The sequence below is a fragment of the Bacillus cereus group sp. MYBK108-1 genome, from assembly GCF_051917185.1.
Lineage (GTDB): Bacteria > Bacillota > Bacilli > Bacillales > Bacillaceae_G > Bacillus_A > Bacillus_A cereus.
The window spans coordinates 1-46,790 of sequence record NZ_JBQAHZ010000037.1 but is presented as its reverse complement, the minus strand read 5'-3'; the positions used below and the strand labels follow the sequence as shown (position 1 = coordinate 46,790).

The following is a 46,790-nucleotide window of genomic DNA, read 5'->3' as shown; positions in this document are numbered from 1 at the left end:
TGGGTAATGAACTCTTGTCTTCAAACGAAAAACACCTCCATTGAATTTGCATACTTAGTATGCGAATTCAGGAGGTGTTTTTTTCATGTACCACTATTCGGGTTCACTTCACACTTCTAAGGTTTTTGTTTGCCTCGCTTCTTATTCACGTAATCCTTTAATAAACGTTTCCAATAATACATGTAAACTTATATCCAGATCTAACGGCAAACCAAATCCGCCTTGCTGTTCAATCGAAGCAAATCCATGACAAATACTTCTGAATCCGCGTGTCGCATGAAGTGCATTCTCTCCTTCTAAGCCATACTGTTGTAAAACCTGAAGACAAAGCTTTACAATTCCGTCACCTGCTTTTCTTACTTCTTCATCTCGTAAAAAAGTTGCTTCATATAGTCCAGGATGTTTTCGGACAAATGCTACATACGCTTCTCCTAAAGCATGAATTGCTTCATCCATCCGTTTATCCTCGGCAGCTTCTTCCAGTCTGTTATGCAGCTTTTTGATTCCGTAAATGCCAAGATTTTTCCGTACATGTTGTAACCCTTTTACATGATTATATAGTGAGGGCGAACGTACCCCTAACGTTTGCGCTAATGAAGCTAACGTTACTTCTTGTACTCCATTTGCATCTGCAATTTCTGCTGCTGTTTCTACAATTTTTTGTAATGTAAGTCCGATTCTCGGTGACATCAATTAACCCTCTTTTCTACTTTCTATATTCCGCTTCGCTTCTTTAATAGCAAGCTCTATGAAAGCCACTGGATCGTTTATCATTTTTCCATGTCCTGCCGCAAGCAAGGAAGGCTCATATTCTCTTAACTTCTCTGCACTTTGTAATGATATTTCTTTGCTCCACGTTGCCATCGCCGGAAACGGAAACCAAAATTTCATTTGTCCTGAAACAGCCATACCTCCTCTTGTTTGGAATGCATCCCCAACAATAAGAGCTTTATTTCTTACATCAAGAAACGACATGGAGCCCGGCGTATGTCCCGGTGTCATAATCGCAAGAAGCGATCCAACTCGGTCGCCATCTTCTAATAAAATATCAGGTACCGTTTTTATCTTTTTAGGTACACCGCCTTTTATTGGCGTATTCGGTTCATCCTTTTGTAACGTCGTATCTCCTTCTAACAGCTTTCCGTCCCGCTTAGAAATATAGACTAGAACATGAGGAAGTACTTCCTTTAATGCATCTAATGCACCAATGTGATCATCATGCGCATGTGTTAATACAATTTTAGTAATTGGTTTTCCTATTTTCTCAGCCGCCTGTAAAATACCTTTTGCGCTATATGGCAAAGCCGCATCAATTAAAGTTAAACCAGCTTCTTCCTCCACAAAGTAACAATTTACAGGAAACGCTCTTGGCAAAAATGACAATTGATATACCGTTTTTTCATGTATCATCCTCATAGTCCCATCTCCCTTTTCACGAAAACTAATACCATTAGTTTTATTATACTAATGGTATTAGTTTTATGTCACTAAAAATTTATTTTTTTCAAAAAAAAGAACAGTAGCCGTATAAACGACTACTGTTCTTTAAAGATATTAAACTGTGTAACGCTCATCTTCTAAAATTTTCGCAGCGATTTCACGTTTCTTCGGAATTACGTTAAGTGGTGTATGGCGAGTTAATTTACGTAATGATGATAACATCATGCGCAGCATGTCGCCATTTTCAACTGCGATAAGTGTTTCTTTCGCATCTGCTTCGATTTCGTTAAATGCTTCTTGGCAGAATACTTCAGTGTATAACACTTTTTGTTTATTCTTTTCAAGACCAGTTGTTTTGATCGCTTTTTCTGTACGAAGAACAGCTGATTCCATTGCGTATAGATTGCTTACGATGTCAGCGATATTCACAAGAATTTCTTGCTCTTTATCTAATGCTTTACCGTATTTTTGAGCCGCTAATCCAGCTACCATTAAGCCGATTTTCTTCGCATTAGTTACTAAATACTTTTGAAGTGCTAATGGCTCATCGCCTACTTCTTCTGGCATCATCATCATTAACTCTTCTTGTAATTTTTGTGCTTTTTGAAGAAGTGGTAATTCACCTTTCATCGCTTTACGTAAGAACGTACCTGGTACGATTAGGCGGTTAATTTCGTTCGTTCCTTCGAAAATACGGTTAATACGAGAATCACGGTACATTCTTTCAATCTCGTACTCTGCCATAAATCCGTAACCACCGTGAATTTGAACACCTTCATCTACTGTATAGTCTAATACTTCAGAACCGAATACTTTGTTTAAAGAGCACTCGATTGCATATTCAGCGATAGAAGCTGCTACTGCTTTACCGTCTTTTACTTCTTCTTCAGATAATGTGCTCATGCGGCTTTCGAATAAACCTACTGTACGATATACAGAGCTTTCAGCTGCATATGTTTTTGCTGCCATATTCGCAAGTTTCTCTTGAATTAATGGGAAGCGAGCGATTGGTTGTTTGAACTGTTGACGTTGGTTTGCATATTGTGCTGAAATTTCTACTGCACGTTTCGCAGATCCAACTGTACCAACACCTAATTTATAACGACCGATATTTAAAATGTTGAATGCGATAATATGACCTTTACCGATTTCACCAAGTAAGTTTTCTTTCGGTACTAACGCATCTTCTAAAATTAACGTACGAGTTGAAGAACATTTAATACCCATTTTCTTTTCTTCTGGGCTTGTAGATACGCCAGCGTAGTCTTTCTCTACGATAAATGCTGAGAAGTGCTCTCCATCGATTTTTGCATATACAACGAATACGTCAGCGAATGCAGAGTTTGTAATCCACTGTTTTTCACCATTTAATACGTAATGTGTACCTTCTGCATTTAAACGTGCAGTTGTTTTTGCACCTAATGCGTCAGATCCTGAACCTGGCTCTGTTAATGCGTATGCAGCTAATTTTTCACCAGTTGCAAGTAATGGTAAATACTTTTTCTTTTGCTCTTCGTTACCGAATAATACGATTGGTAAAGATCCGATACCTACGTGAGCACCGTGAGTAATTGCAAAGCCACCAGCGCGAGAGAATTTCTCTGCGATTAACGCTGAGCTTACTTTATCAAGACCAATTCCGCCGTACTCTTCTGGTACGTCAGCGCCTAATAAACCAAGTTCCCCAGCTTCTTTTAAAAGACGAACTGAACGATCAAATTCATGTTGCTCTAAATATTCAAGCTCTGGAAGAACTTCATTTACGATAAAGTCCTCTGTCGTTTTTGCAATCATTTTATGCTCAGATGAAAAATCTTCTGGCGTAAACACTTGATCAATCGTAATCTCATCTACTAAAAAGCTACCGCCTTTAACCGCATTTCCTACTGTTTTTTCCATGAAAATTTCCTCCTTCATATTTTCATGAGCCGCTTCTCTCTTTTTGAAAGAAGCTGGCTCTCCCTTTTTTTATAAACCTTTGTTGCTTCCATTCTTTGCATTGGCAGCGTCTCGTTCTGAGCGAACCGCTTCCACTTTTTTTATAATCCAGTTCCAGTGGCTAAAACAGTCGGTCGTTTCCCCCCTTCCTTTGAGGCAAAAAGCGCCTCTTCGTCAGGGCTTCCAACGCCCTCCTGTTCTAAACGAGCCACCTGCACTTTTTTATAATCCAGTTCCAGCGGCTAGAATGTTCGGTGGCTTCGCTTCTTCCTGCGAGGCAGAGAACGCCTCTACGTCTGAAGCTCCATCCCCCTCACATTCTGAACGAGCCGCTTCCACTTTTTATAGTAATTCAAATACTCCCGCTGCTCCCATTCCGCCGCCGATACACATTGTTACGATACCGAATTGTTCGTTGCGGCGTTTCATTTCGTGAATAAGAGATAGTGTTAGTTTTGCCCCTGTACAGCCAAGTGGATGTCCAAGTGCGATTGCACCACCGTTTACGTTTACTTTTTCTTCATCTAAACCAAGTTCACGAATAACTTGAATTGATTGAGAAGCGAATGCTTCATTTAGTTCAAATAAGCCAATATCAGATAGCTCTAAGCCAGCTAGTTTTAGCGCTTTTGGAATTGCAGCGATTGGGCCGATTCCCATTACTTCTGGTGGTACGCCAGCTACTGCAAATGAACGGAATTTCGCAAGTGGCTTCATGCCATCGCTCACTGCTTTTTCGCGATCCATTAATAGTACAGATGCTGCACCGTCACTCATTTGTGAAGAATTACCAGCTGTTACAGAACCGCGAACGTTAAATGCTGGACGTAATTTCCCTAAAATGTCTAGCGTCGTCTCTGCTCTTACACCTTCGTCTTGTGCGAAAGTGATTGTTTCTTCTTGCAGTTTATTGTTTGATCCAACCGAGCGTAACGTCACATCTACAGGTACTGTTTCATCAGCAAAGTTTCCTGCAGCTAATGCTTTCGCAGCACGTTGATGACTTCTTACTGCAAATGCATCTTGCTCTTCACGAGAAATTCCATATTTCACAGCAACTTGCTCTGCTGTATGTCCCATACCCATATAATATTCTGGAGCCGCTTCTACAAGGCGACTATTCGGACGAACAACGTGTCCCATCATTGGAACTAAACTCATTGATTCTGCTCCGCCTGATAATACAGCTTCAGAGTGACCAAGCATAATACGCTCTGCTCCGTAAGCGATACTTTGTAAACCTGAAGAACAGTAACGGTTAATCGTAATAGCTGGAACATCGTAAGAAAGTCCTGCTAATCCGCCGATATTACGAGCCATATTTAAACCTTGCTCTGCTTCTGGCATCGCACAACCGAAAATTAAATCATCGATTGGTCCTTCATAATTCGCACGCTTTAACGTTTCCTTTACTACTAACGCCCCTAGATCGTCAGGACGAACTGTTTTTAATGAACCCCTCTTTGCCTTTCCAATTGGTGTTCTTGCTCCCGCAACAATGACAGCTTCTCTCATGAACGATATCTCCCCTCGTTATTAGTTACGTAATGGCTTTCCTTTTACAAGCATGTGCTGCATTCTTGCTTGTGATTTCATCTCACTTACTAAGCTAATAAATGCTTCACGTTCTACATCTAATAAATATTGCTCATCAACTTCTGTTCCGTACGGTACTTTTCCGCCCGCAATGACATATGCAAGTTTCTTCGCAATGTGAAGGTCATACTCTGAAATGTAACCAGATAAATGCATTGCTTCTGCACCAAGTGCAAGAGTTGCATATCCTGTTTCCCCAACAACTGGTATCTTTTTGCGGATTGGCGCTTTGTAACCAGCTTCATATAAAGCAAGTGCTTTCTGTTTCGCATCGTATAGTAAGTGATCACCATTCACACTAATACCATCTTTATCACCTAAGAAGTTATGAGAAACTGCTTCTTGTCCTGAAGTTGAAACTTTCGCCATTGCGACTGTTTCGAACACTTTATTTGCAACTTTTTGCAGATCAAACTCTACACCGTTTGCCATTTTGTTTAAGTGTTTAATGTATAGCTCTTTATTACCGCCTCCGCCAGGGATTAAGCCAACACCAACTTCTACTAAGCCCATATACGTTTCACTAGAAGCTTGAATGCTCGCTGCTGGTAAGCAAACTTCTGTACCTCCGCCAAGCGTCATACCATATGGTGCTGCTACAACTGGCTTAGAAGAGTACTTAATTTTCGTCATTGCATCTTGGAAGTTTTTCACAACTAACTCAATTTCAAAGTAGTTGTCGTCTTGTGCTTCCATTAAGATCATTGCTAGGTTCGCACCAACGCAGAAGTTCTTCGATTGGTTACCGATAACAAGACCTTTATAATTCTTTTCTACTTCATCAACAGCGTAGTTAATCATTTGCGTAATATCCATACCGATTGCATTGCTCTTCGAATGGAACTCTAAGCAAAGGATGCCGTCGCCTAAATCAATTAAGCTCGCTCCGCTATTTTTCTTTAATACACCATTTTTCGCTTTTAATTGCTTAAGAGAAATTGCTTTTTTATTACGCTCGATTAGCTTATATTTGCCATTATCGTAATAGTAGCTATCGCCGTTATCATGTTTATAGAAAGTAGTGAAACCTTTCTCTAACATTTCTTTCACCCAAGTAGGAACAACTACGCCGTTTTCTTCCATCTTTTGAACAGATTTTTCAACGCCGATTGCATCCCACACTTCAAATGGCCCTTGCTCCCATCCAAAGCCCCACTTCATCGCTTGGTCAATTGCAACGATATCGTCAGCAATTTCTTTATGAAGTTTTGCAGAGTATAAAAGAGTTGGTGTAATGATGTTCCATAATAACTCTCCTGCACGGTCTTTTGCGTATACAAGCGCTTTCAATTTATTCGCTAAACCTTTTTCTTGTTTACTTAACTCTACGGATGCAGCTTTTAATTTTTTACGCGCTTCGTATTCCATCGTTTCAGGATTTAATTCTAAAATTTCTTTTCCTTGTTTTAAGAAGAAGCCTTGACCCGTTTTACTTCCAAGCCATTTTTTCTCCAGCATGTCATGCATGAAAGCTGGTACTTTAAATACATCACGCTCTTCTTCTTGCACATTTTCATATACGTTATTTGCAACATGTACGAATGTATCTAAACCTACAACATCTAATGTGCGGAACGTTGCGCTCTTCGGACGACCAATAAGTGGGCCTGTTACAGAATCAACTTCCCCAATGCTATAGCCGCGTTTTACCATCTCTTGAAGAGTAACAAGTAAACCGTACGTACCGATGCGGTTTCCAATAAAGTTTGGTGTATCTTTTGCGATAACAACACCTTTTCCAAGAACGTCTTCGCCAAATAGTTTCATGAAGCTTAATACTTGTGGATCTGTTTCTTTCGTCGGTATTACCTCTAGAAGTTTTAAATATCGTGGTGGGTTAAAAAAGTGTGTGCCTAAGAAGTGTTTCTGGAAGTCGTCTGAACGACCTTCTGCCATTTTTTCAACTGAAATACCTGACGTATTCGAGCTTACGATAGAACCCGGTTTACGAACCGCATCTACTTTTTCAAATAGTTTCTTTTTAATATCTAAGTTTTCAACTACTACTTCAATAATCCAATCTACATCAGCTAGACGCTCAAGGTCATCTTCTAAATTACCTGCTTCAATCAGTGCTAAATTTCCTTTCACTGTCAGAGGAGCTGGTTTTTGCTTTAATAGTTTTTGCACAGCCATATTACTAAAACGATTTCTCACACTTTTATGTTCTAATGTAAGTCCCTTCGCTTCTTCTTCTTTCGTAAGCGCAGGTGGTACAATATCAAGCAATAATGTCGGAATACCAATATTAGCTAAGTGTGCCGCAATTCCCGAACCCATTACGCCTGAACCTAGAACAGCAGCCTTTTTAATTTGGAACATCCAATTCTCCCCCTATTCTTGAATGAATGCTCATTCAATTTTTCGACATAAGTCGCAATCAATGAGTGAGCCTCTACTAATAAATATATGATACTGTTTAAATTTTCGCAATATATTTATTGATAAAATTTTCTGAAATAAATATTTTTCTTTTATTTGGCTATGCTATACATGTGTATTTTCTTTGTTTAAATGCACTTTTCCTTTTTATAATCTGACGAAACTGGAGGAATATATATGGCAAAACTTAAGAAGAACCCTTCAAAGGCTGGAATTAGTGCAGCTAGTGTAACTGGAAACGCAGGTCCGCATAACCACGGTGTTGAAAAAGGACGCCAAGGTAATAACCAACAATATAAAAAGCATAATATGGGCGAAAAATAACGCTATATTTTTGGGCAGAGAACGTGGCATAATGATTAATGGCTGCTTTTTCTGCCCAATTTATTTGTAACAAATGAGGGAATTATAATGAAACGAACAATAGTTATGATTGTAATGATTGCCACACTATTTACAGGGATGATTTTCTTCTCTTATGCACAAAGGCAACAAGCTGTAAGAGCTGATCAACCTAATATTACTGGGCAATATGGAGTTACAATCGATGCAGACACAGGTGAAGTTTTGTATGGAAAACGCGAAGACGAACGCTCTTATCCGGCTAGTATAGCCAAAATGATGACAACCCTTCTTTTACTAGAGAATGTAAAAGAGGATGAAGAAATTACAGTTACAGAAAACGCAATTAAAACAGAAAGTCAAAGTAAGAAAATTAAACTTCGTGCTGGGGAAAAGTTAAAACGTGATGAGGCATTAAAACTGATGCTTATCATTAGTGCAGATCCAATAGCTGAATCCATCGCAGAACATATTGCAGGATCAAAAAATGAATTTGTGAAAATGATGAATGCTAGAGCGAAGGAACTCGGTACAAAGCATGCGACTTTCAAGAACGCAAGTGGTGCTGATGCACTTGGAAATAAAGTATCGCCATATGACATTGCTATTATTACGAAAGAAGCATTAAAGTATCCAGTTGTTTTAGAATATATGAATTCAACACGTACAACTCTACATACTTCAGAACGCTCTCCAAACATCGCAAACTACGGACGAGAAGAACTATATGACGATCCATATGCGATTGGAAGTAAAAGCGGTCTATCAGCACTTGGCAAATATACAGTCGTAACAGTGGATGAAAAAGACGGTAAACGCGTCATTAACGTCGTATTATCTTCTACTCGCGCGCAACTATATCCTGATACGAAGAAAATGGCACATTATGCATTTCAGCAATTAAAATAACCAAGGAGTATTTTCTCCTTGGTTATTTTTTAACCATACCTTTTAATACGAACGCAACGTTTGCTGGACGCTCTGCTAGACGGCGCATGAAATATCCATACCAATCGTTTCCATAAGGTACGTAAACACGCATTTTGTAACCTTCTTTTACTAGCTCAAGTTGACGCTCATTACGAATACCATATAACATTTGGAATTCAAATTGATCCCTTGGAATATTATGTTCTTCAGCAAGTTTTTTTGTATATTCAATAATCGCTTCGTCATGTGAAGCAATTGCAGTATAATTTCCATTTAATAAGTGCATTTTAATAATCTTTTTATAATTGTCATCTACATCTTTCTTGTCCGGGAACGCCACTTCTTCAGGTTCTTTATAAGCTCCTTTTACAAGACGTAAATTAGGTTTATAAGCATTTAAATCCTCAATATCTTTTTCTGTACGATATAGGTAAGCTTGAATAACAGTACCAATATTATCGTACTCAGATTTTAACTGTTTAAAGATATCAATTGTTTTACCACAGCGTGTATAATCTTCCATATCAATTGTAACGAACACACCATTTTCTTTTGCAGCTTCTAAAATACGGCGCATATTGTTCATTACGATTTCATCAGAGATATCTAATCCCATAGAAGTCATCTTTAAAGAAAGCTGCGAATCAAGACCTTCTCTTCCAATTGCACGGATCGCTTCAATCGATTGGTTAGCCATTTCATTTGCTTCCGCTTCATTATCAACGAATTCACCTAAATAATCGATTGTTACACAAAGACCTTGCTTGTTCAATTGTTTAATAGCTGCTGTCGCTAATTCAATTGTCTCCCCTGCGACAAAGCGACCAGCACCAAAGCGTAAACCGTACTTTTTAGCCAGTTTTGTTAGCGCTTTATTTTTAGATAAGAAAAGAAACGAATTTCGCATTAATTGTTCCATGTAATTCACCCCTATGACTGTAATTTATCTGTTTTTTACCCCTCTTCAAAATTATATCATTGTTTAAAATTATTGGATACAAATAATTATTTAGATAATTTATAAAATACTATAAAAACATTTAAAAACCTATATTTCTGCTTATAAATATACCTGAAATATTTTTCGACATTTAGAAAAATGGAGTTTAATAGGCATAAAATAGGCATGTCGAAAATATTCGACATGCCTATAAAATCCTTTATATTCCATGTAAATTATATAAGGATATTAATACAGAAAACTTGCGATTATATTTACCTCAAGTTTTTTTATTGCTCATTTCGCTTCTCTTCATTCAGCCTTTTAATATCTGTAATTAACTGTACCATCTCTTCTTTCGCATCTGGATAAGTTTCATTCCAATGCTTTACTAAAGCTGGCATCGTCTTAGCTATGTAAGAATACAGTGCCCACTTCTGTACCTGTTCTTTTCTCTCTTCATTGCTCTCTCCAAGTAACAGCTCAGTATATTTCTCCAGTAAACCATCAAACTGCTCGTTAAACTTTTCACTCATTTTATTTACCTCCTATATGAAAAAAGCAGCGAAGATCGCTGCTTTTTCTTATAATTTTGATCGAACAGAGTTTAATTTTTTCTCCATTGTGCTTACTTTATCACGACGATCATCAATACGAATAGTTGTTGCAACACGCTGTGCACCTTTCGTATATGGAACTTCATGCATTTGTTGTATTACTTCTAGAATGACAGGAAGATCTCCTTCAATAATTGTATTCATCGGTGTTAATTGATACTTCACGCGATCCGCATTTTTCTCTAGCACCTTTTGTACTTCTGCTACATATTCACTAACACTTGGATTACCTGTTCCTACTGGAATAATCGATACATCAACAATTGCCATAGTAGTCTTCCTCCTATAATCGTTTCTTATATATCCATTGTCTATTTTACCGAAATCCTCATCATTTTACTAATATGTTACTCTTCCACTTTAAACTGCTCGACTAATCTTTCTAAATCTCTCATATGTTCTGTCAAACTTTCCATCGTGTGAGCTACCTTTTCTAAATGATTCACCTGTGATTCCGTTGCAGCATGTACCTCTTCAGAAACAGCTGCACTTTCTTGACTCGTACCAGCAATTGTATGCATTACCGCTGTAATTTCCCCTTGCTCATAACCTATGTTATGTACCTCTTCTACAATTTTTTCAACTGAAGTACTAATCGTATTTACAACTGACATAATTGTACGGAACTCCATTTCCGCCTCTGTCGTCACTTTATTTTGCACATCTGCAATGTCTTTCAATTTACTTACAACTTCTACAACCCTTTTTACTTCTAATTGTACATCACCAATCATCATTGTAATTTCTCCGGTTGCCTCTTTTGATTGTTCCGCTAATTTCCGAACCTCTTCAGCAACAACCGCAAATCCCTTACCTTGCTCACCTGCACGGGCAGCTTCAATCGATGCATTTAAAGCAAGTAAATTTGTTTGATCCGAAATACCTTTTATAAGCTCAACAACATTTTGAATCGATCCAACTCTTTGTTCTAACTTATCCGATGCTTCTTCTGTATGAACAACAATCGAAGATGATTGTCCCCTCGTACGGATTAAATTCCTCATTGTATTTAATCCTTGCTTAGATGCCTCTTCCGCTTTGCCAGCCACACCTTTTATTTCACCAACGGAGCTATTCATTTGTTCCACTGACTCCGCCATATTCTCGAGCTGAGCTGAAACTTCATCCACACTATTCGCAAGAGTAGAAGCTCCTCCGCTCACATCATCCATCGCTCCTGAAACTTCTCTACTAGCCGCTACTGTTTCGTTCGTTAAATAATGTAAACTATTCGTTGATTGTTGCACCGTTGATACGCTGTTTTTAATTTTACTTACCATTTCATTCATTTGTTCAACCATATCATTAAAGTGCTTCGTCAACTCTCCAACTTCATCTTCACTTGTCACTTTCATTCGCAGCGTTAAATCGCCTTCTGCTACTTTTTGCACGTGATTCTTTAATAGTTGCAGTGGTCTTGCTAATCTTCTTGAGAACAAGTAGGAAGCTACAATTCCAACTAATAAACTAATACATGCCATTATAATAACTGTATTTCTCGTACTATTTAATAGCCCATCGATCGTTTCTTTCGGATAAAAGATTCCTATCGTCCATTTCATCGTATCAAATGATTGACTGTAAACAACTACATCTTCACCTTTTATTGTAGTGACCGCATATTTTGTTCCCTCTTTATTTAAGCTCTTTATAAGCGGCTCTTTAGAAACATCTTTCCCTATCTTTTCTGGATAAACAAGAGCCATATTTTTATCATTTATAATAAACATTTCTCCGTCATTATTGTATTGAATATTGTGAAGCAACTTCTGAATCGTCCCAAGCGATACATCCATCGCAACAACGCCTAATACAGATCCATCTTGAGCTGTAATTGCTTTAGAAACACCTACACTTAACTTTCCTGTTGCAATTTCATAAGAAGGTTGTCCCCAATGGACCTTTTTTACATCAGCCTCTGAATCTTTATACCATGGTCTTGTCGTTGGATCATATCCTTCTGGCACTTGCCCACCTTCAGCAAGATTGGCACTTAATGTTTTTTTATCTTTCGTACCAATATATAAATCTAAAATACCAGGATGATTCTTTTTATACTCCGCAAACTCTTTCGTTAAAAACGCTTCCTCTTCCGGAGTAACCCCACCTTGAAGCATATTACGAATCATCTCACTGTTCGCGTAATACCCCATATCTTCATCCGTTCTTTGAACAAATGTCGTAAGTTGCTCTGTCACAAGATCCATCGCATTTTGAGAATACTCGTCTAAGGAACGCACTTCCTTTTCTTTCTGTAATTGATACACAGCTGTACCCAATATTACAAACATCATAGAAATAAGTACTGAAAACACTACCGCAATTTTTAAACGTAAACTTCTTAACATCTTCCCCCCAGCATCCCCTTTGCATTAAATTAAAAAACTTATTAATCATTATATTAAGTATAATAGATAAAATTAAAAAATTGAAATTAATTCTCACCTTAATACAATTAGAAAAAGGACTACCACTTGTGCAAAAACAAATAGTTCATTATCCTTAAAATATAATCTCATTCGTTCGGAGGGAACTATGTTACAAAAATTCGGTTTCTCACAATATGAAAGCCAGGCTTATGAAGTTGTCGTATCAAGCAATGAACCATTAGATGCTACAACAATTGTGAAGCATTCAGGTGTTCCAAAAGCAAAAATATATGAAGTACTAGCACGCCTAATCGATAAAGGAATGGTAATGGATTCTGTTTCAGAAAAGAAAAAATTGTATACAGCATTACCACTAAAACTAGCAATTGAAAAATTAACGACAGAATTCCAATCAAATATTAAAGAACTGGAAACAAATATATCAAAAAAATCATTTACAGATGACCGTGTGTGGAGCTTAAAAATGCAATCTTCTATTCGAGTTCAAAGTAAAGAACTCATTGAAAGTGCACAAGAATCAATCCGTATTTCAGCTTGGAATGATACTCTTTTAGAATATCTCCCTTTACTAGAACAAAAAGCAAAACAAGGTGTTCAAATTGAATCCCTTATTGTTGGAGAAGTAGAAACAGACTTAGAAAACATGCATTTTCTAATCCCAGCTGAAGAACCTAATGCATTAGAGCGCTACTTGCTACTTATCGTTGACGATCGTGAAATTTTATTTGCTGGCGTAGAACAAGAGTCATGGCAAGCGATGAAAACAATGTCACAACCTTTCGTAAAGTTCTTTACAGAATTTTTCTATCACGACGTTGCACTTGCAAAGATCACCCAGAAGCACCACGATCTCTTTATGGAAGATGATGAAATTAAGAGTTTGTTGATGAAGTTGAGATACTAATTAAATAATAAAAAGGAGTCTAATTTTTCACTTAGACTCCTTTTCGTTTTGTTCCTTTATCTCCATCAACAGCTCAATGATTTTCTCATTTTGCTCCACTTGTTTCTCTGAATTTTGATAGATGCAACGAATCCAGCCTAATACAAAAACAGCTACAACTATCGGTAATAGTGTAAGTATTATACCGAATATCGAGAAATTAAACACCATTTTCCCATCACCTCGCTACATACCAATTCTCCATATTCTTACTAAAACCTGCGATTTTTTACAAATAAAAAAAGAACCTATCAAACGATAGATTCTTCTTTTACGAACTGAGTAGAGCGTCCTCTCGTAATCGAGAAAATCGCGCAAAGTAGTGCTAATATAATAAAGCCACCGCCTACCCAAGCATTATATATAACAGATGATTTTTCAATAACAACTCCGCCTACTGTTGAACCAAGTGCAATTCCTAAATGAAGCGCAGAGTTATTTAAACCTTGCTGAATACCAGCTGATTCCGGTGCAATTTCAATTAAATAATTTTGCTGTGCTGGTGAAATCGCCCAGCTCAGCATACTCCAAAGTCCCATCATAATGATGAAGAGCGGGAATGAGAATGTCATTAATGGCAGTATGAAGATTGCACATGCAAATACGATAATAATCGAGATAATACTTTTCTTCGATCCCCATTTATCAGCAAGCCATCCACCGAACCCGCCGCCAATTACTGCTGCGATTCCAAAAATAAAGTAAAACACACTTATCCAGTTTGCTTCAACATTCATAACATCTTTTAAAAATGGTGTTAAATATGCATACAATGTTAAATGCCCCGTTAAAAACAAAAATGATGTTAACTGTGCACTTACAATTTTTTTATCTTTTAAAGTAGCAAGTTGTTCTTTTATTGATAATACCGATGTCGGTGGTACCTTCGTTAAGAACAATGAAATACAAGCTATTGCCATAACTGTTAACACAGAAATTAATACAAATGGTGCACGCCATCCGTATGCATTTCCGAGTACAAGACCGAGCGGTACTCCAAGTACAAGTGATCCACTAATTCCCATAAAAATGATTCCAATTGCACGCGCACGAAAATGCGGTTCTACTACACTAGACGCAAGTGTTACAGATAGTGCAATAATTAATGAACCACTCGCCGCACAAATAACCCTTGAGAACATTAGCATTCCGTAATTCACACTAAATGCCGAAATAATATTTCCGATTAAGAAAATCGATAATGCTCCAACATACAATGTTTTTCTTTCAAACTTCCCTGTCATAGCTAATAAAACTGGACCTGACAAAGCAAATACTACCGAAAATATTGTTATAAGCTGACCAGCTGCGCTAATAGATACTCCTAAATCATTGGCAACTAAATCGAGCGTTCCTCCTATAATTAACTCAACCGTTCCGACTACGAAAGCCGCGATAGCTAAAATATAAACACGAAAATTCAAGTCTTTCCCCACGCTTTCTATTTTGGTTACTACGATTATAGTAACCAAAATAGAAAATGGACGCAAGTATAATTTTTTTACAGTAAAAAAGGTAGGCGTATTATACGCCTACCCTTCCATCATTCTGTTTCTTTCTTCTTATTTAAATACCAATACACCGGAAGTCCCGTAAAGACAATTCCAATGGATAAGAAACAACTTACCGGATCATTGATAATTGCACTACCAATTACAAAGAGCGAACCTAAAATCGCTACGATTGGTACGATTGGGAATAACGGCACACTATATGCACGCTCTTTATTCTTATTACGTTTTCTTAAAATGAAGACACCAATAAACGTCATTACATAGAAAATATAAATAATGAATACGGAAATCTCAGATAGCTTATTCGGATCACTAATAATCATTAAAATAATTCCTAAAATGATTTCAACAGTAATCGCATTTGCTGGTGTTTTAAATCTCGGACTTTCCTTTGCAATAAACTTAGAAAATGGAAGTTGTCCACGCTCTGCCATAGACATTGGGATACGTGGGAACGTTAAAATCTTTCCATTTAAACAGCCGAAAATGGAAACGATAATACCGATACTAATAATTTTTCCGCCATATTCTCCAAGTAACATACCCGCAGCTGTCGCTGTTGCATTTTCTCCAAGGTCTACAATTTTCGCTGCTGGTAATACATTTAATAACGCCAAGTTAATTAATACGTAAGCAGCCGTTACGATTAAAATCCCTACTGTCATTGCTTTCGGTAATAACTTTGTTGGATTCTTCATTTCTCCACCAATCGAAGCAAGTAAAATCCAGCCGTCATAAGCAAATAACGTTGCTAAAATTGCCATACCGATACTTTGATTTTCCGATATCGGCACAACTACGTTAAAGATATCACTATTCCCTTTCCAGAAACCTAGCACAACAATTAACACAATCGGAATCATCTTCCCAATTGTCGTGATTGTTTGAACGATACCTCCGTATTTTGTTCCCATACTATTTACAACGCCAAGGAACACAACTGTTCCAATTGCAATTGGTAAATTCCATACTTTATCTAAATAGAAAAAATTAATCATTAAAGAACTAAAGTATAAACCTAATGTTCCGATAATAGCAGGTCCATAAACAATTGTTTGCATCCAACCTGATAAATATCCCCAAAAACTTCCGTAAATCTCCTCTAAATACGTATACAACCCACCATTTTTCGGGATTTGCGCTCCAATTTCAGCTACTGTTAAACCACTCGCTAGCGTCAACAGACCACCAATTATCCAAGCAAGAATGGCCATATTAGAACTCCCCGAGTAATCTAATACGCTCCCTGGTTTCATAAACACACCAGATCCAATAATCGTTCCTACTACGATAGAAAGTGCTACTGTTAAACCAATTTTGTTCTTCTCATCATGATGCATGCTGCGTATCCTCCTTCCAATCCTAGTGTGATGCAAAAATGAAATAAAAAAACACTCCTCCCTAAAAAAGGGACGAGTGTTGTATTCGTGGTTCCACCCTTGTTTCAATTCGTAAAGTAACACACTTCACCAATTTCTCAAGTCTAAATAACGGTTTTTGCCGGCAAGCAATTACTAGATGCTCGTTCACTGCTGCAGTTCAGAGGTGGTAATCCATTTTTCCGTATTAGGAAGCTCACAGCCAAAGGCTTCCCTCTCTGAAAATCGTAAAAAATTGATCATGTCCTCATCATCACTTCTTGATGTCGAATTTTGTAGTTATTGTTCATTATATTGAATTGTTAGAAAAAATCAATATATTTTTTTATATAACATAGGAAATATTTCTCTTCTTATATTATAACAGAACATACAAAACTTCTCTAATTCCCTAAAAATGGTATAATCCATTTAGGAGGTGTACTAATAATGATTGCTGTCTTTTGTATCATTGCTACGTTTCTCTCTATTCTATTCGCTATCATGCATCGGCACAAGTATCCTGGTTATAGCATTTTAGCGGTAGCTATTATACCAGCTGTTTCCTTCTACGTATTGGGTAAATATCAATATACGGAAGTGTTTATCGGTTTTGCAATTTTCTACTGCATCTTCGGATACATACTAACAATGAAAAGAATTTTATTGAATCATTAAAAGGGACCGATTTCTGCTGACAGAAATCGGTCCTCGCACGTACCTTCCGGTTGCCCACACGAAAGATACATAAATCAATTATTTATCTTCTTTTTTCATAAAAAACTTATGGTGCGGTAAATCAACATTCAATGCCTCTAATTGTTTCTTTTCGTTGTCTAAAATCGCTTTTGCTTTTGTTTTTGTTGCTTCATCTAATCCAGCAAAGATGTCTTCATGCTTCTCTTTCTCTGGAAGTTTCACACCTAATTTTGTTAATTCTTCTTTTGCTTGCTCATGCGTTAATTTTCCGGATTTCTTTTGCTCTAAAATTGACTTCGCTTTCTCTTTTGTCTGTTCATCTAAGTTAGCAAACATGTCTCCATGTTTACCTTTCTCCGGCATTTTCACGCCTAGCTTTGTTAATTCCTCTTTTGCTTGCTCATGCGTTAATTTTCCAGATTTCTCTTGCTCTAAAATGGACTTCGCTTTTTCTTTCGCCTGTTCATCTAATCCCGCAAACATTTCTTTGTGCTTACCCTTTTCCGGGAACTTCACACCTAATTTTGTTAATTCTTCTTTTGCCTGTTCTCGTGTTAATTTACCAGACTTCTCTTGCTCTAAAATGGACTTCGCTTTTTCTTTCGCCTGTTCATCTAATCCTGCAAACATGTCTTTACGCTTCTCTTTCTCTGGAAGCTTTACACCTAGTTCCTCTAACTGTTTCTTTGTATCGTCCATAATTGTTTTTACTTTTTGTTTTGTAGCGTCATCCAAATCCTTTTTCGCCGTTTTTGCAGGCTGATCCACTGCTGGAGTATTCGTTGCCGCGAATGCCGGAATGCCGACTCCTCCAATGATTCCGAATGATAAAGCACCTGCAATCGCTAAATACCCAACTGTTTTCTTCTTCATAGGAAATTTCCTCCTTCATATTTCTAATGCATGTACACTTTCGTATACAATGCCTATAGTAATGTCGGTTTCTTAACATTTCCTTAACGATTTAACAAAAAAACACCGCTCGTAATGAGCGGTGTTTCTCTATGCTTTTTGTAATTGTAACTCTTCACGTTCCATTATTTTTCTTAATACAATTGTTTGTGTCATTGTAAATAAGTTACCTGTTATCCAGTACAACACAAGTCCTGATGGCGCCGCAAACCCCATAAATAGAATCATTGCCGGCATCATAATTTGCTGCATCTTTAGCATCTGTACTTGTTCTCCAGGTGTAATATTCGATTGGAAAACTTTCATCTGAATAAATGTCGTTAACGCTGCAATAATCGGTAATATATGATATGGATCTGCATGTCCTAGGTTCACCCATAAAAACGAAGATGTGCGAATCTCTTCAGTTCTGCTAATCGCATAATACAAAGCAGAGAAAATCGGCATTTGTATTAATAATGGCCAGCAACCAGCAAGTGGATTCCAACCGCCTGATTTCATTAGTTCTGACATTTCTTTTTGATACTGCTTTTGTTTTTCAAGGTCTTTGCTTACATCACCGTACTTTTTCTTTAGCTTCTGCAATTCAGGTTGCATTTTCTTCATTTTCGCTTGGCTGCGATATTGCGAAACAGCTAATGGAATCATTGCTGAACGAATAACGAGCGTCATAATAATGATAGCAATCCCAAAGCTAGCTCCAGGTATATGATGAGCAACAAATTGAATCATAAACGAGATTGGATATACAAAATAATGATCCCAAATTCCCGTACTATGTGCATCAATTGGGGCTGCATTACTGCAACCAGATAAAACAAAAACAAATAATAATGATAAACTAACGAGCACAGCTCGGTATGATTTTAACATGTTCATTCCTCCAATGTTTCGTAATTATTTAGCGAAACATTGGTGTATACGGACCGACCTCGTCATTCTCTTCACTTGATTCTTGTCTACGTACAGAACGAATCATTCCATATTTATAAAAAATAGAAAATAGCGGTACATTTCCTGCACTATCTTCACATGTATCAACTAACGTAAAAGCTCTTTGTCTACCGTTTGATGCTTGTTGACGCACAAAGCGAGAAACATTAGCAAGGAAGAAAACTTCTAATAAACAAAGTGCCGTCGTTACAAACGATATATATAGAATTGCATCCTGCAATAAAAATTCCATCGCTTCACATCCTTAATAAGGTCATTTTAGCACATCGGGCAAATATTCTCTATTTCCTTTTATTTTCAAAAAAAGTATTTTGCATATTTTCTCAAGAAAACAATAATTAAGAAACGTTGTATTCGCTTTCTTTAGCATATTCACACACATCAATGAATAGGCTTGATTTATTAGAAATTTATAAAATTTTTGCATTATAATAAAACTATTGCCAGTTTTTGAAAAAACCTTTATTCTCTTCTTGTAATCAAAAATGAATATGGAGATGAAACATACTATGGGTCAACTAGGAGACGCCGATTACGTTCCCGACACCGCCTTTTTATCCTTCCCAGCAGCTAAAACATTTCACTTAGAATTTATGATACAGTTGGTTGTTATTTTTATAGCTTCTATTTTGTATGCAATTTCTATGAATATGTTTTTTATCCCGCATAATATGATTAGCGGTGGATTCGCTGGTGTAGGGATGATTATCGGTTATTTAATGCACTACAATATCGGTGCACTTATCTTTTTACTAAACATTCCTCTTCTTATTTTAAGTCACTTTTACTTAGGCAAGAAGACAACCTTTTTAACAGCTTACTTTGTAGCTGTATCATCGTTAGCGATGAACATTATCCCGGTACACCAAGTTTCAGACGATATTTTACTTTCTTCTGTATTCGGTGGTGTCATCTGCGGAGCAGCTTCAGGAATTATATTCCGATTTGCTTCTTCAACAGGTGGTTTTGATGTTGTTGGATTGATTGTAGCGAAATATCGAGATGTTTCAATTGGAGCAATCATATTTGTATTCAACTTAATCTTACTTGTAGCAGCAGGTTTTATTTTCGGATGGGATATTACACTTTATACGTTAATTAGTCGATTTGTAGTCAGCAAAGTTATCGACGCTGTGCATACGAAACATATTAAATTAACGATAATGACTATTACAGAAAAAGGCGAGGAAATAAAAAGCGCACTACTACATCACGGCATACGCGGGGTGACAATGGTAGACGCTGTCGGCGGCTATACAAACCATAAGAAAAAAATGATTTACACTGTCGTGACTCGCTATGAGTTAGGCGAAATGAAACGTATTATCCGTCAAGTGGATAACAAAGCATTTATGAACATTACTGAAACAGTTGAAATTGTCGGCCGTTTCAAACGCATATAAAAAGGTTAATAAATTAAAGGGCATAACATATTAGTCATATATAATATGTTATGCCCTTTGTTATTCAACTAACGTACCTTTTAGCATAATAAAATCACTAAGTTTATTACTACAAATCGGAGGATAGCATTCCATATACAATACTATCTGTCCATTCATCTTTATTCCAAAAATCTTGTATGAAATGGGCTTCCTTTCTCATACCTATTCGTTCACACAATTTTTGTGAAGCTGTATTACGTGCATCAAGATTAGCCTGTATACGATGTACATTACATTCATTAAATAATTTCAATACCAAACTACTTACTGCTTCTGTCGCCAAACCTCTCCTAGCTACTTCATTTGAAAAACTATAACCAATCTCAACAGTGTCTTTCATATTTGTGTACCATACGGATAAATCACCAACTACTTTAGTTTTGTATATAACTGCCAAACTTAATATTGTTTCTTTAGTAAGTACATGATTTGCTAACTTCTTATTAAATCTTTTCTGCATGTCTTCATGAGTCCACTTATTATGTAATAGGAACTTACATGTATCATCACTATTATAAATAGCAAATACATCCTGTAAATCAGTACTCTTAAAAGGTCTAATTATTAATCTTTCTGTTGTGAACTCCAAGTTAGCTCTCCTCCCTTACATTCATGCTATAAAACATTTTTTATAGTATTTAAGCCTCATTCTTAGATCTCACCTTGATTACATATTTCATCATAATAAATTAAAATCCTTCTTCCACTAAACTGCACCGTTAATGGTATTTCCTTGCGCTTTTTATTTTTTACACTTATTACAAAATCAGATAATTCTATTATTATGTCCCTAAATGTGTTATAATGAAAGCAGACTCACAAAAAAAGAGTATATAGACTTGGAAGTTTCTCTTATTTTACAAGCAAAAAGAAACGAGCAGTCGGGTATATTTCAGACACCATACACGTAACGGTTTAAACAACCGATCATCTTAGTTACTCTTCAATGATCTTTTTATAAAAAGATACGTACAATTAAAACTCACTTCAATATACTATACCTACCTTTTTGACTTCCAAATCATCTTATTACATAAGGAGATGAACATATGAATCAATATATACGATATACAATAGCTGTCCTGTTTGCTATTATCGGCGGAACAATCTGCTTCTGGACAAACACTCAGCTTGGAGAGAATATCATCTTTAATGGAATCGAAACACTTGTAAGCGCTTCAATTTTAGGCGGATACATTTACTTCCTCTTCAATCCAGAAGAAAACGCTCAAAAAACAATGTTATTAACAATGATCGGAATCGTTGGTGGATGTATTTCCTACTCAATGACAAACTATACATTACCACTTCAATTAAGCTCAGCTTTCTTCCACGGTCTATGGACTTGGTTCATTGCATTCTGCTTAGCAGACGTATTCAACCTATTACAAGACAATGAAGAAGATAGCGGTCGCCAAATTGAAAGTAACTCTTAAGCTGGAAGATACTCTTCCAGCTTTTTTATGTTGGTTTGCATACCCCGCATCACGATAAAAAGAAGTTGCCCTCACGGCAACTTCTTTTCCATATACCCCACTTCGTATTCACTAAAATATATCAACGATTTTTCAAATATATCGATCGTTTCTCCACTTATATCAACGATTTTTTCATTATATCGACGCTTCGACACAAGATATCGATTTACCGACAACCTTCGACACTCAAAACGCACAACATACCCTATCCACCAAGCAATTTACTGCCGAACTCTACAATTAAAAAGATAATTAATAAGATCGCGAGTATCTTTAATGCTACATATGCCACTTTAAAAACAGCATAAATGAGCAAGACGATTAAAATAATCGTTAAAATTTCCATCTAGAATTCCTCCAACCTTTGCTCTTCTTATCTCATTTTACTCGTCCTAGGCTGTTTATGGAACGGCATAAGATGACATAGAAAAAAGAGGATACCTCACCCATCGTAAGATACCCTCTCTTTCAGCTGCTCAAACCATTCTCTTTCTACTTGTAAATATCCCATCTCACTCTTCTCGGCGCTCTTTAATTCTTGATCGGCTTTCTTCATATAAGTACGGGACGCTTCCATATTACCTTCTACATATCTAATAATTCCTTGTGTACGGTAATATCCACTTAGGTCCATTTTTGTAATAGCCTTTGCATGTTCCTTTGCTTCTTGCAAAGAAAGACTATCCATCTGATAAAGGGCTTTATATAAAAGGTACCAACTATGAAAACTACTAACGAAAAACTTATTTTCTTTCGTTACAGGTAGTTGAACAATTCGTTCTATATACGGTATCGCTCTTTCCATTCCCTCTTGATCTGCACGAGCAAAAAAGACGAGCATAAGTCTACTCATTATCTCTCTTATCCCTTTATTCTCTTTTATTTTCTCCTCACTCAATTCTACTAACCTTTCATCCCAATCTTTCGGTCTTTTATAACTAAATAACTCACTCGATATTTGAATCTCATATAAGTGATTTCTAGCTCTTTCATCATCTTTAATTAAAATAAGAAATTGCATCCCATCACTCATAAGCATTCCTTTTATCGGCACAATTGTAACCGCAAAGATTGCAAAATGGAAAAAGGAAAAATATAAAAGATATTGATAATAACTCACCATATATATGTAACCGGAAGTAATACCAAATAGTAAACTCGTAATCGGTCCACCTAAAGTGAGCCACGCCCACTTTTTCGAAAGATTCGGTGTCTCTATAGAAGGTGGTACTAGTGTTGCAACGCCTCCAAAGTACGCCCACAATTTATTTTCTCGAATGCGTAATTTTCCCTTTTCTTTTTGAATAGTAATGGGTCCTACTGTCATAAATTTAAATGTCAAACCACCTATTACACCAAATACTACATGTCCTAGCTCATGAATGGCTAACACTAACAATGAAATTCCAACTATTGCCCATAAGTTCAAAATTACTTCTAATTTCCCAGTTCGGATTACTCCGTATAAAATGGACAGAATTAGCGCCACTGTCATTGAGCCAGCTGGCCTTCTTAAAATATCCACCTTTTTCTCCCCTTAATAAATCATTTTTCTTTGCATTTCGTACATGAACTTCCCGAGATGCAATATCCAAATAAATGAGATTAAGCCAATTAATACAAAATCGATATCACTAGCAGCTGTATATATAACGGCAGCCCACCATACATATGCCAATATTGTATTCGTAAATTCATACGCTTTATATCCAGCCTCATGCACAATATGCTTTAATCCTTCATCTGCGTTTTTCGTCCACATTTTCATAGATTCCATATACGTTACACCTTGTTCAGGATATAGCTTATTATAACGATTTTTTGTTATAAGTCCGATAATTACTACAGTAGTTAAACAAACAATAGAAGCTACTAAATTCCACACCGCAAATGAAACATTTGTATCCTGCAACAGTGCACGTCTACATGTAATAACTGCATATACAAACCATGCCTGCGTAACTATATCGCCTACACGTAAATATATACTTATAATGCCTAATTTTCTGCCTTGTACGCTCTCTTCTTCATCGCGTGCCTCTGCTAACATACGTGTATTCTTCCAAGTATAGTACATCATTAAGATTCCAAAAATAGTACATATACCTATAAATGTATTGGATGATAATTTTCTCGGTTCATCCGAGAGTAAATTTAAAGCTATATAAGACGTTAAAAAGCCACCCATCATACTTAATGCTATTTTCCCCACAGAATCAAATTGTTTTTTCCGTTTACTCTTCATCGTCCTCTTCCCCCTCTACTAACGTAAATATTTCCTCCACCGGTACATTGAAAATTTGTGCGATTTTTAACGACAATACGATAGATGGTGCATAATCCCCGCGCTCAATTAAACTAATCGTTTGCCGTGATGATCCAATCGCTTTCCCTAAATCCCCTTGTGATAAACGATGCTTTGCTCGCAATTCCCTCACTCGATTTTGAAGCTTCATGTCTTCCCTCTTTTTCATTTATTTAAATAAAATTGTAAATAATATCCTTATCTTTGTCAATTATAATTGTCATTACGACTATAATAATTGACAAGATACTTATTTCTTATCCTGTATCAAATTCCTATAAAGAATGTAAAATGCGCATTAAACATAGTCTTGAAAATAAAAAAGTCAGTGCTTTTGCACTGACTTCCTAAATTCTGACATAGAATGGATTTCATATTAACTTGCGTTTTGTAGTAATACTCGTTTTAACTGCTTACGGAAACGAATACCTAACGTAACCGCTACAATCACAATAACTCCAAAAATGATTTTACCGATATGACCTTCTAGCACTCCAAAGATATCATGTAAGTTTCCACCTAACCAGTAACCACCGATTAAGAAGAATGATACCCAAAATAGAGCACCTGAATAAATTGTAATGGCAAAACGACGAAATGGTAAATTAATAATTCCTGCAAAGTATCCTGTGAAATGACGTACACCAGGAATAAAGAAACCAATAAAAATCAGGAAGTACCCATACTTATCAAACCACATTCTCGTTAAGTCGATTTTTCTTTGCGTTAAAAATACGTATTTCCCATACTTTTGAATGAAAGGCATACCTAATTTATTTCCTAAAAAGTATTGAATCGTCATTCCTACACTTGTCCCAATAAAGGATAGAATAATTAAAATCGGTAAACTTAAATCACCCTTATGTGCTAAAAATCCCGCATATGCTAACGTTGGCTCTCCCGGAAACGGAAGTGCAATATATTCTAACAGCAAGCCGACAAGTACAACATAGTACCCGTATTGCTGAAATAATTCATGAATCCATTCCATGTCATCTCTCCTTTCAATCACGTACAACTTCTTACTATTATTGTATAAAAAAATTGTCGAAATAACTATCACAATAGCTTACATTTTTATTACATTTTTGTAAGGGTCACACTAGTGATTTTCGTTCTTTATTAAATAGTAAAAATCATTTTTCAAGTCGAAATAGCGAAAAGGCGCATTAATAACATGCAGATTTTATCCATTTTTTAGCACTAAAAACCTCTCTTATTTTGTTCTCAATAAAAAACCATCACAAACTCATACTAACTTCATATTAGCTTCATATATGTATTGTAAGATTATATCGGAATTTGTTGAAAAATTTAACCAATATATGACTAAGCATTAATTTGAATAAATATAAGTCGTTTTTCGAAATTGAAAAAAGGGTGAATACGAAATGGAAGCATATAAAATGCACGATTTTATTAATACAAATGTTGAATCTCATCAAAATGAAACCGTTTTTAATTTACAAATATGTGAAACAAGTGAATTTGACGTAAGTTTAACAAAATCTACAACACTATCTTTTATCGTTTCAAAAAAGAATATTAAAATTGTCACGAAAAAATGGATTAATTCAAATCAAGAAAGCATGATTGGCAAAAGCTACATCATTCCAACAAAAGCTTTTCATTATTTCTTACCAATCATCTCTGAAAATGAAGATGAGCTAAATATTCAAGTTCAAAGTTTTGGACTACGTGGTGAGCTTTTATTAAATGAAAGATTACTTATTGATAACAACAACAACAAACACAACAGCAAAATCACTACATTCTTTGAAACATTAGATGAAAATGTAAATAAAGCATTACGAGGATTACAACTTCATTGTATGTAAGACTCTTACGATAGTAAAAGGAGAATAACAATGAAAAAATTATTATTAAGTGCACTATTATCATTAGGATTTTTAACTCTTCCATTCGCTAGCGCAGAGGCAGCTACAACGAAAGATCAATTAATCGTAGACACTCAGTTAAATAAAATGGATTATTATCAGGATGGAAAATTTATAAAAAGTTTTACTGTCGCTACTGGAAAAGCTGCAACACCTACACCTAAAGGCACTTTTCAAATCGTAAATAAAATTAAAAATCGCCCTTATTATACAGGCAAAATTAAAGGCGGCGATCCACGTAATCCACTTGGTGACCGTTGGCTCGGATTAAATATGGCAGGAACTTACGGAACAACTTATGCGATTCACGGAACTAACAATAATCAAGCAATCGGCAAATGGACAACACTTGGTTGTATTCGTATGTATAACAATGATATACACTGGTTATTTGAGCGCGTTCAGCAGCAAGCTACTGTCACTGTAAAATAGCCTAAAAACAAGATTTATGTGTAGCCAAGAATTTTATGTCTTGGCTTATTTTATTTATTCATTTACAGTAGCAAAACAACTGTATTTACATATATAATAGGAATAGATTTGATTAGCTAATATTTAAACATTGATAAACGTAGATATTAAAATTATACAGTTATAATGTTTTATAAATTTTATAATACATACTATAATAGAACTACTGTAATTCTGAACTATTCAGTAACACTAAACTATTCCCCTTGCTACCTTCATGATTATTTTATAGCGGGGGCTTATTATATGTATAAACAATCTGAGACACTCGAAAAATGATGAATTCGAATATTGCAGTAAAAAGCGTTATTTAGGAGGTGTTACTATGACGCATATACTGGTGATTGAAGACAACCCAGATATACAAGAACTTATTCGTGAATTTCTAATGGCACAAAACTTTACAGTTGATGTAGTTGGTGCTGGAACAGAAGGTATTCTTCTTTTCCAAAAGAATTCATACGATCTTGTCCTCCTCGATGTAATGTTACCAGATATAGATGGCTATAGTATTTGTAAAATTATGCGAGGACAATCTGATGTACCAATCATTATGTTAACAGGCTTACATAATGAAGAAAGTGAAATTAAAGGATTTGAGTTAGGTATTGATGACTATATTACGAAACCGTTCCATTATACTGTATTTATTAAGCGTGTAGAGGCTGTATTAAGAAGGGCAGCAACGAAGGAAGCAGAAGCTGCAACTATACTACAATTCCATGAATTGATGTTAAACTCTACAGCATATGCAGCTTATGTTCATGGTAATCAAATTGAATTGACAACAAAAGAATTTGAAATTATTTATACTTTACTGCAAAATCGAGGAAAAGTATTATCAAGAAGTGATTTGTTGAATAAGGTATGGGGCTATGAACATTATGGTGATGTAAGAGTTATAGATACACATATTAAAAACTTAAGAAAAAAATTAGGAATTCCTTATATTAAAACGGTGAAAGGCATTGGCTACAAAATCGAATCGTAGCAAAGACAACATCACCAAAAATATTTTCATCAAAACCTTATTATTTTGTATTCTTTTATCACTTTGTCTTTATCAAATTATTTACTTTCTAGCTTCAAACTACGATAAAGAACGTTTTGCGAAAGAAAATGGAACGCCGACTACAGAACAGGCGAATTCAGATAAGCAAAACGACGGAAGTAAAACGAAGCAAAATAAAGCTGTGTCAGAGGGGAGCATTTCTAATTTCCAATCTTCTATTATAGATTATAAATCTCTTTCTACAGCTATCAATCACCTTTTGCAGCCTAGCCAAACTGTAAAGGCAAAAGAACATACACAAAATCTTTCGGGGAAAAATAGCACTTCTAATCCGCCTACAGAAGCAGAAAAGAAAGCCGCTAATAATGATGCCTTACATACACAAAATGTAGCAAGTAAAACAAATGATACAAATGATAATCCAAAGTTAGCAGATGCGTTGCAGCAATTAGCTCCACATATTGGCGCGACAATGCTTGCATTATCACTACTCGGATCTTTAATTTATACAAAACTAATTGCCAAACCTTTTCAATATATGAGCGATGCTTTAAAAGATATTATGAATCTTGATTTCTCAGATAAAAAGCTACTTAACAAAAATACAGATCAAACAGATTTTAATTTGCAAGTAGCTGCTTCACAAGTACCAAATATTGTGAAGAATTTACATGCAAGCAATCAAGATTTAAGAAACGAGCTCAAGAAGGAACAACAATTAGAACAATCTCGTAAAGAATTTATGTCTATGGTATCCCATGAATTAAAAACACCAATCGCAGCCGTTATGGGACAACTAGATGGCATGATTCACGGAATTGGAGCTTATAAAGATAGAGATAAGTATTTGAAACGTTCCTACGAGATGATGCAAGACATTAACATATTAACGGAAAAAATGTCGGAATTATCCAAAATACAAAACCCTCAATTTAAACCTAATTTAGAAGTCATTTCTTTATCTAATATTATTGAGGATGTTATGAAGAAAGTAGATTACTTTGTATCTGTAAAACAATTAAATGTACAATCTAATATTAAACACGACGTACAAATTTTAGCTGATCCTAAATTTATTCAAACTGCTATTTTTAACATTATTTCAAATGCAATTCATTATACAATTGACCATCAGCACGTATATATAAAGCTTTATGAAAAACCAAATGGTTACGCATTAGAAGTATTAAATACAGGTTCACAAATTGATGAAGATAAACTTGCTCATTTATTTGAGCCTTTCTATCGCGCAAACCCTGATAAACACGGTTTAGTACAAGGTAGTGGTCTTGGATTATATATCGTGAAACAAATATTAGATAAACATCAGTTTCCTTACGGGATACAAAACACGCCTCAAGGTGTAAAATGTTCTATTGTATTCCCAAAAGCAATGTAAAAACCTACTACAATTTCATACCCCAAATTCATACTTCGTATGAGTGGCGGAATTTTGTAGAGTATATGACTCTGTTTCGTTCGCCCGTTATCCTTATTTGGATAGCGGGCGTTTTTTATTATTTAAAAGGAGGATTTTCATGGAGAAATTTAAGTATTCATTACTCGTTTTATTCGGAGCTTGTAGCTACGGCGTACTTTCAACTATCTTCAAACTCGGATTCATTGATGGATTTTCAGCACATCAACTATTAGGAGGACAATATGTTTTCGGATGGATTGGACTATTTCTACTCGTTCTTTTCTTTTCACGTCATAAAGTAACAAAAAAACAATTCTTTTCATTACTAACCGTCGGAACAACAATGAGTATGACCGGGATTTTCTACGCTATTTCTGTAGAAGAACTACCCGCATCTATCGCTGTCGTCCTACTCTTTCAGTTCACTTGGATTGGTGTCATTATCGAAGCAATTGCAAATCGAACATTTCCAAGCCGCGATAAGATTATATCTATCCTTATTTTATTTGCTGGTACATTGTTTGCAGGTGGTGTATTTGAAGGCCTCGGACAAAGTTTTTCTACGAAAGGGATTATCTTTGGACTATTAGCTGCTGTCTCTTTTTCATTCTATGTTTTTGCAAGTGGGCGCGTCGCTACGGATGTTCCGCCTTATACGAAAAGCTTCCTTATGACAACAAGCGCTACTCTTATCGTATGCCTATTCTTTCCGCCAACCTTTTTAACAGACGGTGCTTTGCAAGCCGGTCTATGGAAATATGCTTTCTTCCTCGGATTATTCGGCGTTGTTGTACCTGTCATTTGTTTTTCAATCGGTGTACCAAAGGTTGGAACAGGGCTTGGTACAATATTAGGTGCAGCTGAATTACCAACTGCTATTATTGCTTCTATTACACTTGTACATGAAGTCGTAACGTTCATGCAGTGGATTGGAATTATTTTCATATTGGTTGGGATCTTCACTCCTCAGCTGCTTACGGCTAGGAAAGAAAGAAAACACAATCGCGTGCATAGCGCTTGAAAAAATACAGAATTTATATAAAAGATATAACTGCAATTAAAATAAGTAAATTTATCTGGAGGTATAAATGACTATTTTAAGCATCGTATTTTTTGCTATTATGTGTATCTTCTTCCTAATAAGATATATGAAAGAAAAGAAATTTTACGATTTACTTCTCATTCCCGTTTGTATATATGCAGGAGCAGTGAAAACTCCTTTCGTAGAGTACTTAAACTTTAATACTACATTTAAAATAACGTATGATATTGCAGCTATTATTCTTGTAATTCTTGCTGTACTTTTCTTTTTGAAAGATAAGAAAGAGAATCATACTGCATAACAAAAGACCTTTCATTTACTTGAAAGGTCTTTTTCTCTATCTCATTTTACCGCTCCATACAGCTTCTCTATCTCATGCTCAATTTGTTTTACATCGATTCGCTCAAATAGTGGCTGCACACCATCAATTCTACTTGGCAACGTATTTTGAGGTGCCCAATTTCGTTCCACAATCGACAATGTGTTTCGAACTCTTTCACTTGAAAATGGTAAAAATGGTTCAAGGAGATGGGCAAAATTAGCGATAAGATACACACAGTTATAAATCGTTTCTTCACATGAAACTGGATCATCTTCTCTTTGTTTCCAAGGCTGCTTTTCATCAAAGTATTTATTTGCAAAACGTACTGCATCAAATATTGTTTCTAGCGCCACCTTAAATTTAGTTTGCTCAATCGCCTCTCCTACACGCTTATATAATCCTTCTACTTTATCTTTCAGCTCTACCTCAATACTTCCCTTCGGCACGATACCACCATAATATTTTTCGATAAACTTTAATGTCCGGTTCACAAAGTTCCCGTATGCACCTAATAATTCACTATTATGACTGTAAATAAATTCCCGCCATGAAAAATCAGTATCGCGATTTTCTGGTGCGTTGACGGTTAAAAAGTAACGAATAGAATCTGGATCATAGCGTTCTAATATGTCAGGCACCCATACTGCCCAGTTTTTACTTGTAGATAATTTTCTTTTTTCAACTGTTAAATATTCATTCGAAACGATATGACGCGGGATTGCTTCCTCCCCTATTCCAAGTAATACCGCTGGCCAAATGACGGAATGAAACGGAATATTATCCTTTCCGTGCACATAATATGTTTTCGCTTCGCTATCCCAAAACTCTTGATCATCTTTCCCTGTTTCTTCAGCCCAATGTTTACTCGCTGAATAATAGCCTGTCACTGCTTCAATCCATACGTAAATTTTCTTATCTTCATACCCTTCTACTGGAATTGGTACCCCAATTGGTAAATCACGTGATACGGCCCTATCTAGTAATCCTTCCTTTACATATCTCTCTGTTAGTTGAATCGCATTGTCGCGCCATGTCCCTGTTTGCTTGGCAATTTCTACAGCCCTTTTAATTTGCTCCTGAAATGTATGCAATGCGAAATAGAAATGCTCTGTTTCCTGTACAGATGGTGTACTACCACATAACTTACATTTCTTTTCTAACAAATCGAGTGGATCTAAAATAGCAGAACACGCATCGCATTGATCACCTCTTGCTGCTTCATGGCAATGTGGACATATTCCTTCTACATAACGATCCGGTAAAAACTGCGTACACGTTTCACAATACGCTTGTTCCACTATTTTTTTATAAATATGTCCTTCTTCTAATAAACGTAAAAAAACATTTTGAACCGTTTCATGATGGTGCTCACTATCTGTACGTGTATAGCAATCATAAGTAAAACCAAGGCTACGAAAACATCGCTGGAACTCTTCATGATACTGATCAGCAATTTCCTTCGCTGTCACACCTTCTTGTTTTGCTCTAATTGCAATCGGTGTTCCATTACAATCACTTCCCGAAACATACAACACATTCTCACCTTTTGACCGGTAATAACGTGCTAAAATATCTCCAGGTAATAAACTCGCAATATGGCCAAGATGTAATGAACCATTCGCATATGGCCAAGCGCCCCCAATAAAAATACTCATCTTACATTCCTCCTTTAAAATATAAAAAGCCCCACCCCTATCTTAAAAAAGATAAGGGCGGGGCTGTATAAACAGTCGCGGTACCACCTTATTTCGCCAATTACTCACATAATTAGCCTTAACAAGTACGGAGCTATATGCTCTTATACTGTGGTTTTGATAACGAGTACCAACTCTCGTCGCCGCCTACTATTATCATTTGATAAGTTCAGGACGAAGCTCAAAGGCCATTGTTCAAATGAATATTCTTGCTTCTTCTCAGCTACCGAAGCTCTCTGGAAAGAATGTGTTCATCCTACTTTTCCTTTTCAACGCTTTTACGTATAACAAGTATTGTACGACTTAATCACAGAAAAATCAAACTTTTATCCAGAACGAAAAGGAAATCCCATCCTCCCGCCGAATACCTATACGTTCACAAAAGGAGTGATAACATTGAACCAAAAACAACTAAGCACTATAAATGAAAAAAGCTGGAATACAGCTGCTTATGAAGCTTGGACGAATCGCCATGGGGCGCCAGAGGATTATGCAAAAAAAATTATGGAAGATCCCACACGCGAAGTAGCACATTATTTACCTTACATACAATCTCCAAAAGGAAAACGTATTATTAACTTACTCGGCTCAAAAGGAAATAAAGCTGTCGCACTTGCCCTTTTAGGCTCTGACGTAACAGTTGTTGATATTTCAGCAAGTAATGCAAAATATGCAAATGAACTTGCGGACGCAGCAGGTGTCTCTATCCAGTATGTCGTTTCTGATGTATTAAATGTGCAGCTCTCCGAATCATTTGATATCGTATTGCTGGAACTTGGTGTACTCCATTACTTTCTAGATTTAAAACCACTCTTTCAAAAAATTGCTACTTTACTTAAGCGAGATGGAATGCTTATACTTCGTGACTATCATCCTGTTTACACAAAATTATTAGGAGTCGACCACCCATCATTTAAGGCCAATGGAAATTATTTCGATGAAGAATTAATTGAAGATGATGTTGCTTATAGCATCCTTCTTACAGAAGCACAGAAAGAATCGCTACCTAAAACAACCATCCGTCGCTGGACGCTAGGAGAAATCATTACAACACTTGCGGAAGAACGTTTTAAAATCGAAAAACTAGTTGAAGAACATGGATCTCATCAAAGATGGGTCTTTCCTTCTACTGCACCAGAAGGAATCGAAGAACGTATCCCTGGTCTATATACAATAATTGCGACAGCATGCAAAAAAGGATCCCTTCACGGATAGGATCCTTTTTGCATGCTCACGCATATAAGTTGAGGTTGGAGATTACCATAATTCTGTAGAATAGGACACAAGATATTTCAACATTTCGTCTCTGACTTACGTCGTCAAAAAGGGGTATGACCAACATAACGAAGAGTAATGTTTTTAGTTGATACTGATAATCGTTATCAACTAATTAGAAGTATACATGATGTCATTTCAAATTTCAATAGCATTTCTAATATTTATTTATGAATTTTATGATATGCAAATGTATACATTTTAAGAACTTTTTCTAATACTAATCTGACTCCTTCCATTATCTGCTATAATTTTCATTGAACAGATTAATAACTTCATAATAATGTTTTTATTAATTTTGTTTTAAATATCTATAAATCATAATAAACAGTTTAAATGAGGGTAGGGGTAACGATGAAATATGTTAGTATTCGAAAAAAACTACTGTTCACACTCTTAAGCATTTCTTCTTTATTTAGTATTGCTCTTATTGTTATTCTTTCATTCGCCATGAATCAAGCAAGTGAAATCGAAACGTTAAAAAATGATGTATCAAAAAGAGCGACGATTTTAAAAGAACGTGGCGATTGGTTCCAAGCACAAGTTGCTGGTTTACAAGAATATTTGCTATCACATGATCAAAAAGGATTAGATAAGTTCAATCGAGAAGGGAAAAAATTAGCTGATACTAGAGAGAAAGTAACAAGTGACAAGAAGCTCCCAGAAGGAATGAAAGAAGCTATTTTAATGGGTGGAAAATGGCGTAGCGTCATAGATAATGAGGTACTACCTCTTGCGCGTGAAGGAAAATGGGACGAAGCATCCAAAATTGCTTTATCACAAACAGATTATGTAAATGATCTTTTAGGTCGTTTTAATAAATATACAAATGAAGAGAATGAGAAACGTGACGCATTAATTGCTGATGTCGAGTCTTCTTCATCACTTATTCAATATATTATTTTCTTCTCACTTATTACATGTACATTAACGTCTATCTTATTAGCATGGTGGTTCTCTGGTAAACTCGTTAAACCAATTCGACAAATTGATGAGAAGTTAAAAGAATTAGCTTCTCAAGACGGAGATTTAACGGCTAGATTACACGTAACAAGTAAAGATGAAATTGGTGACATTGCAAATTCCTTTAATCAAATGCTCACTAACTTACAGCATATAATAAAACAAGTTCAACAAACATCAACAAGTGTAAAAGAAGCTTCTGAAAATGTATTTATCGAAACAACCGCTTCTATGGAAAATACCGCAAGAACCCAAGAAACTATGAATGCTCTTGAACACAATATTCGTTCACAAGTTTCTAGCATTGAAGAAAGTTCAACCGCAATGGATGACATGGCAACGAGTGTTCAGCGTATCGCTGAGTCCGCCTCTTCTGTTACTAGTTTAGCTGTCACAACTTCAGAAAAAGCAGATGATGGGAATAAAGTCATTGAGAAATCTATTACACAAATGCATACAATTAACGAAGCTGTTAACGCTACATCACAAGTAGTTGAGCGGCTCATTACACATACAAATCATATAGATACTGCACTTCAATCTATTTCAAATATCGCTGAGCAAACAAATTTGCTCGCTTTAAATGCTTCTATTGAAGCAGCTCGTGCTGGTGAACACGGCAAAGGATTCGCTGTTGTTGCCGATGAAGTTCGAAAACTTGCTGAACAATCTCAACTAGCCGCAACTGACATTAACCATTTACTTCATCAAATTCAAGCTGATACAAAAATAGCAAATGATATGATGACACAAGGTCAAGCAGAAGCTTCTGAAGGAATTACGGTTATTCGTACCGCCGGATCTTCATTCTCAGAAATTGTTAACCACATTAACAAAGTCTCTACACAAATGCAAGAAATGTCTGCAACTGCTGAAGAGATGGCTGCAAGCTCTGAAGAAATGAACGCAGCTTTAAATAATATCGCTTCTATTTCAAACGAAGTTGCTGCAGAAACATCACAAACAGCGCATTCGGCTGGTGATCAAGTAAACAAAATGAGTATCGTGGCTAACAAATCATCTGAAATGAAAACAATCGTACAAGAACTTGAAGTTCTCGTCTCTCATTTCAAAACAAACGCTTAAAGTGAAAATGACACGAGCTCAAAGGTATAGGAATGAAAGTTTTACAGTCTCTCTTTTTTCACTTTAAAATATCTCTTTCTATCTCTCATTCCGTCTGCTATAATTCCTAAAGGAAATAAGAAAGCTTTATTCCAACTGGAGTAAAGCTTTCTTTCAATTTTTTACATTTATTAATTCTAATACTAAGATTTCACAAAGGAGGCTTTTAATTATATGAATTTTGTAAGTATCAGAAAAAAACTTATGTTCATGATGGGAACGATTTGCGCTTTATTTGGTGTCGCCTTAGCATTTATTTTATTTTTTGCTATCGACCAATCTCGTAAAGCTGAAACATTACAAAAAGAAATTTCTCCACTGGCAACAGAATTGAAAGAGCGTGGAGACGCTTATCAAGTACAGCTCTCTGCTTTAAGAGGTTATTTACTACAACATGATCAAGTCGAATTAGACAAGTTTAATGAGATGAGTAAACGTCTTGAGGATTCAAAAGATAAACTTCTTTCTAATCCAAATCTTTCTTCGTCCGTAAAAAGCACAATGGAATTAGGGTCTACTTGGAGAAAGTTCATTGAAGAAAAAGTATTCACTCTTGCAAAAGACCAAAAATGGGAAGAAGCTTTACAAGTAGCTTCTTCAGAAAACGGAACGGTCTATAAAGTAATTGGTGACTTCACAAATTACAGTAATGAACAAGCTAAATTACGTGAACAATCTATTGAAAAAATTGATCAATCTGCACTCTTAATCGAATATGTTATTTTCTTATCACTTGTTGTATGTATTATCGTTGCAATTATTCTTGCATGGTGGTTCTCTGGTAAACTGGTGAAACCAATTCAACAAATTGACACGAAACTAAAAGAATTGGCCTCTCAAGAAGGTGACTTAACGGCACGTCTACAAGTAAATAGCAACGATGAAATAGGTGCTATCGCAACATCATTTAATAAAATGTTAGAAAACCTACAACATATTATTAATCGTGTTCAAAAAACATCAGTGGAAGTACAAACCGCTTCTGAAAATATGCTAGAAAAAACGAATACATCACGTGAGGCGACATTAAGAGTCCAAAGCTCGATGTCCAACTTAAATGCAAGTATTCAATCACAAACTTCTAGTATGGAAGAAAGTTCAACTGCAATGGATGATATGGCAGTAAGTGTTCAGCGCATTGCCGAATCTGCTTCATCTGTAGCGGAACTTGCTGTTGCCACATCTGAACATGCTAGCGATGGAAGTACCGTTATCCAAAAATCTGTTTCACAAATGACAACAATACACGAAGCTGTAAATGCTACGTCAGAAGTGGTTGAACGTCTAATCACTCATACGAAATATATTGATACTGCTGTACAATCTATTTCTAATATTGCTGAGCAAACAAACTTACTTGCTTTAAATGCTTCTATTGAGGCAGCTCGTGCTGGTGAGCAAGGAAAAGGATTTGCTGTCGTAGCTGACGAAGTTCGAAAGCTTGCTGAACAATCTAAAACAGCTGCAACAGACATTAATCAATTACTACATCAAATTCAAAATGATACAGAAACTGCTAGCTCTATGATGTCTCAAGGCCGTTCTGAAGCATTTGAAGGTATCAATGTTATTCGTGAAGCTGGTACTTCTTTCACAACAATTGTAGAACAAGTAAATAAAGTATCTACTCAAATGCAAGATATATCAGCAACTGCTGAAGAAATGGCTGCAAGTGCTGAAGAAATGAACGCTTCACTTAATAACATCGCTTCTATCTCTACTGAAGTATCGAGCGAAACTGCCGCAACGGCACAATCTGCTGAACAGAAAGTTATTGTTATGAATGAAATGGCAGTAACTGCTGGAAAAATGAAACAAACAGTTGAAGAGTTAGATCAACTCGTATCTCATTTTAAAACAGAATAGATGTTCAAAAAATATCCCTTCTTTGAAAGAGGGATATTTTTTTGAGCTCATTTCCTGCACATTATGCTCATTTCCGTTATAATGAGAATCGATATCATTAAAGTGTAGGAGGGGCTGCTTATGTCACAAGAAGCATTTGAAAATAAATTACTTGCCAATTTAGAGGCTGTTATTGACCCTGAACTAGGTGTTGATATCGTTAATCTTGGATTAGTTTATGATGTTACAGCAGATGAAAATAATAATGCTGTCATTACGATGACTATGACTTCTATCGGTTGTCCAATGGCTGGGCAAATCGTATCAGACGTTAAAAAAGTATTATCAACAAACGTACCTGAAGTTAATGAAATAGAAGTAAATGTCGTTTGGAATCCACCGTGGTCGAAAGAACGTATGTCACGTATGGCGAAAATCGCATTAGGTATTCGCGACTAAATAAAGTGGAAATTTCATCATTTGCGGATAGCGGGATAAAGAAAAGACCTGACTAGGATGTCAGGTCTTTTCTCTTATTATTTTACACCTACTGCATCATAAGCTTTCGTTACAGCTTGTACAGCTTTAGAGTTTTTACCATATAAATCTTCAGCTGACTGAAGAGCAGCTTGACGCATCATTTTGAAGTCAGAGTTTGCAGTTAAATATTTCGTAAGAGCACGGTAGTAAATTTTTTCTGTCGCTTCACGGCCCACACCAGTTACTTTCACGCCGTAATGATCTCCGCCTTCAGATACTAAATATGCAGCTTTATTGTTAATACTGCTGTTAATATGAACACCGCCATTATCAGCTGTTCCAGTATAACGTTTACTATAGTGATCTGGGTAACCCTCACTTGGTTTTAATGGATTTGGAATAGACGCTGGGTCTTTAAGAGAGCGAAGTGCATCACCAGGTTTATCAGGTGTATAAATATCAGCACCTAAATCCCAGCTCTTCTTCTCAACCATAACACCCATAATATCAGATAACGATTCATTTAACGCCCCTGACTCATTTTTGTAAACAAGGTTTGCTGTATGTTCAGTTACAGCATGCGTTAATTCGTGACCGATAACATCAAGTCCAGCAGATAATGGAATGAACGTTTTTCCATCGCCATCACCGTACATCATTTGCACACCATTCCAAGCTGCGTTATTCCAGTTCTCCCCTACGTGAACAGTTGAAATAAGCTTCGCACCTTTATCATCGAAAGAGTTACGATTAAATGTCTTTTTGTAGTAATCATATACTTTTCCTGCATTTACATGCGCATCAACTGCAGCTTTATCTTCGAAGAACTTAGATTTACTTTCAACTTCTTCTCCTGTATATCCAAGCCATTGTGAGAATAAATTAAACCAGTTCTCGTCCATATTTTCTGCATCAAATGTATGAACACCTTGTCCTCGTTTACCATCAAACAAGTTGAATTGTCCTGTTTTCGTATCTTGAGCAATTTCAAATGATTGTCTAGCACCTAATACTCCGTAACCAAATCCAGTAATGTTATCTACAGCGTTATATTTCTCAATAACATTTCCATTCGTTGCATCAACAAAATAATGCCAATACCCTGGAGCTGGTTTTGAAATCGATGCCTTAACTAAGTATGCAAGGTAGTAATTACCGTCTTTTTCATATACAAATAAATCTTTTTTCACACCATCATAACTCTTTACTTTACCAATTTCTTTCTCAATATCTGCCTTTGCAATTGTTTCTGCTTGTTCCGCAGTAATGCTTGCAGCTGCAGGAATATTTTTATCATCTAAATTCGGAATAACTTGTCCGAAGAATGCTTTTACATTATTCTCTTTATCAAGTGTAACAGTTTGATCAGAACCGTATACAGGAATGTTATTATGTTTCTCAACTAGCTTCACATGTGTCGTATCAGATTCAGCGTCTTTTTCTTCCCCAACGATATTAAAATGCTTTTCAATATTTCCTGCTAATTTAAACATATCTTTCTTACTCTCTAAGTATTGAAAGACTGTCTCTTTTTTATCTAGTCCTTCCGGTGCTTTCCATTCTTCACCTATGTATGCAGGTGTTTTAAATTCTTGATGATATTGAATTTTTTGTTCTTCCGCTTTCGTTGTCGTTGCCCCAAACGCTCCAAATCCCCCGGCGATAACAGTTAACGCTAATGCTGATGAAATGACTTGCTTTTTCACTATAACATTCCCCATTCCCATAAAGATTTTTGACACTTTTATACAATTCTTATTTTCCCAGCTGATACCTCTACCTAAAATTTGAGAAACATTTTTCAGACAATTCCAATCAAAAAAAGAGGACATCTATCGGATGTCCTCTTTTCTATAAACCTTTTATTGTTTTTTCAATTCAATTGCTAAATAGTGTGATTGCTCTTTCGCTTGAATGTGAATATCTTCTTCTACAGATTCTGCTGCATCCCGCATAACAAACGTTTCACCATTTATTACACTGCTTCCTTCAATTTGTACAAGGTACAATTGACGGCCTTCTTTCACTGGAAAATGAATTTCTTTTCCAGCCTCTAATGATAAAGAATATAAATTCGCATCTTGGTGAATTTGAATTGGTGCATTTCCTTCTACTGAAGATACCATATGGAACCATTCATTTTCACGCTTGCTCCAATCAAATTTAAACTCACCATAGTTTGGTTTATGATCTGCGCGGTCTGGTAAAATCCAAATTTGTAATAAACGCAGCGTTTCATCGCCTAAATTATGCTCGCTATGAAATACACCCGTGCCAGCACTCATATATTGAACATGTCCACGCTCAATTGTTCCGCGATTTCCCATGCTGTCTTCATGTGTTAAAGCACCATCTACAACGTAAGAAATAATCTCCATATCACGGTGCGGATGCATATCAAAACCAGTTTGCGCCGCTACTAGATCATCATTAATAACACGTAACGCTCCGAAGTTCATGTTATTTGGATTATAGTAATTGGCAAAAGAAAAATGAAAATGTGTATTTAACCAACCATGATTTGCTCTGCCCATATTTTTATGATCAACTTTTCTAAACATATCCTTCACCTCATACTATCTCGAATTCGAGATTTATTTTAAAATTTTTTCTTACTGTAACTTTTTTAATAGTGTTAATAACTGCTTTTGTTCCTCTATATTTAAATTATGAAACTTCTCTGCTTGGAACGTTTCTTGAGGTGGGACGATTTCCTCATATAAAGCTCTTCCCTTTTCTGTTAAAGAAATATATTTCGTAGTACCCTCTTGTTCACGCAAAATCCACTCAAGCTGCTCCATTTTATTTAAAAGCTGCGTTACATTTCCTTTCGTAACAAATAGCTTATTTCCAAGTTCTTGTTGCGTTAAACGATTATGTCCTCCAACTTGAGCTAACACATCAAACTGGGCGGCAGATATATTCCATTTTTTCAAATGCTGATTCGTCTCACGAATACTCTTATTATAAAAGCGTGACAAACGAAACCATAATAGTAGCCCTAGTCTATCTTCTGTTTTCATTTCATCACCTCGCTTGTTTCATATCATTAGTTTAGAACTAAACTTAATAAAAGTCAAATACTTATTTTTAATAAGTACAAAAAGCACAGCGCTATTTCTCCACTATGCTTTACATTAACTTTCTACTCTTATATTCATCTAATTTCCTCTCCGCGAACTTCCTCGCATCTTTTTCAATCCACCGCTCTTCGTACCGTTCACTTCCCACATACAATATATCTCTCTTATGCTGCATCGCATGGCGGAATTCATGCAGTAGCGTTTTGAGAACTTGATCATACTCTTCCCACATACAAACGAAAATTAACTGCTTTTCTTTATGATAAAAACCACCTACTGGGAATAGGAACTCTTCTTCCTCTTCCCCTAATGATAGAAGCACATCATTTGCATCACACGTATCACAAAAAATAACGGGCGTTTTACATACTCCAATAAGAGAAAACAAATCCTCTCTCAACTTTTTGACATCCCAAGGAAGCTCCGAATCCAACACATACCAATTCTCTACCTGTTGATATACATTTTGAAACTGGAGTTCCATTTCTCTTTATTCCCCTTTCCAAGCACCCTTTTTCTATATGTATGCCACAATATGGTAAATATTAAACGTATTCTTTCATCCTTGAAAAAATTCCAATAAAAAAGGAATCTACGTCGACATAGATTCCTTTTCTGTAATCATTTTTTTTTCATCATTTTTTTTAATACAAAATAACCAATTGCACAAACAATAGCAGCAAGTGCAAAGTATTTCACATATGGCCCCGCAACTTTATTAATACTTTCCCACTCTGTTCCTAATTTAAAACCTAAATATACAAACACAATTGACCACGGAATAACAGCTAATGTAGTTAGCGTAATAAACTTAGCATGTGACATTTTCGCAATACCCGCTGGTATCGAAATAGCATGACGCACAACCGGAATAAAACGTGCGGTAAAGATAACGCCAGTTCCATAACGATTAAACCAATCTTCAGCATAATCAATATGTTTCTTCTGAATTAAAATATATTTTCCATATCGCTCAAGAACAGGTCTTCCTCCATATCGACCAATCCAATAAATGAATAGTTGTGCAATTACACCACCAATTGTACCGAACGCGACAGCGCCCCAAAATGTAATGCTTCCTGTTGATACTAAATAACCTGCATAAGACAATACGATTTCACTTGGAATAACCTCTAGCATTAATCCAAGCATAATTCCCCAATAACCAAGTCCTTCTAAAAAAACTAAAACCGAATGGATCAACTCTCCTAACATCATGTACCTCTCTTTACTGTTTTCATTACAAAAATGAAAGTACAAGCAGGAAATATCTTGTACTTTTATTTTTTAAAATTTAGTTTAGTTAGTCTTCGTATCCCACTTAAAGATTTTATTTAAGAATTTATATACATTCTTCGACTCTTTTGTCAAAAGTGGGCCTAAAATGGATAGTATAAGCACGTATAGTGCTGAGAATGGTTTCAGTACTGACATTAAACCACCGGCGATACCGATATTAGCCATAATGATGGAGAACTCTCCTCTTGAAACGATTGTTAATCCGATATTTGTTGATGCTTTATGAGATAATCCAGCTTGTCTTCCTGCAATCATTCCTGCTACAAAGTTACCGATTATCGTAAGAAGGACAGCACCTAACGTTAACCATATCGCTCCGCCTAATGAGAACGGATCAATACTTAACCCGAAGCTGAAGAAGAAAATAGCTCCGAAAAAGTCTCTAAATGGAACAACAAGATGTTCAATTCGGTCACTATGCTCTGTCTCAGAGAAAACTAATCCTAGAAGAAGTGCTCCAATTGCTTCTGCAACGTGAATTGTTTCTGAAAAACCAGCAATGAAGAATAATGAAGCAAATACTACAATAATAAAGATTTCATCTGAGCTAATATTGAGCAATTTATTTAATAACGGCGTAGCCTTTCTAGCTACTATAAAGAATAGAAGCATATATCCTAAAGCAATTCCAATTGAAGTAAGGGCACCTAAGAAGGAAGCGTGATCTCCAAGTACTAAACCAGAAACAACTGATAAATATACAGCAAGGAATATATCTTCAAACATAATAATTCCTAAAATTAATTCGGTTTCATTATTACCAGTTCTTCTTAAGTCCACTAACACTTTAGCAACGATAGCGCTAGAAGAAATCGTAATAATACCCGCAATAATTAAGATTTCTAGTAATGGGAATCCCATTATAAATCCGTATAACAAACCAAGTGAAAAGTTAATTAAAATATAAATCGTTCCGCCAATCGCAATAGAGCGTCCAGATTTAATTAGTTTTTTCATTGAAAATTCTAATCCTAGATAGAATAGAAGGAATAGAACCCCAATCCGTCCAAGGAAGGAAATTACACTTGCACTTTCAATAAATTTGAGATCGATAACACCTATTGTCGGTGCATGCGGTCCTACTAACATTCCAAGAACGATTAGAAAAGGAATTACTGAGAATTTAAATTTCCCAGCAATTACTGCTGCAATTGCCACTAAAACTAAAGCTGTACCAACTTCAAAAATTAACGTATCCATCTAATCAGTCCCCCCTATTTGAAAGTAATTCATTAATGATTTTTTTAATTTCTTCTCTCTCACCTGAAACTACAAGCATATCTCCTTCTTCAATTACTGTTTCTGGTCCTGGATTAAATAGCTTCTTCATGTTCTTCTTCATAACCGCGATTATTGTTACGCTATATGTTTTTCTTATTTCAAGATCGCCAATTGTTTTTCCGATTGCTGGAGCTGTATTCTCCACTTTGAACCACTCAATCGCTAAACCTTCAAAAACCATCTCAACATTTTCTAACGCCCTAGGCTTATATACCATTCCACCTAATATTGCAGCGATTTGTCTCGCCTCTGAGTCACGTAGTGAAATACTTGAGATGCTTTCTTCATGATCTGAATCAAAATGATACATTTCTCTACGACCATCATCATGAATGACAATTACCATCTTTTCGTTACCTTTCGTAACGATTTGAAACTTATAACCAATACCTGGAAGTTCACTTTCTCTAATATTCATTTTTAGCTCCTCCATAACTTATTTATTTTAATTTTCTGTTTTTCTGCCTTTTATTCATCCAATCAACTTTAGAAATTCTAACCACTCAGGATATTTGTGATTTGGAAATCTTTTATTGTAATAATAAGTGGACCCTAAAAAGATACTTAAAGATGTAATGATAAAAAATATATTACTTCTCATTTTCAAACTTTCAAGGCTTACTTTCCATAAAGAATCTTCTTTCAAATTATCCCCACCTTCTCGCTTTAAATTTAGTTTTTTAAAATGTAAATAATTCTAAAAATATTACGATGTAACATAATCATAACACAAAAACGACTTAAGTAACATAATTTTTTAGAAAAATTGATTCTCGTATATTTTTTGCATATAATTTTCTTATTACGAAAAAAAGGAAGTGTATTATATGGTTGATATCTTTAGCAGATTCCTTGAGGTAACGAATAATATTTTATGGTCATATATTCTTATTGCAATGCTAATCGGCTTCGGTCTTTACTTCTCTTTTAAATTAAAATTTGTCCAAATTACTCATTTCAGTGAGATGGTCAGCTTAATTAGTAAAGGGTTTAATCGAAAAGAAAAAAAGAAAGATAGCATCTCACCATTCCAAGCATTTTGCTTAAGTGCAGCAGCACGTATCGGTATCGGAAACTTAGCTGGTGTAGCATTAGCAATTTCAATGGGTGGACCTGGCGCAATATTTTGGATGTGGTTTATCGCAATTATCGGAGCAGCTACTAGTTTTGTAGAATGTACACTTGCGCAAATTTATAAAGTAAAAGATGGAAGTAGGTTCCGTGGTGGACCAGCATATTACATGGAAAAAGGGCTAAACAAACGCTGGATGGGCGTCTGGTTTTCACTTCTTATTACAGTTGCGTACGGATTAATTTTCAATTCAGTGCAAGCAAATACAGTAACAATAGCGTTTGAAAATGCTTTTGGACTAGAGCGAACAATCGTAGGAGCTCTATTAGCCTTATTAGTTGCAGTTATTATTTTTGGTGGCATTAAGAGCATTTCACGTATTACAGAAATGATTGTTCCGCCAATGGCAATCGTTTATATCGGCGTGGCTATTTTTGTCGTTATTAACAACTTCAGTATGTTACCAAGCATTTTCATGGAAATCTTTAACGGTGCATTCGGTTTAGACCAAGCCATCGCTGGTGGTATTGGAGCAGCAATCAAGTTCGGAATTCAGCGCGGTTTATTCGCTACAGAAGCGGGAATGGGTAGCTCTCCTAATGCAGCAGCAACATCTGATGTATCTCACCCTGTAAAACAAGGGCTTGTTCAAGCGTTAGGCGTTTTCGTAGATACATTCTTAGTATGTACATCAACAGCATTTATCGTATTATGTTCTGGACTTTACAAAGGATCAAATTTAGAAGGTATCGAATTAACACAAAACGCATTAAGTTCACAAATTGGACCGTGGGCAAGCACTTTCTTAGCGATTATTATTTTCCTATTCGCTTTCAGTTCACTTCTAGGAAACTACTATTATGGTGAAACAAATATCGCATTCATTAAAGAAAGTAAAACATGGTTAATGATTTATCGTGTTGCAGTTGTCGGGATGGTATTCTTCGGATCAATCGCTGCCCTTAAAACAGTTTGGAGTTTAGCTGATTTATTCATGGGACTAATGGTATTCACAAACTTAATTGCCATCTCATTCCTTAGCAAATTTGCTTACGCTGCATTAGTAGACTATTTGAAGCAAAAGAAACAAGGAAAAGATCCTGTCTTCGTTGCAAACTCTATCCCTGGCTTAAAAAATACAGAGTGCTGGGATGGGCAGGATGTAGAAGAAAAACAAAAGGCCGTTTAACAAATAAAAGCGGAAGTGGCTCGTTCAGAACAGGAGGGTGTTGGAACTCCTGATTACGAGGCGCTTTTTGCCTCGAATGAAGGAGTGAAACAACCGACTGTTCTAGCCGCTGGAGCTGGATATCATTTAAAGCGGAAGCGGCTCGTTCAGAATCGCAGGACACTTCAAGCTCTCGACCTTGAAGCGCTTTTTGCTTCGAGCGAGAGAGCGAAATGACCGACTGGTCTAGTCACCGGAGCTGGATATCACTAAAAGCACAAGCGGCTCGTTTAGAACAAGAGCCATATCTCAAACAAAGGCCCTATTACTTCACCGTAATAGGGCCTTTTATTTACAACAGTTCATAATTTGTTCAAATTAATTCCAGCAAAAGGGTTGATTTATAGAGATTACTAGATTATAATGATTATAAATTAGTAATTGATATCACATAACAACTCAAAAGGAGATTGATCATAATGAACAAACAAGTAATCGAAGTATTAAACAAACAAGTAGCAGACTGGAGCGTTTTATTCACAAAACTTCACAACTTCCATTGGTACGTAAAAGGACCTCAATTCTTCACATTACACGAGAAATTCGAAGAACTTTACACAGAATCAGCTACTCACATCGATGAAATTGCAGAACGTATTTTAGCAATTGGCGGCAAACCAGTAGCAACAATGAAAGAATACTTAGAACTATCTTCTATTCAAGAAGCAGCATACGGAGAAACTGCAGAAGGGATGGTCGAAGCAATCATGAAAGACTACGAAATGATGCTAGTCGAACTGAAAAAAGGCATGGAAATCGCTCAAGACTCTGACGATGAAATGACATCTGACCTACTACTAGGCATCTACACAGAACTAGAAAAACACGCTTGGATGCTACGTGCGTTCTTGAATCAATAATAATTAAAAGCGGAAGCGGCTCGCTCAGAATCGCAGGGCATTGGAGCTCTCGACCTTGAAGCGCTTTTTGCTTCGAGCGAGAGAGCGAAATGACCGGAGATTCTAGCCGCTGAAGCTGGATATTACTTTAAAGCGGAAGCGGCTCGTTCAGAACAGGAGGGTGTTGGAACTCCTGATTACGAGGCGCTTTTTGCCTCGAATGAAGGAGTGAAACAACCGACTGTTCTAGCCGCTGGA

The 46,790-nt window shown here is 36.1% G+C and carries 47 protein-coding genes and 2 other annotated features; of the genes, 18 read left to right on the top strand and 29 right to left on the bottom strand.

All coding sequences use genetic code 11. The annotated features are described in order from the left end of the window. Positions 1–141 precede the first annotated feature (141 nt). From ACTFSL_RS28840 to ACTFSL_RS28820, 5 genes are all read right to left on the bottom strand, one after another. The gene (locus ACTFSL_RS28840) at positions 142–690 is read right to left on the bottom strand and encodes a TetR/AcrR family transcriptional regulator (protein WP_440042816.1); all 549 of its coding nucleotides are present in this window, start codon (positions 688–690) and stop codon (positions 142–144) included. 3 nt (positions 691–693) lie between these two features. Beyond that, on the bottom strand, positions 694–1,416 hold the full coding sequence (locus tag ACTFSL_RS28835; protein WP_440042814.1) for an MBL fold metallo-hydrolase: 723 nt from the start codon (positions 1,414–1,416) through the stop codon (positions 694–696). Positions 1,417–1,554: 138 nt separating this feature from the next. Next, complete coding sequence (locus tag ACTFSL_RS28830; RefSeq protein WP_000416291.1) at positions 1,555–3,339, bottom strand: acyl-CoA dehydrogenase family protein; 1,785 nt, start codon at positions 3,337–3,339, stop codon at positions 1,555–1,557. 381 nt (positions 3,340–3,720) lie between these two features. Then, positions 3,721–4,893, bottom strand: a complete 1,173-nt coding sequence (locus ACTFSL_RS28825) for an acetyl-CoA C-acetyltransferase (protein ID WP_001206324.1) — start codon at positions 4,891–4,893, stop codon at positions 3,721–3,723. A 21-nt stretch (positions 4,894–4,914) separates the two neighbouring features. Beyond that, a complete protein-coding gene (locus ACTFSL_RS28820; RefSeq protein ID WP_440042811.1) occupies positions 4,915–7,296 on the bottom strand; it encodes a 3-hydroxyacyl-CoA dehydrogenase/enoyl-CoA hydratase family protein in 2,382 nt (793 codons plus the stop codon). 237 nt (positions 7,297–7,533) lie between these two features. Between ACTFSL_RS28820 and ACTFSL_RS28815 the strand changes: the two genes are divergently transcribed. Beyond that, on the top strand, positions 7,534–7,680 hold the full coding sequence (locus ACTFSL_RS28815) for a YuzL family protein (RefSeq protein WP_001096344.1): 147 nt from the start codon (positions 7,534–7,536) through the stop codon (positions 7,678–7,680). Between the two features lie 87 nt (positions 7,681–7,767). Further along, positions 7,768–8,607: a D-alanyl-D-alanine carboxypeptidase family protein gene (locus ACTFSL_RS28810; RefSeq protein WP_000831462.1), complete on the top strand. Its 840-nt coding sequence runs from the start codon at positions 7,768–7,770 to the stop codon at positions 8,605–8,607. A gap of 22 nt (positions 8,608–8,629) precedes the next feature. On the opposite strand, the gene ACTFSL_RS28805 is transcribed toward ACTFSL_RS28810, so the two are convergent. The 4 genes from ACTFSL_RS28805 to ACTFSL_RS28790 all read right to left on the bottom strand — a co-directional run bounded on the left by ACTFSL_RS28805 (position 8,630) and on the right by ACTFSL_RS28790 (position 12,533). Then, positions 8,630–9,547 (bottom strand): proline dehydrogenase family protein, encoded by a 918-nt coding sequence (locus tag ACTFSL_RS28805; protein WP_078439544.1) that lies wholly within the window; start codon positions 9,545–9,547, stop codon positions 8,630–8,632. A gap of 311 nt (positions 9,548–9,858) precedes the next feature. Then, the gene (locus tag ACTFSL_RS28800) at positions 9,859–10,104 is read right to left on the bottom strand and encodes a YusU family protein (RefSeq protein ID WP_001290594.1); all 246 of its coding nucleotides are present in this window, start codon (positions 10,102–10,104) and stop codon (positions 9,859–9,861) included. Positions 10,105–10,152: 48 nt separating this feature from the next. Then, on the bottom strand, positions 10,153–10,455 hold the full coding sequence (locus ACTFSL_RS28795) for an MTH1187 family thiamine-binding protein (protein WP_001018860.1): 303 nt from the start codon (positions 10,453–10,455) through the stop codon (positions 10,153–10,155). Positions 10,456–10,532: 77 nt separating this feature from the next. Further along, positions 10,533–12,533: a methyl-accepting chemotaxis protein gene (locus ACTFSL_RS28790; RefSeq protein ID WP_065224356.1), complete on the bottom strand. Its 2,001-nt coding sequence runs from the start codon at positions 12,531–12,533 to the stop codon at positions 10,533–10,535. A 187-nt stretch (positions 12,534–12,720) separates the two neighbouring features. Here ACTFSL_RS28790 and ACTFSL_RS28785 point away from each other — a divergent pair, with 187 nt between their 5' ends. Next, the gene (locus ACTFSL_RS28785; RefSeq protein WP_016125651.1) at positions 12,721–13,479 is read left to right on the top strand and encodes a TrmB family transcriptional regulator; all 759 of its coding nucleotides are present in this window, start codon (positions 12,721–12,723) and stop codon (positions 13,477–13,479) included. A 27-nt stretch (positions 13,480–13,506) separates the two neighbouring features. On the opposite strand, the gene ACTFSL_RS28780 is transcribed toward ACTFSL_RS28785, so the two are convergent. The 3 genes from ACTFSL_RS28780 to ACTFSL_RS28770 all read right to left on the bottom strand — a co-directional run bounded on the left by ACTFSL_RS28780 (position 13,507) and on the right by ACTFSL_RS28770 (position 16,372). Beyond that, complete coding sequence (locus tag ACTFSL_RS28780) at positions 13,507–13,689, bottom strand: hypothetical protein (protein ID WP_098583817.1); 183 nt, start codon at positions 13,687–13,689, stop codon at positions 13,507–13,509. Between the two features lie 80 nt (positions 13,690–13,769). Continuing rightward, positions 13,770–14,954 carry an MFS transporter gene (locus ACTFSL_RS28775; protein ID WP_440042810.1) on the bottom strand — a complete coding sequence of 395 codons (1,185 nt, stop codon included), beginning with the start codon at positions 14,952–14,954 and terminating at the stop codon, positions 13,770–13,772. A gap of 107 nt (positions 14,955–15,061) precedes the next feature. Continuing rightward, entirely contained in the window at positions 15,062–16,372 is a 1,311-nt protein-coding gene (locus ACTFSL_RS28770; RefSeq protein WP_098536332.1) for an APC family permease, read from the bottom strand. A 65-nt stretch (positions 16,373–16,437) separates the two neighbouring features. Further along, positions 16,438–16,674 (bottom strand) — a binding site (T-box leader). A 166-nt stretch (positions 16,675–16,840) separates the two neighbouring features. On the opposite strand from ACTFSL_RS28770, the gene ACTFSL_RS28765 reads away from it, so the two are divergent. Continuing rightward, positions 16,841–17,068 (top strand): hypothetical protein, encoded by a 228-nt coding sequence (locus ACTFSL_RS28765; protein WP_000562231.1) that lies wholly within the window; start codon positions 16,841–16,843, stop codon positions 17,066–17,068. A 78-nt stretch (positions 17,069–17,146) separates the two neighbouring features. On the opposite strand, the gene ACTFSL_RS28760 is transcribed toward ACTFSL_RS28765, so the two are convergent. From ACTFSL_RS28760 to ACTFSL_RS28750, 3 genes are all read right to left on the bottom strand, one after another. After that, entirely contained in the window at positions 17,147–17,962 is an 816-nt protein-coding gene (locus tag ACTFSL_RS28760; protein ID WP_000730850.1) for a hypothetical protein, read from the bottom strand. Between the two features lie 129 nt (positions 17,963–18,091). After that, the gene (gene yidC, locus ACTFSL_RS28755) at positions 18,092–18,874 is read right to left on the bottom strand and encodes a membrane protein insertase YidC (protein ID WP_000920524.1); all 783 of its coding nucleotides are present in this window, start codon (positions 18,872–18,874) and stop codon (positions 18,092–18,094) included. 28 nt (positions 18,875–18,902) lie between these two features. Beyond that, on the bottom strand, positions 18,903–19,187 hold the full coding sequence (locus ACTFSL_RS28750; RefSeq protein ID WP_440042809.1) for a hypothetical protein: 285 nt from the start codon (positions 19,185–19,187) through the stop codon (positions 18,903–18,905). Between the two features lie 277 nt (positions 19,188–19,464). Here ACTFSL_RS28750 and ACTFSL_RS28745 point away from each other — a divergent pair, with 277 nt between their 5' ends. Continuing rightward, positions 19,465–20,358 carry a YitT family protein gene (locus ACTFSL_RS28745; protein WP_000530044.1) on the top strand — a complete coding sequence of 298 codons (894 nt, stop codon included), beginning with the start codon at positions 19,465–19,467 and terminating at the stop codon, positions 20,356–20,358. Between the two features lie 109 nt (positions 20,359–20,467). Here the strand turns inward: ACTFSL_RS28745 and ACTFSL_RS28740 are convergent, their stop codons facing one another. Then, positions 20,468–20,989, bottom strand: a complete 522-nt coding sequence (locus ACTFSL_RS28740) for a GNAT family N-acetyltransferase (protein ID WP_430530600.1) — start codon at positions 20,987–20,989, stop codon at positions 20,468–20,470. Between the two features lie 460 nt (positions 20,990–21,449). Here ACTFSL_RS28740 and ACTFSL_RS28735 point away from each other — a divergent pair, with 460 nt between their 5' ends. Further along, a complete protein-coding gene (locus ACTFSL_RS28735; protein ID WP_001077773.1) occupies positions 21,450–21,836 on the top strand; it encodes a DUF3938 domain-containing protein in 387 nt (128 codons plus the stop codon). A gap of 247 nt (positions 21,837–22,083) precedes the next feature. Here ACTFSL_RS28735 and ACTFSL_RS28730 read toward each other — a convergent pair whose 3' ends face one another. From ACTFSL_RS28730 to ACTFSL_RS28710, 5 genes are all read right to left on the bottom strand, one after another. Continuing rightward, the gene (locus ACTFSL_RS28730; RefSeq protein WP_000404782.1) at positions 22,084–22,224 is read right to left on the bottom strand and encodes a DUF3985 family protein; all 141 of its coding nucleotides are present in this window, start codon (positions 22,222–22,224) and stop codon (positions 22,084–22,086) included. 96 nt (positions 22,225–22,320) lie between these two features. Further along, positions 22,321–23,373 carry a hypothetical protein gene (locus tag ACTFSL_RS28725; RefSeq protein WP_002182986.1) on the bottom strand — a complete coding sequence of 351 codons (1,053 nt, stop codon included), beginning with the start codon at positions 23,371–23,373 and terminating at the stop codon, positions 22,321–22,323. 42 nt (positions 23,374–23,415) lie between these two features. Continuing rightward, on the bottom strand, positions 23,416–24,123 hold the full coding sequence (locus tag ACTFSL_RS28720; protein ID WP_000837717.1) for a DUF3169 family protein: 708 nt from the start codon (positions 24,121–24,123) through the stop codon (positions 23,416–23,418). Continuing rightward, positions 24,113–24,334, bottom strand: a complete 222-nt coding sequence (locus ACTFSL_RS28715; RefSeq protein ID WP_000776168.1) for a helix-turn-helix transcriptional regulator — start codon at positions 24,332–24,334, stop codon at positions 24,113–24,115. The genes ACTFSL_RS28720 and ACTFSL_RS28715 overlap by 11 nt, the downstream gene beginning before the upstream one ends. Positions 24,335–24,559: 225 nt before the next feature. After that, positions 24,560–25,174: a DedA family protein gene (locus ACTFSL_RS28710; RefSeq protein ID WP_000454754.1), complete on the bottom strand. Its 615-nt coding sequence runs from the start codon at positions 25,172–25,174 to the stop codon at positions 24,560–24,562. Between the two features lie 400 nt (positions 25,175–25,574). Between ACTFSL_RS28710 and ACTFSL_RS28705 the strand changes: the two genes are divergently transcribed. From ACTFSL_RS28705 to ACTFSL_RS28680, 6 genes are all read left to right on the top strand, one after another. Continuing rightward, positions 25,575–26,021, top strand: a complete 447-nt coding sequence (locus tag ACTFSL_RS28705) for a DUF3978 family protein (RefSeq protein WP_213744769.1) — start codon at positions 25,575–25,577, stop codon at positions 26,019–26,021. A gap of 30 nt (positions 26,022–26,051) precedes the next feature. Further along, positions 26,052–26,513, top strand: a complete 462-nt coding sequence (locus tag ACTFSL_RS28700; RefSeq protein ID WP_000735058.1) for a L,D-transpeptidase — start codon at positions 26,052–26,054, stop codon at positions 26,511–26,513. A gap of 364 nt (positions 26,514–26,877) precedes the next feature. Beyond that, positions 26,878–27,543, top strand: coding sequence for a response regulator transcription factor (locus ACTFSL_RS28695; protein WP_000148833.1), 666 nt, complete (start codon positions 26,878–26,880; stop codon positions 27,541–27,543). Continuing rightward, positions 27,521–28,963: a sensor histidine kinase gene (locus tag ACTFSL_RS28690; protein WP_440042807.1), complete on the top strand. Its 1,443-nt coding sequence runs from the start codon at positions 27,521–27,523 to the stop codon at positions 28,961–28,963. Before ACTFSL_RS28695 ends, ACTFSL_RS28690 begins: the two co-directional genes overlap by 23 nt. 139 nt (positions 28,964–29,102) lie before the next feature. Then, positions 29,103–30,005, top strand: a complete 903-nt coding sequence (locus ACTFSL_RS28685; RefSeq protein ID WP_440042805.1) for an EamA family transporter — start codon at positions 29,103–29,105, stop codon at positions 30,003–30,005. A 67-nt stretch (positions 30,006–30,072) separates the two neighbouring features. Continuing rightward, positions 30,073–30,327, top strand: coding sequence for a hypothetical protein (locus tag ACTFSL_RS28680; RefSeq protein ID WP_000154129.1), 255 nt, complete (start codon positions 30,073–30,075; stop codon positions 30,325–30,327). Positions 30,328–30,368: 41 nt separating this feature from the next. On the opposite strand, the gene metG is transcribed toward ACTFSL_RS28680, so the two are convergent. Beyond that, on the bottom strand, positions 30,369–32,003 hold the full coding sequence (gene metG / locus ACTFSL_RS28675; protein ID WP_440042804.1) for a methionine--tRNA ligase: 1,635 nt from the start codon (positions 32,001–32,003) through the stop codon (positions 30,369–30,371). 50 nt (positions 32,004–32,053) lie between these two features. Then, positions 32,054–32,324 (bottom strand) — a binding site (T-box leader). Positions 32,325–32,438: 114 nt separating this feature from the next. On the opposite strand from metG, the gene ACTFSL_RS28670 reads away from it, so the two are divergent. From ACTFSL_RS28670 to ACTFSL_RS28655, 4 genes are all read left to right on the top strand, one after another. Next, positions 32,439–33,257 carry a class I SAM-dependent methyltransferase gene (locus ACTFSL_RS28670; protein WP_001072259.1) on the top strand — a complete coding sequence of 273 codons (819 nt, stop codon included), beginning with the start codon at positions 32,439–32,441 and terminating at the stop codon, positions 33,255–33,257. A 414-nt stretch (positions 33,258–33,671) separates the two neighbouring features. After that, positions 33,672–35,366 carry a methyl-accepting chemotaxis protein gene (locus tag ACTFSL_RS28665; protein ID WP_000878446.1) on the top strand — a complete coding sequence of 565 codons (1,695 nt, stop codon included), beginning with the start codon at positions 33,672–33,674 and terminating at the stop codon, positions 35,364–35,366. 213 nt (positions 35,367–35,579) lie between these two features. Continuing rightward, entirely contained in the window at positions 35,580–37,271 is a 1,692-nt protein-coding gene (locus tag ACTFSL_RS28660; RefSeq protein ID WP_001012207.1) for a methyl-accepting chemotaxis protein, read from the top strand. A 120-nt stretch (positions 37,272–37,391) separates the two neighbouring features. After that, entirely contained in the window at positions 37,392–37,709 is a 318-nt protein-coding gene (locus ACTFSL_RS28655) for a metal-sulfur cluster assembly factor (RefSeq protein WP_000076422.1), read from the top strand. 77 nt (positions 37,710–37,786) lie between these two features. Here ACTFSL_RS28655 and nprB read toward each other — a convergent pair whose 3' ends face one another. The 7 genes from nprB to ACTFSL_RS28620 form a co-directional block, all read right to left on the bottom strand. Continuing rightward, positions 37,787–39,436, bottom strand: coding sequence for a neutral protease NprB (gene nprB, locus ACTFSL_RS28650; protein WP_440042802.1), 1,650 nt, complete (start codon positions 39,434–39,436; stop codon positions 37,787–37,789). 156 nt (positions 39,437–39,592) lie between these two features. Further along, positions 39,593–40,291, bottom strand: a complete 699-nt coding sequence (locus ACTFSL_RS28645; protein ID WP_000488929.1) for a pirin family protein — start codon at positions 40,289–40,291, stop codon at positions 39,593–39,595. A gap of 51 nt (positions 40,292–40,342) precedes the next feature. Beyond that, positions 40,343–40,753: a MarR family winged helix-turn-helix transcriptional regulator gene (locus tag ACTFSL_RS28640; RefSeq protein WP_000845467.1), complete on the bottom strand. Its 411-nt coding sequence runs from the start codon at positions 40,751–40,753 to the stop codon at positions 40,343–40,345. A gap of 109 nt (positions 40,754–40,862) precedes the next feature. After that, positions 40,863–41,297 (bottom strand): DUF3920 family protein, encoded by a 435-nt coding sequence (locus ACTFSL_RS28635; RefSeq protein ID WP_000422806.1) that lies wholly within the window; start codon positions 41,295–41,297, stop codon positions 40,863–40,865. A gap of 137 nt (positions 41,298–41,434) precedes the next feature. Then, positions 41,435–42,028 carry a DedA family protein gene (locus ACTFSL_RS28630; RefSeq protein ID WP_000900214.1) on the bottom strand — a complete coding sequence of 198 codons (594 nt, stop codon included), beginning with the start codon at positions 42,026–42,028 and terminating at the stop codon, positions 41,435–41,437. A gap of 84 nt (positions 42,029–42,112) precedes the next feature. Further along, complete coding sequence (locus ACTFSL_RS28625) at positions 42,113–43,312, bottom strand: cation:proton antiporter (protein WP_000380223.1); 1,200 nt, start codon at positions 43,310–43,312, stop codon at positions 42,113–42,115. Positions 43,313–43,316: 4 nt separating this feature from the next. Next, a complete protein-coding gene (locus ACTFSL_RS28620) occupies positions 43,317–43,811 on the bottom strand; it encodes a cation:proton antiporter regulatory subunit (protein WP_001026075.1) in 495 nt (164 codons plus the stop codon). Between the two features lie 409 nt (positions 43,812–44,220). On the opposite strand from ACTFSL_RS28620, the gene ACTFSL_RS28615 reads away from it, so the two are divergent. Together ACTFSL_RS28615 and ACTFSL_RS28610 are read left to right on the top strand one after the other, a co-directional pair. After that, positions 44,221–45,654, top strand: coding sequence for an alanine/glycine:cation symporter family protein (locus ACTFSL_RS28615; RefSeq protein ID WP_000227591.1), 1,434 nt, complete (start codon positions 44,221–44,223; stop codon positions 45,652–45,654). A gap of 458 nt (positions 45,655–46,112) precedes the next feature. Beyond that, complete coding sequence (locus ACTFSL_RS28610; RefSeq protein ID WP_001041895.1) at positions 46,113–46,553, top strand: Dps family protein; 441 nt, start codon at positions 46,113–46,115, stop codon at positions 46,551–46,553. The last annotated feature ends 237 nt before the right edge of the window (positions 46,554–46,790 follow it).

Coding starts and splice junctions, on each gene's coding strand:
- ACTFSL_RS28840 (WP_440042816.1), bottom strand. CDS start 690: ATGTCACCGAGAATCGGACTTACATTACAAAAAATTGTAGAAACAGCA.
- ACTFSL_RS28835 (WP_440042814.1), bottom strand. CDS start 1,416: ATGAGGATGATACATGAAAAAACGGTATATCAATTGTCATTTTTGCCA.
- ACTFSL_RS28830 (WP_000416291.1), bottom strand. CDS start 3,339: ATGGAAAAAACAGTAGGAAATGCGGTTAAAGGCGGTAGCTTTTTAGTA.
- ACTFSL_RS28825 (WP_001206324.1), bottom strand. CDS start 4,893: ATGAGAGAAGCTGTCATTGTTGCGGGAGCAAGAACACCAATTGGAAAG.
- ACTFSL_RS28820 (WP_440042811.1), bottom strand. CDS start 7,296: ATGTTCCAAATTAAAAAGGCTGCTGTTCTAGGTTCAGGCGTAATGGGT.
- ACTFSL_RS28815 (WP_001096344.1), top strand. CDS start 7,534: ATGGCAAAACTTAAGAAGAACCCTTCAAAGGCTGGAATTAGTGCAGCT.
- ACTFSL_RS28810 (WP_000831462.1), top strand. CDS start 7,768: ATGAAACGAACAATAGTTATGATTGTAATGATTGCCACACTATTTACA.
- ACTFSL_RS28805 (WP_078439544.1), bottom strand. CDS start 9,547: ATGGAACAATTAATGCGAAATTCGTTTCTTTTCTTATCTAAAAATAAA.
- ACTFSL_RS28800 (WP_001290594.1), bottom strand. CDS start 10,104: ATGAGTGAAAAGTTTAACGAGCAGTTTGATGGTTTACTGGAGAAATAT.
- ACTFSL_RS28795 (WP_001018860.1), bottom strand. CDS start 10,455: ATGGCAATTGTTGATGTATCGATTATTCCAGTAGGAACAGGTAATCCA.
- ACTFSL_RS28790 (WP_065224356.1), bottom strand. CDS start 12,533: ATGTTAAGAAGTTTACGTTTAAAAATTGCGGTAGTGTTTTCAGTACTT.
- ACTFSL_RS28785 (WP_016125651.1), top strand. CDS start 12,721: ATGTTACAAAAATTCGGTTTCTCACAATATGAAAGCCAGGCTTATGAA.
- ACTFSL_RS28780 (WP_098583817.1), bottom strand. CDS start 13,689: ATGGTGTTTAATTTCTCGATATTCGGTATAATACTTACACTATTACCG.
- ACTFSL_RS28770 (WP_098536332.1), bottom strand. CDS start 16,372: ATGCATCATGATGAGAAGAACAAAATTGGTTTAACAGTAGCACTTTCT.
- ACTFSL_RS28765 (WP_000562231.1), top strand. CDS start 16,841: ATGATTGCTGTCTTTTGTATCATTGCTACGTTTCTCTCTATTCTATTC.
- ACTFSL_RS28760 (WP_000730850.1), bottom strand. CDS start 17,962: ATGAAGAAGAAAACAGTTGGGTATTTAGCGATTGCAGGTGCTTTATCA.
- yidC (WP_000920524.1), bottom strand. CDS start 18,874: ATGTTAAAATCATACCGAGCTGTGCTCGTTAGTTTATCATTATTATTT.
- ACTFSL_RS28750 (WP_440042809.1), bottom strand. CDS start 19,187: ATGGAATTTTTATTGCAGGATGCAATTCTATATATATCGTTTGTAACG.
- ACTFSL_RS28745 (WP_000530044.1), top strand. CDS start 19,465: ATGGGTCAACTAGGAGACGCCGATTACGTTCCCGACACCGCCTTTTTA.
- ACTFSL_RS28735 (WP_001077773.1), top strand. CDS start 21,450: ATGAATCAATATATACGATATACAATAGCTGTCCTGTTTGCTATTATC.
- ACTFSL_RS28730 (WP_000404782.1), bottom strand. CDS start 22,224: ATGGAAATTTTAACGATTATTTTAATCGTCTTGCTCATTTATGCTGTT.
- ACTFSL_RS28725 (WP_002182986.1), bottom strand. CDS start 23,373: ATGACAGTGGCGCTAATTCTGTCCATTTTATACGGAGTAATCCGAACT.
- ACTFSL_RS28720 (WP_000837717.1), bottom strand. CDS start 24,123: ATGAAGAGTAAACGGAAAAAACAATTTGATTCTGTGGGGAAAATAGCA.
- ACTFSL_RS28715 (WP_000776168.1), bottom strand. CDS start 24,334: ATGAAGCTTCAAAATCGAGTGAGGGAATTGCGAGCAAAGCATCGTTTA.
- ACTFSL_RS28710 (WP_000454754.1), bottom strand. CDS start 25,174: ATGGAATGGATTCATGAATTATTTCAGCAATACGGGTACTATGTTGTA.
- ACTFSL_RS28705 (WP_213744769.1), top strand. CDS start 25,575: ATGGAAGCATATAAAATGCACGATTTTATTAATACAAATGTTGAATCT.
- ACTFSL_RS28700 (WP_000735058.1), top strand. CDS start 26,052: ATGAAAAAATTATTATTAAGTGCACTATTATCATTAGGATTTTTAACT.
- ACTFSL_RS28695 (WP_000148833.1), top strand. CDS start 26,878: ATGACGCATATACTGGTGATTGAAGACAACCCAGATATACAAGAACTT.
- ACTFSL_RS28685 (WP_440042805.1), top strand. CDS start 29,103: ATGGAGAAATTTAAGTATTCATTACTCGTTTTATTCGGAGCTTGTAGC.
- ACTFSL_RS28680 (WP_000154129.1), top strand. CDS start 30,073: ATGACTATTTTAAGCATCGTATTTTTTGCTATTATGTGTATCTTCTTC.
- metG (WP_440042804.1), bottom strand. CDS start 32,003: ATGAGTATTTTTATTGGGGGCGCTTGGCCATATGCGAATGGTTCATTA.
- ACTFSL_RS28665 (WP_000878446.1), top strand. CDS start 33,672: ATGAAATATGTTAGTATTCGAAAAAAACTACTGTTCACACTCTTAAGC.
- ACTFSL_RS28660 (WP_001012207.1), top strand. CDS start 35,580: ATGAATTTTGTAAGTATCAGAAAAAAACTTATGTTCATGATGGGAACG.
- ACTFSL_RS28655 (WP_000076422.1), top strand. CDS start 37,392: ATGTCACAAGAAGCATTTGAAAATAAATTACTTGCCAATTTAGAGGCT.
- ACTFSL_RS28645 (WP_000488929.1), bottom strand. CDS start 40,291: ATGTTTAGAAAAGTTGATCATAAAAATATGGGCAGAGCAAATCATGGT.
- ACTFSL_RS28640 (WP_000845467.1), bottom strand. CDS start 40,753: ATGAAAACAGAAGATAGACTAGGGCTACTATTATGGTTTCGTTTGTCA.
- ACTFSL_RS28635 (WP_000422806.1), bottom strand. CDS start 41,297: ATGGAACTCCAGTTTCAAAATGTATATCAACAGGTAGAGAATTGGTAT.
- ACTFSL_RS28630 (WP_000900214.1), bottom strand. CDS start 42,028: ATGTTAGGAGAGTTGATCCATTCGGTTTTAGTTTTTTTAGAAGGACTT.
- ACTFSL_RS28625 (WP_000380223.1), bottom strand. CDS start 43,312: ATGGATACGTTAATTTTTGAAGTTGGTACAGCTTTAGTTTTAGTGGCA.
- ACTFSL_RS28620 (WP_001026075.1), bottom strand. CDS start 43,811: ATGAATATTAGAGAAAGTGAACTTCCAGGTATTGGTTATAAGTTTCAA.
- ACTFSL_RS28615 (WP_000227591.1), top strand. CDS start 44,221: ATGGTTGATATCTTTAGCAGATTCCTTGAGGTAACGAATAATATTTTA.
- ACTFSL_RS28610 (WP_001041895.1), top strand. CDS start 46,113: ATGAACAAACAAGTAATCGAAGTATTAAACAAACAAGTAGCAGACTGG.